Raw genomic sequence first — 57,671 nt, 5'->3', positions numbered from 1 at the left:
CAAACAGTTGCTGTGAGGAATGACATCAAGATGCACTTCCAGACGACCACCCTCTTTGCTGACAATTCTGGTAGTAGATTCCCGATGATCTGAAAAAAACTTTACGATAGGTAAATCAATGCCCTGCAGGGTTTTAACGACTGAAATAACACGTTGTTTATCGATTTGTTGATGCTCGTCTACATAATAAGCATGAATCAGTTGATCCAGCAGTAGTAATTGCTCTTTCCTGTATTCAACATACCAGTGTGGATTAACCGACATTGCGATTTGTTTCAATGTTTCAGGCAGATTATCACGCACGTGATACTCCACACGATTGCTATCCTCGGCCGCTTGACAGTTATCCGGACTGGCGTAATCTGTAAACAAGTGTGTCCCCTGTTCGGCACAATAGCTCAGAAAAAAATAACTGTATTGAGCACAGCCCTGGTTGTGGCTCCGAGTCTGCAACTCATCCGTTGACAGAATAATTCTGGCGTCAGGAAAAAAGGCTCTGAGACAGTCCAGAGCCGGAGGTACCGGGGAATACCTCATACCTAAACCCTGGGGATCAAACAAATACGCATGGACCTGGTTATTCACCACCCGCATATAGATAGCAATGCAGTGAACGAGTGGTCTGAATAGAATTAATGCCTCGGCGCCTTCATCCTGCAGATGAAGTTTTGGCAACAAAGCAGCCAAATCCTCTGATCCAGCAAGCATAAACGATTGCGTATTATGAATACGTAAGTCATGCAACACGAGCAACGCAAGTGCCTCATGATTTAATTGAACATTATTATTGAACTGGTTATCAGATAAATTGAGCAAGTCGATATGATTTGGCATGTTGTTCCTGAATAATTTTTTTTTGAGTTCAGGCGCTGACCCCTGCGAACAAAAGAAACGTCTTTTTTTAGTTCAGTTCGATTTTATATCAATCAGAATAAAGATGGTAACCGTAGAAAATACGGTACTACATAACATCTATTTTGATGTAGACGTCTTTAATCGTATTCATAATCCGGATAAATGCATGCGTGGTGCAATGAATTTCGCAGTGACAGCGCTCTGGGTTATAGGTTTTAAAACGGCTCGCTCATGCTGGTTTTATGCGCTAAGCGTTTAACCAGCATCGTTTATAAGGAATATAATGCCTACCGAACAACTCAGGAAACTTATTATGGACACCTCTCGAGATAACCCGCTTACACCACTACTGGGTCAATAAAATGGAAGTGTAGTCTTATTTTTTTGAGTCTATTACCCTCAACTGCGTGAAAATTATATTAATCCTCTTTGTAATAAATTATAAACTTAGAGGTGGGTGGAACTCACTTTCCAAGCTTGGATTATTAAAATATTTACTGTATATGATTAAAAACATAGCCAGTGCAAATACCATTTGTGTTAATAAAATTGCACGACTGTCAACGGGTTGTGGCATGTATTCCTGTAGAGTCAATACGCTGTTTTTATCGTTAATATCTTCTACATTGCTTATTTGTTGATGAAACCTGTTTAAATATTTTTTAGGGTTATCTGCGGTAAAAATAGTATTGCGTAAGTGCATTGAACGACTTTTACCAACGTCTGATGAGAATGTTTCTCTGGTAAGCCCTTCATATAACGATAATAGTCGTCTATCTATGAAAGTATCTTCTGAATACTCATTCGAACATATCAAGTTTGGGTGTAAGTCTAATAGTTTAAAATTAAATGAGGTGCCACATTTTTGCATAAAATCGACTATTCGATGAAATATTATTGCACTTTCATCATTCAGGGGTTTAACTTCGGCTCCTTTTTTAAAAAAGAATACTGCGCTCTTATGACAGCCTGGAGTTATATCGACTTCCGTTTTACACGTTCTTGGATATGCAGGTAAAATAGGTGCATGGCATGCTATATCCGGCAAAGGTTCATTGGTAAATAAAACAAGCATGTTACTTAAATTACGGCAATCCGTTAAATTCGCCACTGCGGCTGAGAGCGTGCTATTGATGCCGAGTAAAATATCGCCATAAACACCTGTGATAAAATTACCTGGAACTGGCTCAAATGATGCGACGTTAATTGTTAGACGATCACTTGGAATATGCTTTAGCTTTTGACACAATAAAAAAGCTGCTGCTCCGCCCCGACTAAAGCCATAAACATTTAAAATAACATTTGAATCACTGTTATGAACCAATTGTTCTACTTGTTCCGCTATTCTTATTACTTGCTTTTCCAAATGAAAAGTAAATATTGTACCAAGATCACGCACGTCATTGGTCTCAACTCCGCAACCATTCACACATACGGAGTAACTACTATGATCATCTTTTATTGTAATGTGATTCAGTAATGCTGCGAGTGTTATTCTTCCCAGCCCGTCTTCCGGAACATGATTGCTGTCATCTGTACCATTAAAATAAACACTAAATATTATAGCCATGTTTTAAATCCAATGAAATAAATCAAACAAAATGAAAGAAACTATACCAAAAGGGCATATTTATGTCAAGATAGCTCAATAATTGTGTCGGAGGCAATTATTATCATCAACGAGTGTTTTTCACTGATTTATTATCTTCTTGATGCATATTAAAAATTTCTAACCTAATAGACCAATACTGCATACCCATGTAAAGTTTAATATCTCATCTTTTTTTTGTTTAATACTGAAACAAGTTTCTTGGAATGTGAGTTAGTGATGGAAGATAACTCGCAACATCTGTGCCCGACAAGACCCCAAATTGACCTCAATGATCATACGTGATACACTTTGTTTCTAATATTTATTACTATTTTGAGATAATTATGGCCGCTAGAAGTGAAGATGTGTTCTTGTCTTCGGAAAGAACATCAGAAACAGATTTAGATTTAATTGCTGTGTTGAGCATAAATAGTATATTGGAAAATATTAATATAACAGCTTCCTTGCCCAGAGAGTATAAAGAGGAAGATCCTGAAATATTGGAACAAGCAATTAAGAGAAATGAATACGAAAATAATCCAACTTCTTTGCCTTCTTACTCTTACTCCCCTTTATTCATGCGATCATTTTTTTCCAAACAAACTGAATTTGGAAAACCAGTGAAACCCGGAAAAACATATCCCAATGCCTTTTTTTCTAATTTGGCTACCGTTCATTTTTATCATACTTATCTATCAGGAATTTTAACATTTGGATGGCAGGGCGGTATTGGAAAACAAATGATGCAAACAGAGAAAAAACAATTCAAGACTTATCGTGATGAAGAAGGCTTATATCAACTAAATAACGATAACAAGGAATATATTGCAAATGGTATGTATCGCTATGTCGTTTCCCCCAAAGGTGGCTTGTACATATTAACAGACAAGAATATGACTTCTTGTTTCCACAACTCTATCAGAGCGTCTCAGCCTGTTCAATCAGCTGGGCAAATAATGATTATTAACAACAATATTGAGACAATTAGTAATTCAAGCGGCCACTATCGCCCTACAAGAGAACAATTTTTAAGAACAGTTGGTGGTTTATACGCAGCAGGCTTTTTAGACCTCACCGTTCGGGTGCAGTGCTTCGTTATTGATGGTTTTTTTTCGTATTCCACAAAAAATCTAGGGGTATTGGAGCAGTTGATCAAAAATGATGAAATTAAGATACCCCATCCTTGGGTGGCTACAACTGAATTTAGCAATTTGATGAGCTAAATAGAGGTGAATGCGTCAATGATGATTGCAAAGATGAGTCAAAAAAAATCAAAACGATTATTTGCTTATCCAATTAACAGAATATGATACAATGTAATCTTTCTTAATTTATGGGGATTCACTATGATGATAGCACCAAGAAATCCTGTATGCTGCTTTAAGGTTCATTAAGTAACGTCCCTGAAGTTTTTTAAACATGACGTGCTCTTGATTTGAGCACAGTTTTTTCAATTTCACGTTGAACTGCCCTTCTCCTGCGATAGGAACTGTGATGATGACGCTTCGCAGGAGAGGGAATGTCTCAGATGGACATTTATGACGGCATGTGGTTTCGTTAGGAAAAATGACTTCCAATGCCCAAAGACCGGCATGGCGTGACTTGCTAGCGGACTATGGAAATTGGGGTTAAATCACAGAAACAGGTCGAGGTCCTCGTAACTGTCTCGCTAGTCCATGAAAGAAATTGTATTCAAAATCCCTTTCTTCAGAAGCAAAAACTATTGGTAGAGCATGCCAGGGAAGCCTTGGGAAACGATGATGTGTTCCATGATAATTAAAATTAAGGATAAAAATAGCCAAACACGTTGGTAGCTTGAAATTAAAAGCAAAGTATATGTCGTCTGTTTTACTCCCATAATGGTAAGAATAATCCGATACAGAAATAAAAAATGCACGAGCCATCATTAAAATAATTAATACTGGCCAATATGAGCCGTAGCAATAAAAGCTAAGAAAAAACATAGAAAAAATGAATAAAAGATCAATTCTGGTTTCTGGTAAATTATTTTTCTTTTTTAAGAATCGTTCAATCGCAATCTGCTGGTAAGAATTTGCAGGAAAATGGTTCATTAATTTCGTTTTTATTATTTTGCGTGATAATAAGGCAATTAGCGGAAAAAATAATTCCTGGATGTATACCCCAATGAATAAACGGAAATAATAAGCAAGTCGGGCTATGCGTGGTGATAATAAAACAGGATCATATTCTTCATGTCGTTCCATTGCTGTTCGATTAAATTTGTGATGTAAAAGATGAGCCTGTTGAATCGCTCGAAAGGGTGAGCCAAAACAGATAGCCAATAGGCGGCTCATCATATCATTACCCCTTCGATTCATTGATAATTTGGAATGAATTCCCTCGTGAATTAGTGACCAGAAGCTATTATTCACCAGCATAAGGGGCAGTAAATTTAGTATCAAGAGGATGCCTGTCTTAGGCAATAAAAAGGGCAAAATAAAATATTGATACAGACTTAATAGAACAAAAAAAATAACAAGATAGCGGTTATGTTGTTCTCGTGGGACGAAGAGATCGCTGTCCAACAATTCTAATGTTTTTGTATTTTTTTTGGGCGTGTTAAATTGTTTTTTTGAATCTTCATGACCCGTGTTGGACTGCCATTTCTCCATTCCAAATCTCCAATATATTCGTTATCGGCAATAACGTCGCCAGATACAATATTTCCATAGCCTACATACGCTTTATCACCGATTTTACTGCCAGGGCCTATAATACAATTTGCGCCAAGAAAACAATTTGTTCCAATTGTGACTGGCTTTAATAACAGGCGATCACCAGTAAAATAATGACAGGAGACATGAACATTTTCACCGAAAGTTGTTCCTGAGCCAATGGTTAATAAGGGAAGATCAACAAAGGTAAATTCCATTGGCGTATTGATGCCAAAGCCAATTTTAGCGCCTAAAGCACGATAGAGTAAAAATTTAAGTAAATAGGAAATATTGAGAAGATACCTAAGTCCAGACACCTTTATGGAACGATTTAATGCTAAATGACAATACCATGAAAGAGTATTTTTATTGAATCCTATATGAGTCACGCCAGGTTTTAGTTTAGGAATAAAGAACTTAAATAGTGCTAAAAAAGATATGAAGGTCAAACCTGACAATAAAGGTGACAGTAATAAAACAATAATCAACAAGGTAGTTGAGCCAGAAAAATAAAAGACCAGAAAAATAATAACAGACCATGTTAAAACGGCAGGACCTACTGCGAAGAATGCGCTAAGAAGATCAAAAAATAGATAATGGAGTATTTTTAATTTTCGATGGTCAGTCATTGATTATCGCCTGTGCCGATTTTTTTACTCCAAATAGCTTACGATAAATTGCTTGGGCAATTGTAATGGTCAGTGTCAATAAATAGGTCATGATCATCTGTCTGCGACGAAAATAAAAAACAGTGAGATCATTATCGTGTGTTCCTTTACGAACAAGCTTTGGGCTTAATAAAGTGTAGCGTTTTATCATTCCATGGCCGGCATAGGAACAGCCAAAAATGAAGGGACGATTTTCTTTTAGAGCATCAAAAATAATATTGGACCCAATGTTCAAGTTAAACATCAAGCGAGAAATTGATTTTGATTTCCAAAGTGCAACTATTTCACAGACTTTTTGCTTGCCCCCCAAAGCTTCAATAATATTTAATTGTTCTTCTGCCGTAAAATATTCAAAACAACGATGTGGATATTGATTAATTATGTATCCAGCTACTAATTGTGTCCCCTCATAAACACCTATAATGCGCTTATAGGAGAATAGAGTTTCAGTTTTGATAGCCTGAATTGGGTCAAGTCGTTTCCCCTGAAAAGAGTCCATGTATCCTTTGGAAAACGCCGCCAATTCAGTTGCGGTTTTAAGATCTCTGAACTTAAATAATTTTGCCATATCAATTGTCCTTATGACCAAACGCAAAACAGTTATCTTAAAGGGCTTCCTCGGTAACCGCATGAGGTGCAGTAATTAACCCTAATTTACAAAACATTCGTTGTTGTGCTTTCAACCGGATATCAAGTTCTGCAGAAGAGGTTCTTAAAATTGCAGCCCCCGTTTCCAGATAACGGTCTTCATTAGCAAGTTTCCAATCAGACCAAAGGCCTTCAATCCAGGTAATAATATTATTTTTTTCTATTTCACTCAGAAGAGGTAATTTGTCTCGCATATAGATAAAACCAAACCCAGAATGTCTGGCTTCATCCTGGATAATACGTGAATTAATTGCCTTAAAAATTGGGCAGGGTAGCGTTTCAATTCGTTTTCTTTGTTGATTCAGTGCCTCACTTTCCATGACTACATTTAAGGCAACAATCAATCCGCAATAGGATCCTGTCCAAGCTAGCGTCTTGGAAAAGATATCTTCAAGTCGTTCATTGATAGGTGTAATTTCGCCAAACATTTGAATATATTTTGCATATACATCGGCATGACGTGCCTCGTCATTCATCTGCGTGCAGATAAAACGAAGGGCTTGAAAGTCTGGAATTTCATTGATTAATCGGGCACAAATTCTTAGGGTAAACAGTTCCGCATGATAAAGCTGACTTATCATATCCACATAATCTGTTATTGTGACCTCGTTTGGTACAATAGGGGTTTGATCCCAATCGAACTCAGAAATCGACCAATTGGATAATCCTGATTTTTCAATCAATTGTTGCAATTGAGGGGAATGATAAGTGTGTGAATCGTCCATAACATCAACCAGGCTTGGGATTTTTGATGATATTAATGCTTCACTGTTTATAATTCAACTCACAATGACTGAAATTTCATCCCTGGTATGCTGCTTTTTTCATCATGCTAATCTGGGTACGTCTGTGTTTATGGCATTTTCAGTTTGCATTGAAGCACCCGCTTCTGGTTCAATAGGAGATCTTGAGTTGAAAAAAGTCGAACGATACAGTCGTCTTGCCGCTGGAACAGCGTGTTGCTGTGCCTCACTAAATCCAATGACAAACTCAATCAAAGGCCCAAGCCAGGCAATATATCCTACTCCATTTGCGATGGCTGCAAGCAGAGCTTGAGAGGCATGCGCAACGCCTGCCAAAGCCCCAACACCTAATGATAAAATCATAGAAGATGAATCACCATGCCTAAGCATATTGGCAATATTATGGGGTAATTGTTCCATTTGATTAAGATGAGGAACAGACTCAGCTATGGCAAAACCCAATACAGCAATACACCTGGAAAACTCTTGGTTAATTGGGGCAGCGATTAATTGTCCCTCTGGCAAATGCAGATAAACCATTGCTGCCAACATCAACCACCATTTTAAAGGAGGCCATGAGCTTCGTGGCCTGCCAATTACCTGACTATTCGTTACACTTAAACTATATTGTTCGCGCGTGCCATTCAGGGTGTGAAAAAGATGAGGTACCGAGATAGCACAAAACTTTATTAACGCAGGTGCAGCGAAAACCAAACCTAAGAATTCATTCTCATGCATCCCTAACGAACTGGCCAACAAGCTACCCTGTAAACGATGCGCCCATCCACACATGGCTAATGGTGGTGCAAGTAACATCAAGCCCGTTGACATGACTATAATATCACTCCTTTTTGCAGGCTGAAGTAATGATTGTTGTTTCTGCTCTTCATGTGCATCATTAGATTCATCGTATTGTGCCGGAAATAGATGATCGTATACCTCAATAGACTCACAACAACCAGCAAGAATTGCCAAGCCGAGAATATAGAGCCAATAAGCATCCTGCGCTGTTGTGTCTGGCAGCTCATCTATTGTCGCTCGGGAATAAGTCATTGAAGATACAACGAATACTAGAAACGTGAGAAATTGTCGTAACTCTTTTGGCATCACTTTAACCATACAAAAATGTCTTTAAGCAAGACGTAGAAGAAATTCGCATTTCATTATATGGGATTATATAGACTAAAAGCTACGACTTTGAGTGCGGTTTGATTCATACTCAATTTCATAAAAAATTCTGCATCTGTTGCAGTTAGAGTGTGATAAGCAATTTTACATGTTTAAAGTTCTTAGAGAACAGTGCTCTGGTACTGTATGGAGTACTGAATGTACGATATTCTTTGATGAATTTTGAGCCATTCTTACTCATAGTATTTCCTTTACGGTCCATTGACAATTCACCGCTGCCTACGTGCCGTGGCTTGTCCACGGCATCCAGTAGCTCTCAATCATAGTCAAATTTCTTCATATAGATCGCACCATTCGGGATTAAGTTTTTCAAAACGTTTTTCACGGCGAGCTGTTTCAATATACAACTCATCCATTTCATAATAAACCAGCATGTGTAGGTTATATTTGGCTATGAAGCCGGGTATGAATTTATTTTTGTGCTCACAAGTACGCTTAATAAGGTCTGTCGTAGCTCCTACATAAAGAATGCTGTTAGTCAGAACCGTTATATTATGAGTTTGCTCCTCTTAATCAATCTATTAGAACGTTCATATTTTAATTGGACCATCTACTGGATGCCGTGGACAAGCCACGGCACGTTGGCGTTGCTGAATTGTCAACAGCCCCTAATATCATTCATATTAATCCAACAGGCATGTAAGGCACCCAGATTGCGAGTGACTAAGCGATTGCTTTAAAAATCAAACCAAAAAGCGTACTATCATGAGCTCTTGGAATAGAAAAAAGGACTGAAATAGGACTTTTTTCAATACGTGCTGTAATTCTTTGTTTCTCTTCCAGGAAGATGTATAAAAATTAAGAAAATGATAAATATTCTTTTAAAGAATCTGTTTATCTTTTCATACTACAACAGGATAAAAAGGAGAAGTTATGTTGTTAAGAAAAATCACCTCTGGTGTGATAGGGATAGCCTGCTGTATTTCATCTTTGAGTGTGAGCGCAAATAATAAATTGCTTGCAAGCTACGATGAGCTCCTGCAAACTCTGGATTCAGGAAATAAAGTGCGTGCGGTTGTTCATGTGAATAAATGCACGCTTATCGAAGGTACCGAATTAGCTAAAGTCATCACCATGGGCTTTAATTATGATTGGTACAATCACTACAATTTGCGAATAGATTCTCAACATTCAAAAGAAGTGATAACCACATCAAAAAATATCTTTTCAGTAACTCAGCTTAATGCGCTTGGTTCTGTAAATAACTACGTCCAGCTGCATATTTTCAAAGATAATTCTGCCTATGTATTTGGCGCAATTATCGATCCTGTAACTTATGAACAAAAAATCACTGCAACCTATTCCTGCCCACTTGATGTCAACTCAAGCAATTCAGGAATCGTATTGTATGCAGAATAACTCTGTATAATGGCCTTACTGGATGTTTGCTTGCCTAAACATAATGAAAACCTGGGAGTAAGCACTAAGGGCTGAATCCCAGGTTTTCATTTAACCATGCAATGCTTTAAAATAGAATATTGCATAACAATGGGGGGTCTGATGGAATTCAAGCAGGTTTTGAAGAATAACCGAAGGTATTTGTATTGGGGCATAATTTCAGGATTCTTGTCGGGGTTCTTGTATTTTGCTTTTGGAGTGTATACTCACTCATCAGAAAAAACTCATTTACAACTCAATCAAAAAAATTTCGTTGAGTTTCAAGCAGGAACTACACGTTGAACCAAGAATTAAAAATAAATAAGAAAAACAAAGTATTGCAATTTGTGCTCGGACTTTGCATAGGTGCCGCACTTTGGGGATTAACGCTAATAATGGCGTTAATCCTTAATTGATCGCACAAAAGCACCCTTTAGTTTTCAACACATATTGTGCGGAATCGATTAAATCCAGGTCATTGGTGAATGGCATGCGTCATTACAATCTTTTTCCGTTTTTTCCGTCTGAATGGTAACGTGTTGAATTCCGAATTGCTTTCTTAACTGCTCAACCATCTCTGCTCTCGATTCATCGGATAACCCCTCTTCAGGCATATAAAGATGAACTGAAAGAGCGTTTTCTTTGGTACTCATAGCCCAAATGTGTAAATCATGAATACTCTGCACTCCCGGCCAGGAAACGAGAAACTCACTGACTAAAGACCAGGAAATACCTCTGGGAACACCATCAATAATCAATCTGAAACTGTCCGCAAATAAAGACCAGGTGCCCTTAAGAATGACAAGAGCAATTAATAAACCAACCACCGGATCTATCCATAACCATCCGGTCCAATACAGTAAGGCAGCAGATAAAACCACACCAACAGAAATCAGGGCGTCATAGAACAAATGCAAATAAGCCCCACGAATATTAAGATCATCAGAACCACGCAAAAATAACAAAGCAGTAGAGCCATTAACTACAATCCCTATACCTGCAACAATCATAACAGAAACGGCTTGTATCTCTGTTGGCGACAGTAATTTATACATCGCCTCTGTGGCAATTATCCCGCACGTGAAAATCAGCAATCCACCATTAACCAATGCGGCCAATATGGATGTTTTCTTCAAACCATAAGTTGCTTTTTCTGTGGGCTTGAGACTCATCAAACCCATAGCAACCCATGCCAGAATCAAACCCAGTACGTCGCCCAAATTATGAAAAGCATCAGCTAACAAACTGGTGGAATGAGCGATATAGGCATAAATAATTTGTACCACAACAAAAGCACTGTTTGCACTAATCGCAATTAAAAAAGACTTGTTATAGGTAACCTCACCATGATGATGGCCATGGTGATCGTGGTGGTTGTGTGATCCTTCATGCGAATGCTTGCTCATTATATTCCCTATGATTGCTGCTCGTCAGTATAATAGTTAGTCCCTATTTTAATTCTGTCACGAGTTTTTTGTTTTCGCCAGGCATTAGTATCCCTTAATGAGTAGACGCAGCCACAATATTCCTGCTTATAAAATTCTTCTCGTTTTGCTATTTGATACATGCGTTCAGAGCCGCCATTTTTTCGCCAGTTATAAGTCCAATACACCAAATCAGGATAGTGGCTTGCCGCACGAACACCACAATCATTAATTTGATTCATGTCTTTCCAACGCGATATCCCCAAGGAACTGCAAATCACAGGGAACCCATGTTCATGGGCATATAAAGCCGTACGTTCAAAACGCATATCAAAACACATAGTACATCGCTTACCACGCTCTGGCTCCCACTCAAGCCCTTTGGCTCGCTCAAACCAATTATCTTTATCATAATCCGCATCAATAAACGGAATGTGATGCTTTTCTGCAAATTTAATATTTTCCTGCTTTCTGATTTCGTATTCCTGCACAGGATGAATGTTAGGATTGTAGAAGTAGATAGCAAATTCGATTTCAGAAAATACCAATGCCTCCATCACCTCTCCCGAACAGGGGGCACAGCAAGAATGTAGTAATAGTTTGTTCGCTCCATTAGGAAGCTCTAATCGTTCTCGTTCTATCATGGGGTTACTTCCGGCAAGTTAATAAAATGCTGTCGATAATACGCTAATTCGTTTATTGAATCCTTAATGTCATCCAAAGCAAGATGCTTGGACTCTTTAACTACTCCATTTAATAATTCAGGCCGCCACCGAATAGCCAATTCCTTCAAAGTACTGACATCAAGGTTGCGATAATGAAAAAACGCAGCAAGTTCAGGCATGTATTTATATAAGAAACGTCTGTCTTGACAAATACTGTTCCCACACATAGGTGATTTGCCTTTATCCAGATATTGCTTTAAAAAATCTATGGTTAATTGTTCTGCCTGAGCTTCGCCAATTGAACTTTCTAATACTCTTTTAACCAAACCAGACTGATTGTGTTGCCTGGTATTCCAGGCATCCATTCCATCTATCAAGGCTTTAGGTTGAGATACCGCAAATACAGGCCCTTCAGCCAAAATATTCAAATGAGGATCGGTAACAACTGTGGCAATTTCAATAATTCTATCCTGCTCAGGATCAAGCCCTGTCATTTCCAAATCTATCCAGATTAAATTGTGATTATTTTTCATTTAAGTTCCAGGAATTGAGTAATTGTTTTACACAAGCTATGCGGCGCTCATGTAATGCTTCTTTAATGGCTTTTCCTTCATAACCTTGCGCTATTAATTCTTTAGGGTTCACTTTAACACATTCGGACAAAATTTTAGACCAAATTTGCGCTTGTTGATACTCCACGGGAATACCTCGCCCCTGGGAGTCAGCCTGACAGGCTAGCAATAACTGGTGAAACAAATCAGGTTTTCTAAAGGCATCCGTCCTCTCCAATACATTCACTATGGTATTAGGCCGTAACTCAAACAAGCGGTGTATGGTTAAATGATATCGAGCCACAAGAACGGCTAAAACACGATAATCATTAGGGATTCGTAAACGCCTGCATAAGCCGTCTATGACAGGCACCCCTGTCTCTTCATGCTGATGATGTTTGGGCCACTGGCTAATGGGCGTCACCCCCTTACCCAAGTCATGTACTAAAGCAGCAAAACGAACAACCGGATCGACACTCAAAGCAACCGCAGACTGCAAAACCATAAGGCTGTGGATGCCGCTGTCTATTTCAGGATGATAGTGAGCGGTATTGGGCACGCCAAACAATGAATTAATTTCGGGAAGAATCACGTCCAAAGCACCGCAAGAGCGCAAAGTCATGATGAACTGTTCAGGATTCGGTTCTGCAAGGCTTCGTTGAAACTCCTGCCAAACACGCTCAGGAACCAGATGAGATAATTCACCTCGCTTCACCATAGCATACATTAATGCTCGAGTTTCATTAGCCAGAGTAAAACCAAGGCTATAAAACCGGGAAGCAAAACGCGCAACTCGTAGAACTCGAACCGGATCCTCTATAAAAGCGGGCGAGACATGGCGCAATATTTTATTATGAATATCTTGTTGTCCCTGATAAGGATCGATTATCCGGCCCTCTTCATCCATAGCCATCGCATTAATGGTTAAATCACGGCGAGCCAAGTCCTCTTCAAGGGTCACAGCAGCACTAAAATCGCACTCAAAGCCGTAGTATCCCGGAGCTGACTTGCGTTCCGTTCTTGCCAGAGCGTATTCTTCTTTGGTTTGCGGATGTAAAAATACTGGAAAATCTCGCCCCACCTGTCTAAAATTTTGCTTAAGCAATTGTTCTGGAGATGAACCAACAACGACCCAATCTCGTTCTTTAACAGGCAGACCTAATAACTGATCCCGAACGGCGCCCCCAACCAAGTAGACTTTCATTAAACAGGTTTTACCTTCATACTGTATCATTAATAAACGCAGCAATTATAGTATAGAAAGACACTATGAGTAAAAGACGAATTAATAAACAACAATCAGTACGCATTGAGAAAATGCAGCAAAATTACCAAGAGGCCAAAGAAAACAATCCCGACTCTCTTGCTGACGGCCTGGTTATTACCCGATTTAGCAGACATGTTGAAATTGAAGACAGCCAAGGTAATCGCCTGCGGTGTTCCATAAGACCCAATTTGGATATTTTAGTTGCTGGTGATCGCATAGTCTGGCAAACGGAAGGTATAAACCAAGGAGTAGTCGTCAGCCTCTATCCCAGAGCAAGTATTTTGGCAAGACCCACCAGCACCGGATTAAAAAAACCGGTTGCAGCAAACATCACCCAAATCATCATTGTGATAGCGCCCAAACCCGAGATCAGCTGGCCCTTGCTCGACAGTTATCTGATTATGGCAGAAATCCTTCATCTTCATGCGGTGATTGTACTCAATAAAACAGATATTCCGTGTACTGATCTGCAATCGCAATTAATTAATGATTATCAGAATCTGGGCTATCCCATCATTTTAACCAATAAAAAAGACACTCTTGGTTTCGCAGAGTTAAAACAACGCCTTAACCACCACATTAATGTTTTTGTAGGGCAATCGGGTGTAGGTAAATCATCTATCATTTCGAGAATTCTTCCTCATGAGGAAAATATAGCGACAAATGAACTGTCTGAAGGCAGCGAGCTGGGACGACATACAACCAGTAATTCTCGCTACTATCATTTAGAAAGCGGTGGAGCGTTAATTGATTCGCCAGGGGTTAGAGAATTTAGTCTATGGGATATGAACACCACGTTACTTGCACAAGGTTATAGAGAATTCAAACCCTTTCTGTCAGGCTGTAAATTTCGCAATTGCACCCATACAGACACACCGCACTGCGCACTGATAGATGCCGTAAAAAAGGGGATAGTCCCCCAAAGAAGGTACGATAATTTTATTAAATTATGTGCACAATTTAATAAAAACAAAGAGTGATTATGTTGGAGCTCCCAAATAACCCATAAATGGCTGGCTACTGCGGGCAGCCTCGAGGTCGTCAAGAGACAGGATAGGTTTAGCTAACTTAGTGAGATACTTCCATATCGAACTGTCTGTTTGCATACCGATATTGCGTAGTGCTCTTTTATAAGAATCGATGAGGAAACCTGGATTTTTAAAGCTTTCCAGAGGAGTGGTTGATTCGGGGTCTTTTCTTGTCACTTCCACAGAAGAAGATAATATTTTCCCATATTTTTCTCTGTACATATAATCTAATCTATTGGCGATATACTGTGTGCAATTAGGTAAAAAATTCTTTCTGGATTCATCCAGAGAGCATGATTGTAATGCAACAATCATGCTCTCTTTATCCTGCGGAGCTAATTGCTGCAAAAACTTATTGAAAAAAATATTCACCCGAAAGCGTTTTAATAACTCACTGTCACCTTGTGCATAGGTACGAATTAAAATATCCAAAAACGAGTTAATTTGTGTTTTTACAGTCTTACCCGCCGGCTCGAAATTAATTAAGGCATTCAGAAACAGTTCAGGTTCAAACCAGATAACATCCAATCGCCCTTCTCTGACGGCATCATACCATCCACTGTTAGCACTATAACTTGAAAACCACAGAAAAAAACCATCTTTATTGCGAATTGGATCAAAAAAACGTTCTTTAACCGATGCAAAAATACCCGCTAAATCTTCATCTCTATTTTCGAGTAATGCGGGTAGAAACAACTTATACATCTCCCTCACCTCAGGTATAACAGGGTTACTCAAATCCCATAAATTGATATAGCAGGTAGCCGCAAACCAATCACGTTTAAAACCATGGAGCATCATAGAGACTATCAATTGATAGCATGGGTTCATAGAAATTTTAGTCGAAGTACGACGCCTTGGCGACGAAAAAAAGCTGCTACTGCTACTGCTACTGCTACTGCTACTGCTACTGCTACTGCTACTGCTACTGCTACTGCTACTGCTACTGCTACTGCTACTGCTACTGCTGGACGATGCCTGAACGGGTATAGGACGGCAAACATCTCCTTCCAAAACTCGTGAGGACCCTAACGCCGGATGAACTTTTTTTAACCAAACCAATAAGGCATTAAGTTCATTATCCAGAGTGTAATCTCGTGCCCGGTTTATGGTGATTAAAAAATTCAAAAGGTAATCCTTTTTTGTTTGCACTAATATTTTTTGCCCGTACAGAACATTTATATTTCCTACATTACCTTTTTCAATCAAATGAAAAAAATGATTTGCTGATTGCTTAAAAAGGCCAAAATCTTTACCTGCGCTTTTAAAACTAAAATAATCTTGTATCAATCTCAAAAGTTTGGGTAAAAGCTCTAAAGGCATTTCTCCTTTGCCAAGAAGAGCAGGAAAAACTCGTTTGTTCAAAAATTCCCAGAAATTGGTGAATTTATCACTACCAATTTGAAATTCGCCCTGATTGTGTTTACAGGACTTCAGCCGGGTTAACTCATCTACAGTAACTGGACGCAGTTGCGTTCTTGAAAAATCACGATAAGTGGACAGTTGGTACCCAAAAGCAAGCAAATGCTCACAAAAAGTCCGTTTACGGTAAAGCGTTTTACCACCCTCCCCCAAATAAAAATTCTCCAATTGGATGGTTTCAGTCAGGAAGCTCAAATCATTAAAATCTCTTTCGTTAGTAACTTCAGGAAGTAAAATTTGATATACGGGCTTGTTCACTACAGGAGATAATTCCCAGGCAAAATCTATCCAGAGTTTGTTGATACCAAGAGAATTCATCGTGTAATCATTCTCAGTATCAAAGACACTTTTCCATCGTGTTGCATAAACTTCCAAGAGAAACCCAACATCTTCGGCGCTAATTTCAATACTTGAATCGCTGGATTCAAACCGGGAAACCATTAAGTCATATAAATCAATATCACAAAAAGCTAACTTACCCGATGTCGCTAATTGCTCAATAAATTGCTTAACGTCTTTGACTAACATCTGAAATCACAATCCTATAAAAATGAATACAATGTAATTGTTCAATAAATAACAAATTCTCATAATACCGCAATAAGGAGCTAAAAATAAGCATTTCGTTAAAATAATGAGTTCCAGGACGTGGTGTGCCCTCAGCAAGACCAGGCTCAAAGGAATACAAGAATAGCTATCTCTTTGAATGAACAACAAAAAATAACTCGAATAATCAAACAATGATGATAAGGAGAAGCGCTGTATTGCCTTATTGTGATTTGCCTCTGAGATCAATATCCCACAAATCAATTACTTCATTATTTTGCACAATCACGTATTGGTCGTAAAGGTTAATCGTGGGATCGCAATGCGGCACAATCATCTCAATTAACTCGGCACAACCTGGCAAGGGGGCATTACCCATAATTTTACCATGCTCATCACCAAAACCACCCCAATCATAGAATAAATGAGGGTGGCTGATAATTCTGGGCTGATAATTGGGATCAAAATAAATAGCTTTAGTGCCGGCATCAACGGTAACGTGTTCTTTTCTGTTGGCACTGATAACGGTAGTCAACAGAGTTAAAGCATTTTTAAAACGATTAAACTGCCTTGGATTTTCTCTGGAGCCAATACTCTCGTATTGTACATCCATCACGGTATAAGAGCCGGGTTGAATTTCAGTAACCTCGGAAGCCTCAGGGTCAATATCGAAAGTTCCCGTGCCCGAGCCTGTCAAAATGTTAAACTCAGAAAAAAGAGGTTTTAAGGCTCTAAAGAGCCCTGAAGCCATCTCCATTGTTTTTAAAGAAGCAACCTTACGTTCGTGATAATCAGAAATGTGCTGCAAGTTTCCGGCATAACATTGTATTCCTTGCACCTGAAGCCACGGTTTGTTTTGCAAAAACAGAGCAAAATCCAAAGCAGCATCGGGGGCAATCCCGGTTCTGCCAATACCCGGATCCACATCGATTAATACTCGAATGGGTTGATTCAACATTTGCCCAAGCTGATTTAACGCCTCGGCGTTTTGCGGGTTATCAACCACCAACAAAAGATCCGGTGCGTTTTTCAGGCAACGAGAAAGTCTGGTTAACTTGTATTCAGAAACAATAGGAGACGTAATTAAAACAGAACTTATTCCTTGTTGGATGAGTTGCTCTGCTTCTGATAATTTAGCCGCTGAAATTCCTAACGCCCCTGCTTCGAGTTGCAGCTGCGCAATTCGGGAACATTTATGCGTTTTACAATGCGGCCTAAGACCAACACCCACCTGAGTTGCATAATCCTGCATCACCCTTATATTTTCTTTGAGTTTATCTAAATCGATCAACAAACACGGAGTATCCACTCCTCTCAAATTGTTTAATGGTACATCCACAATATAAAAACCTGCTTATTACCCGTAACAATTTAGGGTAGAAAAAAATAATTTGTCGATATAATGGCACCAGGATATGATTAAAGCAACCGATGCTAAGATGGAAGTCAGACTATTAATTTCATTTTATGCAGATGACCCATACAGTAGAAAAGCATTGAAGTACTACAAGTTACAATTTTTTTCTTATTTCCGTTATTTTATTTAATTTTTCGGTGATGATTCCGTACAATTTTTGCATGGTTTCACCTTGGTAAAATGCGCTTTTTTCTTCATCGCTTTGTGTGTTTGCCAAACCCACCAAAGTTTCCAGATTATTGATGGCACTGTCCAATTCTTTGGCGATTGCATCCAAAACGGTTAAAAAATCAACTCTATCCTTGCCTTCATAAACAGAAAAATTATGAATTTTCACATCTATTTCTGCTCTAATCCCTCGCAAATTTCTATCAAGGTTGATGATGTGCTCTGGTATGGATTTATCCTGGGTTAAGTAAATTGGTGTAGTGTTTGTTGGCGTATTAGGCTCCATCAATATGCTCCCGGATAAAAAGTGAATTTCATTATAATAGATTTTAGTTGAAATACAGCATTTCGCCATTTGATTTAATAGTGTTATCATTGTTTTTTTTCATAACATTAACTCCTATGCTACTTCATTACCTCTTTCTTATGGGCATTTGTGTCGAAGCGATAACAGGGGCCTTGGCTGCCGGACGAAAAAAAATGGATTTTTTTGGCGTAATGCTTATCGCCTGCATCACCGCCCTGGGTGGCGGCACGGTGAGAGATACTTTGTTTAATACCTATCCGCTTACCTGGGTCGCTCATCCTGAATATTTGTTATATACCTCTTTATGCGCTTTTCTTACTATATTTATCGCTCATTCTCTGGTCAGAATAATGAAGGTATTTTTAATTCTTGATGCCCTTGGTCTGTCTACATTTGTGATTATTGGAACACAAAAAGTTCTTGCTCATGGTATGCCGCCTAGTGTAGCCGTAATCAGCGGTATGTTAACCGGAATTTGTGGCGGGATGTTGCGGGATATTTTGTGTAATGACATACCTTTGGTGCTCAGAAAAGAGTTGTATGCACTGATTGCGCTGGCAGGTGCGGTATTATTTATCACTTTGGCGCACTTTCAGGTGCCGCATAACCTTAATATCGTGATCACGTTAATCAGTATTTTTACGGCACGATTGTTAGCAATTTTCTTTCATATTGAAATTCCCATTTTTGATTACTCTGAGAGCATCAAAAAACGGAAAAAGAAATAGAAAAAACATAAAAAAGGGCGAAACCAATTCGCCCTTTTTTGTCCCGTTCTGACAAACAGAACGAGCTCTTGAATACCTGAAATAACCTCTAGGCTTCTTTAATTGCAATGATGCTTACTTCTTCGACAGGTACATCACCATGACCCATTTTCTGGCCTGTTTTTACCTTTGCAATTGCATCTACAACATCCATTCCTTCAACAACTTCACCAAATACGCAATACCCAAAACCTTGAGGATGGTCGCCGCTGTAATTGAGAAAACCATTGTCTGCAACATTAATAAAAAATTGTGCAGTAGCTGAATGAGGATCCATAGTTCGAGCCATAGCAATGGTGCCACGTGTGTTGGGTTTGGCATTTTTTGCTTCGTTTTTAATGGGCTCTTCAGTCGCTTTTTGTTGCATGTCGGCGTTTAAGCCTCCACCCTGAATCATAAATCCATCGATAACCCGATGAAAAATCGTATCATTATAAAAACCGCTGCGAACGTAATTTAAAAAATTTTCTGCCGTTGCTGGCGTGTTTTCTGTATCTAACTGTAAATGAATATCACCTTTAGACGTACTAATTACAACCATTGTATCTCCTGTTAAATCTCAAATAGTTAGGAATTGATTACCAAGGTGCGCATTTTAGCACAAACATCATGTAATACATGGATGTTATGTATGCTGGCCAAGGCCGTAAATAAATTAGCTTTTCTTTTGAATAAATGATGCAAGTGCGACCGTGAGTAGTTGCGACAGGTATAACAAGAGCAACTTGCCATAACAGGGGCTAAATCATCCGCAAAACAGGATTTTTTAATTTGAATTCGTTCATTCTCATATTCACTGGAAAAACGTAACCAATTTCCCTCTTGTACCAATTCACCACAATATAAAGCCCCATGCCTCGCATTTCGTGTTGGTGCGACGCAATCAAACATATCAATTCCCTCTGCGACTACATCCAAAAGATCCTGCGGTGACATTCCCACGCCCATAGTGTAGCGTGGTTTATTTTCAGGTAAGAAATCACGAACCCAACGGATGACCTCTACCGTGGTTTTCATGTCAAAACCAATAGTCTCACCACCAATTGCAATACCGTCTGTATTCATTGACGCAACAAAATCAGCACATTCTCGTCGCAAATCCTCAAAAATACCCCCCTGAACAATGCCAAATAAAGCTTGCTGGTTCCCATACCGAGACATGGGATGTTCAAGATGATAATTAACAGATTGTTTTAACCAACGATGAGTTCGGGACATGATGTGGGCGACGTCATCTTTGGAACAACTATCAGAAGTGCATTGATCAAAAGCCATGATAATGTCTGCGCCTATGATTTTTTGAGTTTCCAAAGACATTTCAGGCGTCATATGAATCAATCGCTGATTACCTGGAAGTTTAAAATGAGCACCTTCTTCATCAATAGTACAGATCTCTTTGTTTTTAGATAAACTAAAAACTTGAAATCCTCCACTGTCGGTTAACATAGGTCCATGCCATCCCATAAACGGATGCATCCCTCCTGCTTTTTCAATGACACTCATCCCCGGAGCGCATAACATATGATACGTATTTCCACCTAAAATTATTTGACTTCCTGCATCCAATAACTCTCCCGGAGTCATATTGTTAACACCGGCACGAGTTCCCACTGGCATAAATACCGGGGTAATGAATTCACCATGGGGGGTTGTAACACGAGTAACTCGTGCTTTGGAGCCGGCATGCCGATAAAGCACTTCACATGAAAATTTATTCATCGGGAGGGATTAATTCAAAAAAAGAGCAATCATAGCCAAATCAAACCAATATTTCCAGTTAATAAATCGGGCGGCGCGTTCGTAGAAACAAAAACACTCCAGTAATGGCCATAAAAAGAAAATACAAAGCAGTCCAACCAGGCATGGATATTCCCAACATACTCCAAGTCGTTTCCGCACAATCTCCTGATCCCCAAAATAAGGCGTGAGCTACCGTCTGCCAGGGAAAATAACGGATCAGGACATCAAGGCCAGGCATACAGGCCGGAGCTTGTTCTGCGGGCAATGATTGCAGCCACAACTGTCTAAGCGCAAAAAATAATCCGGCACAGGCAACCAGAATCTGTAACAAGCTGACAAAATGAGCTTTTTTCATCGTACCAAGGCTTAACCCCATAATACCCAGTAACAAAAAAACACAAATTCGTTGCATCAAGCACAGAGGACAAGGCTGAAGCCCTGCAACATATTGAAAATATAAAGAAGACAAAAAGACCCAGAGCGTCACTAACGCCAAAAAGTATTGTATTTTCTTATAAGAAGAGTAGGTCATGATTTCGGCAGCATATACTGAATAGCGGCTTTAAGCTCTTCATCAGAGCACTCAACGCAAGTTCCTTTTGCAGGCATTGCATTTAATCCCTTAATAGAAGAGGCCAATAACTCGTCAATAGTCCTTCCCGAAAGTCGGGGTTTCCAGTCACTGTCATTACCAAACTTAGGCGCTCCGGCTAATCCATCTCTGTGACAAACAATGCAATATTGCTCGTAGGTGGCTTGACCCGGTTCTTTGGCTGCTACTGCAGTTGTTGGCTTATTTTGTGTTGCAGTTTCAGAAGGGTTATTGCCTTCATCTTCGACACGCACTTTGCCTACAGGTTGTATTCTTTGCTGTATTTGCTGTCTGTCAACATCGTCTAATGCGCAAACTGAAAAAGAACACACTGCCAATAGCGCCACGCTAACCAACCTCATGGAAGCACCCTCATGATTACAATTTGAAAATCATACCGACAAGTCAGTTTTTTTTCCAGTATCATTTATATATACACCCCGTAGCAAACAAATTCACTCCTCTTGGGGAAGTACCAAAGCCATGTTACACTGCCGCCAACGGGGAAAAGCTGAGCTAGGGATGGGAATTCAAAACAACAATACACATACGTATTATCCATCGTCATCGAAAAGAAAAACTGGCGAAGGCACAGAGGACTATCCTGATTTTATCACTGATGCGATGAACTATTACTTTGAAGAACGAGTGAATAAGTCATGGCAAGGAAAACATATTCTGCATGGTAAAACCCCAACCTCAACAGCCCTGGTTTTTTCCAGTAATGATTACTTGCATATTAGTCAGCATCCCGAATTAATCAGCGCCCAGATTCAGGCCATGCATCAATACGGTAATGGCCAAATGCAGTCTGCTGTTTTTCTCAGTAATCACAGCTTATTACTGGATGCCTGCGAAAAAAAATTCAGCACCTTCCTGAACTATCCCTCAAGTTTACTGACTCAATCAGGATGGTGCTCTAACGTAGGCATCATTCAAGCGCTTGCCAAACGAAATACGCCGGTGTATCTGGATTTTTATACTCACATGTCTTTTTGGGCCGGAGTAAAAACGGTAAATGCCAAACCTATTCCATTTCAACATAATTCCATAGAATCGCTCCAAAAACGCCTGGAACGACATGGGCCAGGAATTATTGCTATTGATTCGGTATACAGTACTACAGGAACAGTGTGTCCACTGAAGGAAGTAGCCAAAATCGCCAAAAAATACCAATGTCTGTTAATTGTTGATGAATCGCACTCTCTGGGAATTTACGGCCCCGCCGGAAAAGGATTGGTTTCCGAATTAGAGTTGTGGGATGAGGTTGATGTCATCACCGCAAGCTTGGCGAAGGCATTTTCAGGTAGAGGCGGGATAATTGCGGGAAAAAAACGATTAATCGAGTTTATTCGCTACTCCTCTCTTCCGGCAATATTCAGTTCCGCATTGGTACCGCATGATCTGGCTGGATTTTCATCCTCTCTGGACATTATTGCCAAAGAAGAATGGCGACGAGAAAAGCTGCATGCTAATGCCAACTTCTTGCGAGAGGCGTTATCAATTCAGGGCTTTGATATAGGTTCCAGTAAATCACAGATTATCCCGCTAATGACGGGAAACGAGAGTAATACCATTTGGCTGCGTAATGAGCTGGAACAAGAAAATATTTTTGGCGCTGTATTTTGTGCGCCAGCCACTCCCAAAAACAAAGCATTAATTCGTTTATCTGTTTGTTCTCATCACAGTAAAAATGATTTACAAAGAGTATTGGACTGCCTGGTTCACTTGGCGAAGCGTAATAAAGAGATCCCATTGTTTAACCCGCAACAGACCAGTTGACAAAACAGCTACTTAAGTCTAATTATTAATCATAAAGCCTCAAAAACAAACTACAAAGAGGTCAAATTCCATGATTGAATTAATTATTCAAACACAGCCGGATGATGAAAGCTGTGGCCCCACCTGCCTTCATGCAGTCTATCAATATTACGGATTGGAATTTGACTTAAATGAACTAATTCGGACTATAGATCGTTCTATATCCGGGGGCACATTATCCGCAATGTTAGGCAAACATGCCTTGCATCAGGGATTTAATGCCAATATTTACGTCTACAACCTCGATGTTTTTGATCCAAGCTGGTTTCACAACGGCGTGGTTAATAACAAATTTTTGATGGACAAGCTTGAAGTCCAAATGGCCTATAAAGACAACCCCTACATTACACAAGTATCTCAAGCTTATATAGAATATTTAAATTTGGGCGGCAAAGTATCAGCTCACCCCCTGAACACCAATCTTTTAAAAAAATATTTTGTTCAAAACATCCCAATAATAACCGGATTAAGTGCAACAAACCTCTATTGGAGTGCGAGAGAATTGTTCACGCCCGAAGGAAAATCAGTTTATGACGATGTGCGCGGCACCCCCTGCGGGCACTTTGTAGTTCTTTGCGGCTACGATGTCAAAAAACGTCATGTGGTTGTTGCAGATCCTCATGCTGAAAATCCCCTGTTCCATAACAATTATTACAAGGTCAACATTACCCGATTAATGAATTCCATCATGTTAGGCGTAATGACCTATGATGGTAATCTGTTGATTATTGAACCCAAAACGAAATAAACAAAAAGGCCATCACCGAAAGGCCGCCCCTTATCGAACCAAAGTACTTTACTCGTCAAGGTAAACCAGTTTAGGATGAGATTATAATCAAAGCGCTTTTAACTTGTTTCTCGTTAATTGATTGCTATACTCAAAATCTGGGGTGTAATAATAATCATTACTCCGGTAAGGTTATTGCTTGATTCGCGATACTTTGTTTGGTGTATTAACTTATGGTGCCGGGATGCCCATAAATGAATCCAAAGAGAACTAAATGCAAACAGTAATCGTTACAGATGATCTTGAAAGTTGGTCTTTTTTAAGCGAAATCGCACCAACAGTACATGCATTGGACTACTTGAGTGGCGACGAGTACCATCAAAATAAATCGTTTCGGGTAATCAATCTCTGTAGAGATTACAATTATCAGACTATAGGTTATTACGTATCACTTTTGGCGCAAGCAAGGGATCACAAAGCATTGCCCTCAGTTCATGGCATTCAGGACGTGCATAATGTCAGTTTATCCAAATTAATATCCCAGGATACTCACGAAGAAATTCAGCACAGCTTACATGATATTAAGGGGGATGAATTCATCCTGAGTTTGTACTTTGGTCAAAATATGGCAAAACGCTACGCAACTCTGGCAAAGCAACTGCATGGCTTGTTTCCTTTACCCCTGATTCGCTTTACTCTGGAAAAGAAAAAACAATGGCGGATTAAAACGTTAACCCCCTTGTCTTTGGCTGATGTGCCAGAACACCATCGTGAGTTCATGCGTCAATCAGCAGAAAGCTACTTATCTAAAAAAAGAGTCCATCAATGGCGTAAAAAACAACGCTATCATGACCTGGCTATTTTAATTGATCCAACCGAACAAAATGCACCATCCAATAAAAAGGCATTGGATTTATTCATCGCTGCAGGTGAAGAGTTAGGGCTTAATGTTGATTTAATTGACAAAAATGAAAGCAAATCTATTGCGGAATATGATGCCCTGTTCATTCGGGCGACAACTTCAGTCAACCATTATACCTACCGATTATCACGCCGGGCAGCTCAGGAAAATCTGGTGGTTATAGACGATCCGCAATCCATCATTAAATGCTCCAATAAAGTTTATCTTGCGGAATTATTAAGCAGCCATCAGATAAAAACGCCTGAAACCCTGTTTATCAGTAAATACGACAAGCAGTTACCCCAAATCGAATTCCCTTGCGTGTTAAAAAAACCCGACAGCGCTTTTTCGCACGGCGTAGTCAAAATTGATGATGAAAAAAGTTTGCAAAAATCACTAAATCAATTTTTCAAAACATCTGATCTTGTAGTTGTCCAGCCATTTATCCCTACTGAATTTGATTGGCGCATTGGCATACTGGACAACAAGGCTTTATTTGCCTGTCGGTATTTTATGGCCAAAGGCCATTGGCAAATTTACGATTGGCATGGTACGCAAGAACAAAAAGAAGGGGATCATGAAACGCTGCCCATCCATGCGGTACCCGAAGCTATTCTCAAAATAGCTCTGAAAAGTACCCGCCTGATTGGAGACGGTTTGTATGGTGTTGATATTAAAAGCCATGGTGACCAGCATTATGTCATCGAAGTCAATGACAATCCTAACATAGACAATGGTCTTGAGGATCAGATTTTGGGTGAAAACCTGTACCAACAGATCATGAATGTATTTTTACAACGAATACGCAGGAAACATGGCTATGTCTAGTTTTCCCATTTTTTCAGTTTTGGGTATAGAAATTGAATACATGCTGGTCGATAAAGATCAGCTCAACATTCAACCCAAAAGCGACCAGATTCTGAGCGCTCTGGCCGGCCACCAGGTTAATGAGGTTGAATTAGGTGATATAGCAATCAGTAATGAATTGGTTATGCATGTGTTAGAGCTAAAAAATAATGGCCCCAAACCCGCAGATGCCAGCGTGACCCAACACTTCCAAAAGACCATTCAAGACTTACAGCCGTTGCTGAAACAACACAATTTAATGCTATTACCCACAGGAGCGCATCCCTGGATGAACCCGCATACCGAAACGGTACGCTGGCCTTACGGTAATCGTGACATATATCAACAATTTGACGCCATCTTTGATTGCAAAGGACATGGCTGGTCAAACCTGCAAAGCATGCACGTCAACCTGCCTTATTCCAATGCAGAAGAATTTTATCAACTGCATAACGTCATTCGCCTGATTTTACCACTACTGCCTGCCCTAGCAGCAAGCACACCTGTACTTGATGCGAAACCTACTGGACTACTTGATTCAAGACTGTATTTTTACAGCCGAAATCAACAACGAATTCCATCAATCAGTGGCGATATTATTCCAGAATTTATCCGTTCAGAAGAAGAATATCAGCATAAAATTCTAACGCCCATGTATCAGGACATTAGCCCCTTTGACCCAGAAGGGATATTGCAGCATCAGTGGCTGAATTCACGAGGAGCTATTCCCAAGTTTAATTGCAAAGCCATTGAGATTCGTATTCTTGATAGTCAGGAATGTGTGGAAGCAGATATTGCTATTGCGCATGCCATCAATGCCATTTTAAAACACTGGCAGTCTTCATCATCGTATTATCTGGATAATCCTTGTGACACCATTAAGTTAAAACATCTTTTTGATAAGGCCATAGATACCGGATTAGCAACCTTGGTAGATGACACGGAATTACTTCATCAGTGGCAACTTCCTAAAAGAGCGATGAGCCTGGCTCAAGTCTGGTCTGCGCTTATAGAACAGACGAGCTCGGAATTAAATCAAAAACAACAAACGGCGTTGGAGTTGATTTTAAGCCAGGGCAACCTGAGTCAGCGTATTCTGAATGCGATGCATCAGGATAAAAATGAAGGCGCATTAAAAAGGATATACCAACAACTCGCTGACAGCCTTTTGACCAATCAACAGTTTCAAGTCCAATGAACAACATAGCGCTGGTAATAAGTTGTGAACACGCCGTAGATACTGTTCCAGAACAATATCGTACACTGTTCCAGCCCTATCATGAGTTAATCACAACACACCGTGGCATAGATTTTGGTGCGTTGGATATAGCCCTGCATTTAAAACGTGTCTTGCCTGCAGACTTTATTCAAGCTCACACCACCCGCTTACTGATTGATTGCAACAGAAGCCTCAAAAGCCCATCATGTTTTTCAGAGGTCACCAGAGATTTACCTGCTGCCGAAAAACAAAAAATCATCGACTGTTATTATCAACCGTTTCGTGATCAGGTTATTCGCATCATTAACCAGCACATAGAACACCATTTAAAGGTATGGCATTTATCCATTCATAGCTTTACTCCCGTGCTCAATGGCCAGGTACGCACAACGGATATAGGGTTACTTTATGACCCGCAAAGACCATCAGAGAAATTGTTCTGTGAACAATTACAAAAAGAGATGCAGCGGTTAAATCCAGGCATCAGGGTGCGCCGCAACTATCCCTACAAAGGAATAAGCGATGGGTTTACCGCATTCTTACGCAAGCAATTTGCTGATTCGGACTACCTGGGTATTGAAATTGAAGCCAATCAGGCATTAACGCAAAACGCCCAATCAATAAACACAGTAAAAAAATTAATATCAGATAGCATATTAAAACGATTATGTTAATATTGAGTTAATCTTAATCCACTATACTAAAATCCATTAATCCATTTATCCGTTTGGTACTTTTGATGTTTTCAGAAAAAATTAAACAGTTAGAATCATTGAAACAACGCCAGCTTTCCAAAATGATTGCGGCAATCAATACCAAAGTACTCGACACCTTACAAAGTGAACATTTTAATCCCCGAATAGCCTCATTTTTAAATAAAATCAATAAAGAAGGGGTGCCTTATACCAATTATGATCTCGATCCCGATAACATTTCGCAAATCAAAAAACTAATCAATGCTCTGTATTATGCGCGATTAGCCTTCGAGGACATTGAACGGTGTGACTTTGTTAAAAAACCTACCGAATCGTTAAAGTTAGTCTATTCGAGCACCATATCAAAAGCGTACCAAGCCTGTTATTTGTTGACCCATCTGGACGTTGATGTTCAGGAGATGTTTGGCGCAGAGTTGCAATTGCTTTTCCCCATAGCCACCCAGTTAATGTCCTTTGCTGAAAGCCACTCCGAGGAAACAAAAGAACTTGCTGCCACGCTGCAAAGCTACCCCATCAGTCATAAAATAGGCGACATTGCCGGTACAGCCATAGACCAGATGCAACCAAACAGCGCTGATCTTGATTTTAAATTCCTGACCCAATTCAGCGCCGTTTTACCCAGTTATATAGACCAGCTGACCCTGTACATTCAGGAGTATTCATCAGAGCTGATTGAAAAAGAACCGTCTTTAAACAATGAAAAGCTGGAAGAATTACAAACTACTGCCTTGAAGCTCTTAAACGATCTTGAAAATTTAAAAGGTAACAGCCTGTTTGTCTCCTTTAAAGTATTAAACTACGTGCACATCCTGCGTAATGTATTTACCCTGGCTCAAAGCTCACTTGAGCAAATGGGGCATTTTAGCGAATCATCTCAGGACGTTATTCGTAATAATCTTGCTCAGTTAAAATACGTTGTATTACCTACATTATTTGGTTTTGTCGATAAAATTGAAGACAACGCCATGTTAAAACCAGGTACTCTGTCTATTCCCCTGATGGAAAAAGTAAAAGCACTTTATGGATGGCTCATCTTTTATGCGAGTAAGCCTGTTGATTTTACGCAAAAAGGGGAAGAATTACTCAGTATTGAAGACTCCCGTTTTCTGGCTCTAAGATTAGAGAAATCCTACGGCCGAATAGATGCTGCAAACAAATCCCTGTTTAAAATCCAAAAAGCGCAAGAGGCACTGAGCAGTTTCTACGAAATTATTGAAAATCCACAGTATAAAGATCTGGCTCTGCATCAATTACCCCAGGAAATAAAAAACCAGCTCATAGTGCACTACAAGCTCATAAAACCTTACATGACGCAAAAAGATATTAATTTAAACACCCGAATTATAGACAGTTTAACAGGACCAGAAACCAACACATCATGGCTCATGAAGGCATGGCGTACTGTCAGACGCCAATTACCCGATGTTCCCATCAGCATCATTATCGAACAAAAGAAGCTGTTAGAAACATTCATCTCAAAAAAACAAGCCTCTGAAGAATTTCATATCAATCTGAATATGGATTTGATAAACGCCGTAAACAAACAAACGAACCTGGTCTTATTCCCTTACACAGAACAAACTAATGTCTTCGCTATTGACGAATCGGAAGCGGTAAATAAAGGCTATACCTGCGCCCTTCTCAATTTAACCAATCAGTACACGCTCCAACGGACACCAAGGTCACTCTATGTTCCTCAGACCCTCTATCTTGAGGCAACAAACGAAGGGTTAGAATATGAAGTCCTCACTCCTGATAACAAACGGCTAATGTCCTTAATCCCATGGAGCCAACTCAGCGGATTCCCCCGAAATGTTGAGGCTATTCTTGCGGCAAAAAACAGATATTTACCCAAACTACACATCTTGACCGCCAACGCTGGACATACAAAACTTACCGCAAAACTCAATTTAAGCACCAGAGAGCGGCATGTGCCTCAGGCTTTGTACCTTGAAGTCACCGATCAGGGTTTAAAATACGAGGTCATCTCCCCTGAAGGCAAACTAAGCACGGCGATTATTCCCTGGCACAAATTACCTGGCATTCCCCACGATGTCTCGGTAATTATGGCATCAAGAAGTGAATATATGCCCAGAATATTGGAATTAACCGCTGCCGCAGGGCATACGCTAAACGCCACAACATTAGCGTTCGATGAACTAAAAAATCTGTTAAGAGGCAGAAGCGGGATTATTTTATTCAATAATAACGAATTACTCTATGCCGATAGTATAAAGCAAACAGTCACCAAACTCACTGCAACAGCAAGCAATCAACCCGGTTTTGATGTCTTAAAAAACTCCTGCAACCAGGCTTATAAAGTAGCAACAGACCAGGAACTTGATTTAATTACTCAACTAACCGGCCGTATCCATCTTGGTTTCAAGACGTCACGAGGCCAACGCATAGTGAGTAACACCAAGCAGTTAAACGCAGATCAAGCCCTGGATATTCATCAATGGTACGGAAATAAACGCGAGAAGTTCAAGGTAGCTCAAAATGCCTATAATGAATTTGTAACTTTATTAAAAAAACAAACTGCGATACCCGGGGTTACAGGCAGCGGCGTTTTGCAAATAGGTCGAATGAATAAAACAGTTAGAGCCCGTTGCCGAAACTTATACAATCTCTTTCAACCCTATTTCATTAACGGGGTACCCCCTGAGCTTAAAGCTTCTGCGTTAGCGTTTGACAAGTATCTCGTGAACTCCTTTTCCGGTGAACAAGAGCAACCAGATGTTCCGGTTATGGATATGTTGCAACAACTGGATGAGCATTTTCAAAGTTATTTTACTGATATTGATATATCCTGGAGTACAAAAAGTAAAAAGTACCTGAAAATGGCGCAAGATAAATTTGCGGCTGAAAGCGAAGCAGCGCCTCTGCAACACGATCCGTCCTTAGGCAAACGAGAGCACTACCTGCTCCAACACAATCATTACTCCGAATACGTCCAGAAGTTTCGTAAAGAGCTCCATAAAATGACTTTTGCGCTGAATAAGTCTATGCAAGCGCAATTACGGCCACAAAAGAATGGAATTCCTTATCCTGAATTAGAAAATCCGCACTCAGTGGCCATGCAAGCCAAACAAGTTTTGACTATAAAACGGATATTCAACAGTTTGTATCATGTTGAAGGCATCATCAAACAACTGGAAGAACTGAATAATAAGGACTTTGAAACCCGCTATGTCGTTCGCCTGCTTACCGCTTATGGACATATTGACGACATCATGATTATGTCCAAGCAGATTATGGACGATCCGCATTTTAGCCTTATTGGCCGTGAGCTGTTAGACAAAGTACAGAAAATGCATATCAGCATTCAAAAGCATCTTGATCCTTATCAGGTAGGTCATGAAGAAATACATTACGACTCCCCGGTAACAATTAATGGGCTTTGGTACACCCTAAATACCTTCTTTGTTAGTCCCAAACATATCAGAAGCCTGGCCAATACGAATTTTCTTACTGTAGAGGAACTCGATGAGCTGCACGTGAGCGCCAAACAATCGGCAGTTAAAATTGAATCCATCATCAACAGTTCGAGCTCATATTTCAGACTGTTTTTACAAGTCCCGAATATGTTCAGCTTATACAAAAACCTAACCAGTAAAATGAACGAATTTATCAGCACAACTCATGACTCAGTGATGAATAATCTGGATAAATTTGAACCCAATATATTTACCCCCATGCTACTGGAAGCAGATCTTTGGGAGGATAAGTTAGGCTTAATTCCCGGCACCTTATCAGGACCGATGAAACAAATAATCGATGAATTTTATAAAGGATTTCTGCGTCCGTTGGGATTGGATGCAAAAACCCATATTGATTTAATCTGCAATAAAGCAACATTAAACCAACGTCTGGAAACTACTCGACAAAACATAGAGCGGGCCCAACAACGCCTTCTTAACAAAGAAAAAAGCTACCAGCACATCAAGAGTCTATGGAACGTATATACAGAATATCAGAAACTCAAAAACGGGGTAGTTCCGGCATCTCTAACCGCTATGGGGTTTTGCGAAGAACGGTTAATCAAGAAGTATAAAGAAGCGCTACCCAAGCTGGTCGCTATCCAAAGAAAAGTTACCCTCGATCCAGACAAAACAGATCCTGGCTTTGATAAGCTCTTAAACAACGATCTGAAGGAATATGAACCCAAGCTTTCACAAATCCAGGAACTGCTTGCCGCAAGTAAAAGCCACTATGAAGGCATTAAAGCAACCTGTGTCATGGAACTTAAGACTGCAGAAGAGAAACTGGCTTATCTGACTGAACTCAATACACTTCAAGACCAAGCCAATTTAACCTTTATTGAACACTACACCACTGAATCCTTCAATAAACAAATGGAGGCTTTTTGTAACCGTCATATAGGGCTGCAATATACCGATAAAGAATACCGCAACAAATTAAGGGAATATTTATTAACGTTTAAAGAACAAATAATAACTCAAGCGAAAACTACAGAAGACATCAACCTGACCGTTAAAAATTTATTAAAAGAAAAAATTAAACTGTTTGAACAAAACAACTTTGCTAAGTACTTTCATCTGGATACAGTACGAGTTGCGCTTGCTCAGTTTAAAAACTACTTCAGTATTTCGACTCTGGCGATTGAACGCAATGATTCCCTTTTCGAAAATGAAACAACCCTGGGCGAAAAAACGCAACGTATTAATACCCTGCTGGATTTTGCCGAGAACGAACAATTAACCGTTGATGAACGCTTTACCCGAATTGCATTTGAAGTTAAAGATCCCAGTTTTCGCAGAATAATACTGGCTCACAAACAAGCAGATCGCTTTAGTTTCACTTACCTGATTCATTGTATGATATCCTTACTCGAAGCACTGCATCTCATCACGCCAGCACGTAAAAAACTGCATGATAATTTAGAGCAAGCCGTAAACAACAAACCGCAAATAAACGAACTGGCCAAACGATTCGGGTTATTTGCCTCAGGAAGGACTCCCCTTGTACCGGCACCCAGTGTACAAGCAGAACAAGTACACGGGCAAGAAAACCCAGGTGAGGCCAGTCCAGGACTACGCTAATCCCCAATTGTTAACCTGTCGAGGTTAAAAAACAGGTTAATTGGCATAATACAAACGCATTAACTCAAGTGCTTTTTTCAAATAAGGCACTCGAGGTTTTGCGTTTGGAATAGGCTCTCCATGAGAATTGGTTACGACCATATTCCCAGACGTGCGTAATGTTGTTTGGCGATAGGGTTCTCTAAACGCCATAGTACTGTAACTGCCTGCCAACACAAAAGGCAATCTATGCTGTTGCTCAAGAAGATCCTGACCTATGCTGTAATCGATAACGGGATTTTTGCAGTTAAAAACTCGTTTTAGCAAGGTAGGAACAACATCATAACTGCTGGTTTCATAATCAATAATCCGTGGCGACTGGGATGGCCAATAGAGAATCAAAGGCACATGCAGTTGCACATCGGTAAAATTACCAGCATGGCCCCAATAATTCAGCCTGTTGTCATTAAACTCCTGGCCATGATCGGAGGTGATCATCACAATACTGTTCTCTAAAAAACCGTGCTGTTCAAGATGATCAAGGATTTTTGCCAGTTCGTTATCAATAAAACGTACCGAATTAAGGTAGCGGTTATAATAAGGCAGAGGATCAACCTCATTCGTCATCGCTATGCGTGAGCATTCTTTAATTGCCGGTTGATAAGGCTCAGGATAACTCTGATCCCGACAATACCCATGTGGCGCATCATAAAACAGATTAAGAAAGAAAGGGTGTTTTAAATCCCTGGCAGTTAAAAACTTAATTGCCTGCTCAGTGACCCATCGATCTTTATTGCCTATGTCATCACCGGGGGCACCATATCCGTTTAAATCAGACAACCCCAGATAAATGGTTTTATCAAACGGAGGAATAACCATTTCACTAGACCAAAGAACGTTCATCACATAACGGTATTTTAAAAGTAAGCCCATCATTACCGGCGGTACTTTTTGCTCCAAAACCGCAGTCCAATAACTGGCTGGAATAGAATAAAACAAAGAAAATAATCCCGGTTGCGTTGAGTTTCCTCCACTAAGATGCCTGTTAAATTGCCAGGATCGCTTAGCAAAAGCGCTAAGATTAGGCATGTACTCAGGTCTTACACTGTCAAATCGCAATGAATCAACCAGAATCCAGATAATATTGGGCGGATTCTCTGGCTTTGCACACTGCAAGGAATGCAGAGGATAATTCAGCGGATCATTAGAAAATAAAGGCTGATAAAAATGCCCCTCGCCATATCGGTCAAGCAACTCCTCGGCATTTTTATCGGGAATCAAATACACTATCAATTGGTTATAAAAAGGTAAATTAGGCGTTTGTTGACTGAATAAATTATTATTGCCATCCATAGAGTGCAACAAGGTAAAATAACTCAACAAAAAACCACCCAACCAAAAAAGAGCGATGGTTCGCCCTATCAAAAACCGCACTGGCACTATAATTTTATTCCAGACCCAATAAGCAACGCCCCCTTCCATCGCTGCGATCAACACCATCCCACCAAAGAAGATACGCAGTTCTCGCTCGGAAAAATCAAACACATCATGCCATTGACCATTAAAAAAAAGAGTGAAAATATCCCCATTCAAATGAAATTTGAACATTGAAAACACACAATTATTAATGATTAACAGCACCAGGCTAAGGGTTGCAAGCACTACACTCAAAAACCAGACCAATCGCTTTTCCGGCAAAACAAAGGCTATGCCCCAAACCAACAACGCAGGTATAAAAGCCAATACCATCATGTAGGTCAGATAATTCACTACCGCAAAAAATACAACCAGGATCTTGCCTGAAACAGTAGAATAGTCCGCTAAAAAATTAGCAAAAAGAGTAGGGGAAAAGAGAATTTTTTTTAAATAAAGAGAACCAACAATCCAGAACATCACGCTGTTGATCAAAAAAAACCAACCGACAAAGCGTACAATCAAACGCCTATTTTGAGGATTGTCCATAAAAACCAGCATGCCCTTAAACGAAATAAACTCACCCAAGATACTAACCTGTTCACCTCAGGCGATCAAACCCAAGGGGGATAGTTGACAAAGGTAGTCCATTTCATGATACCGAAACGTAATGAAAGAATCCGATTGCTGTTTTTTTCAAAAAATGCAATTTCAGAAATAAACAAACCAATATGATTGTTTGATACCCATAACTTCCCTATAATTTGCTCACAATCACAACAACAATAAGGCAATTTGATATGAATAAATGGATACTGGCAGCTGCGGGCAGTATGCTTGCGTTTAATACCTATGCGAATGAAGGTTTCTGCGGATACAAGGATTATTTTCATTTGAGTGATACAGCACATCCGGGAATTTACGTCGTAAGCGGTTACAGCGAGTCAGATGTTATTTTAGAGCGAGTGGGCCCACGCAGCTTTGTTATCAGGGACGGTTATGATTGTCGTGCCGGTTATGCTCATGTAACTGTAGCTTATGATACAGAACACTGGTGCGTATTGGACATCAAAGACGGTCCTTTTATGTACACACCAACTGTAAGCGCATCGTGTAATGGCATTCGCTATCTAGGGCTGACTTATGACAGCTTTGGCAGTTATTCCTACTCCATTAACCTCGATTAAAGTCACTTTATCGCTTTTTAATTCCTAATGCAGTCATTAGTGCGCGAGTCATATCGCGCACAATTTGACGGATAATCTGCCGAAACAACGTGTTTTTTGTAACCGAAGTGATGACCGAAGTTTCTTTATCCGGGGAATTATTTGGGGAATTTACACTGCGCTCTTGATTTGCCTCATTGCTTTTTGCCATCAAGATATCTTTTGCTGAATGCCGTTCTTGACGCTGGCCGTATCGAGGATAGAGCGATGATGCCGCAACATGTTGCTTTAACTCCTCATCGGTTAAAACACCCATCCGTGACTCAGGTGCTCTTATCATGCACTGAATTAAGGGCGTGGGTTGACCTTTACCATCCAGACTACTCACCAAAGCTTCGCCAATTCGCAGTGCGGTTAGTAATTGCTCTGTATCATAATGTTCCGATGGAGGAAAATTTTGGGCGACCAATTTCATCGCTTTTCTGTCTTTTGCAGTAAAGGCTCGTAACGCATGCTGAATTTTTAAACCCAACTGACTTAATACGCTTTCGGGAATATCATTGGGTGTTTGAGTACAAAAAATTAAACCAACACCTTTGGAACGAATTAATTTCACCATAGTATCGAGCAAACTGAGCAAGGCTTTACTGGCATGACTAAAAATAAGATGCGCTTCATCTATAAACAAAACTAGTCTGGGTTTGTCAGGATCGCCTAATTCAGGCAATGTTTTGTATACGTCTGATAATAATTTCAACATAAACGTAGAGAATAATTTGGGCTTATCCTGCATGTCCAACAATCTTAAAACGGAAATAATGCCTAATCCTTGCGGGGTGGTGCGGACTAAATCCAAAACATCAAATGCAGGTTCACCAAAAAACTGATCGCCCCCCTGCGATTCAAGCTCGATAATTTTACGCATTATCGTACCCACTGAAGATGCGGCAACACCACCGAATTTTGCTTCAATTTGCTTCTTACCGGCATCGGTTTGCCCAAATTGCAGCAAACTTTTCAAATCAGCCAAATCGATCAACGGCAATTGGGTTTGCCTGGCGTATTCAAACAATACCGTTATCACGCCTTCTTGTGTCTCATTCACATCCAGCATCCGGGCAAATAATACAGGGCCAAAATCAGCGACCGTTGAACGCAAAGGAACCCCGGGATGAGATTCACTTAAGGCAAGAAATTCCACCGGAAAACCACGAGGAGTATACTCCAAATGCAAGGATTTACTCCGGGCAATCAAGGACTCAGTTGCATCTCCTGGCATAGCCAGACCAGAAATATCCCCTTTGATATCCATAACCAGGCTTGGCACCCCAGCCAATGACAGCTGTTCGCTTAAAACCTGAATGGTTTTGGTTTTGCCGCTACCTGTTGCACCGGCCACCAAACCATGCCTATTGAGAGATTTTAAAACCAGATGTACTGGAGCATCAGCAATGAGTTGGTGATCAAGCTCAATACCACCTAGTAATAACGCAGGTAAAGTACCGGCCTGATAGGGAATACGTATATCGTCATACATAAAAGAAATCCTTATGAACCAATTAGGTTAATTATAATCTTAAAAAACCGATATTGCTTTACTTGCTGCTCAATCCTCATTACTGATGCACGTTTAAAACCAGACACAATTGAATAAATCTCAGGTTAAAGCACTGATAATTGATCCCAATATTCCAGGCGAGCGTTTGCCCTGATCGTTTTTAATCCTTAGACGCAATGCGGGCAAATACCGTAGATATTAAGCGCATGATCAGTCATTTTAAAATGGGCTTTTTCTGCGATTACTTTCTGTCTTTGCTCGATAATCTCATCAACAAATTCTTCCACCCTGCCACATTTCACACAAACCAAATGATCATGGTGCTCCCCCTGACATAATTCAAAAACAGAATATCCGCCCTCAAAATTATGACGAGAGACTAAACCTGCCGTTTCAAATTGGGTTAAAACCCGGTAAACGGTAGCAAGGCCTACATCTTCACCTGTTTCCAATAACGCTTTATAAACATCCTCAGCACTTAAATGATGATTGGGAGATTGCTCCAAAATTTGCAGTACCTTCAACCTTGGCAAAGTAATTTTTAACCCGGCATCTTTTAGTTGCTGACTCTCTTCCACATGTGCTCCTTAGCAGTAATGAATTTGCACCCGTTTAGTGGTGTCTTTAAATAAATGGCATGTTATTATGGCGAAATTTTTCATGGTAGGCAAAAAATATGCGAATAATAACTCTTCTTGTTTCAGTCATTTTATCACTAAGTTTGACTCAATGCGCCTCATACGACTTTGCAAAACGCATCAGTCAACAAGGCAACTTGCTGCCCCAGTCTAAAGTAGCACGCTTGAAAATAGGCATGAGTAAAAATGATGCGGCTATTTTAATGGGAACTAGCCTGATAAGCCCAACATTCAATAATGACCGCTGGGATTACGCCTACACCTGGCGGAGAGGAACAGGTCCTATGGAAATTCGTAACGTAGTGATTTATTTTAAAGGCAACTCAATCGTCCGCATTGAACACAACCCCTAAACCACAAACCAATGTTGTCACGCTGATACCGGAGGATGTACATCATCCTCCAATAACATTTATTTTTTCAAACGAGCTTTTTGCCGTCTTTTCTCTTTAGGATCACACACTAAAGGCCGATATAACTCCACTCTGTCGCCTTCTTTGAGCACAGTATCCGTTGATACTTGCTTTGCAAATATCCCTACAGGTAACTCCCGAGTTTCCGGATACGCATCGTAGATTCCTGATGCACGTAATGCATCAGCCACCCTTGAGCCACAATTCAATTCTAAATCATGGTGAATCACATGACCTGTAGCCGAGACATAAACGACCTCAATTTTTACCATACATAACCTCAGCCCTGTCACAAAAGGCATCAACCATCTTGTCCGTTACCTGATCAAAAACAGGCCCAAGAAGCATGGAAAATATTTTGCCGGAAAATTCAAATTCAAGGTCAAAAGAAATCTTGCAACCATTGTCTACTTCATCAAAACGCCAAAAACCTTCCAAATGACTAAAAGGACCATCAACAAGACGGATTTCTATCATTTTATTGGCTTGTAAGCGGTTACGAGTAGTAAACGATTTACTCATTCCAGCCGCACCGATAACCAAAGTCGCCTGAACTTCATCATCATCACGGTGATGCACCGTACTTTCAGCACAATAAGGGAGAAATTCGGCATAATGGTCTACATCATTAACCAAAGCATACATTTGTTCGCAAGTGTATTTAACTATTCGTGATCGTTTTACTACGGGCATGATACAGCTCCTTGAACCTGTTTGGTGAGCCAAAGACTAAGGTCTTTGATTTCTTCATAACAAATGGAATGTTCCATAGGATACTGATGACAACTTACATCGGCATACCCCCTATTGAGCAGCCAATCTCTGCTTTGTTCGCTCCATGCAGGCAAAACGAGAGGGTCAAACTGTCCATAACCTATAAAAAACGCAGTACCTTTATCCAGTCGTGGATGATTCTCTCCTGCCAAAGGCAAATAGGCAGATAAGGCAATAACGCCCCCTAATGCATGTTCTGAATGAAGTGAAGTATGCAAAGCCATGGCACCGCCTTGCGAAAACCCGGCAAGATATATTTGCGAATAATCAAACCCCTCCTGGTGTTGAGATTCAATAACGTGACGAATCAGTTGCTCTGATTGTTCAATGCCGTCCTTATCTTCTCTATCCAGCAAGCGGGTTCCTGTAATGTCATACCAGGCAGGCATAACCATGCCGCCATTCAAGGTAACCGGGCGAGAAGGTGCATCGATAAAAACATGGCGTAGGGCCACATCAGTAACCATTAGCTCTTTGGCTAATCCCATCATATCAGAAGCATCAGCTCCCAACCCATGCATCCAGATAACGCAGGCCTGTGCTTTGTTCTGCGGATCGTTGATATATACACTCAAAACTGGTTCTCCACCAAAAAATACAAATTATCGCCAATGCAAAGGAGCAGCGCAAGTTATGAAGTCCGAATTACTTAAATTTAATTGGTTGGCAAAAACGGTTTGCACCCATGCTTTAAAAACCAATCCAGTAATCAATTAGCCATACGTGCAATCAAACCCATAGAAAATAAAATCACAGCGCCCATTTAAGAGTCACTCAGCATCAAATTAGATGCAGTCTATTTTGGAGAATAACTTGCTTTTTTGTGTACAAAATTTTATCATATATAATGACCCTTAATAAATTCGTGTCACTTGTTATGCTTAAAATGCGGCGAAATTTTCTTAGGTTTTTTATTAATATATTGAAAATTCAGCATAATTTTTCCCCAAAATACAATGAGACGCTGCTGAATCATTAAAGAGACTAAGACGGATGATAGAACAATTAACCGAAGAGCTGGCAAAAAAACCGATTACCAGCATTCTGAGTAACGAAGATTGGTTCTTTTACAAAACTCAATGGGCTCAATTAGACCCATCAAATCGTTCAAAATTTATTTCTGTACTTGCAGCTCACAGTGGTATTCTACCTTCGCAAATTGAACAGGCATTTGATAATCATGACGATAAAGGCACGCTGCAGATAACACAAGAATTTCACGCAGCCCAAAAGATTGCGTCCCAAAAAATCATCTCCATGCAACAACGAACCTGTTTTCGGAGCATGAAACTGGACTCATTAGCGATTTCTCGCGCCGAATGGCTAACCCTAATCGCTAAATTCGAACAACACCAAAGAAGCCACATGAGTGCGAGTTTATTTTTTAGAATACTCAGTATTATCAGAAACACCCCCTATGATTCGTCAATAATAGCGCTGACCAAATCACAACCCTCAAGACAAGCCAAACACAGCCTTTCTCGAGAAGAAGAGCCACTGAAAAAAAGAATAGTTCGCTCGTTTCTTAAAGACGTAGGCCCTAATCCGCTTATTTTCGAACAAACCGAACAAAATGACGCTCTTCAAGCTAAAGTTGAAGCCACTGGAGCACGTATCAGTAAACTGGATCCTGCTACGCCTGATAAACGCTATCCTGTAGTAGTAAAAACACCCGGGGGCAGAAAAGCCCGGCCTCTGTGTACTATAAACGGCCAAAGCCTTTTCAAACATCTGACGCCTGAAAGCAAAGCGCCTAAAACAGGACGAGTAGCCCTGAGCCATGACCGAGCACGAAAAGATTTAGGCGATATATTACCCCAATTGGCCGTGGATAAAGCGCAAGAAGTTGAGTTTGTTGCAACCTTAAAGGCAATAAAAGAACGTTCGGGTATGCCAAGAAGACAAAGCCAAGTGGCAATTACCAAAGCAAAGGCCAGTGATGTATTTCGTGCCTATGGGGTTGAAATAACACCAACCAATAGCAGATCGTTTCATTGGTCGCATCTCATTGCTCATTTCCTGGCTGATACTCATGAATTAACGACACCAGATTGCCAAAAAGAAATAACTAACCTGGTGCCGAGTACCGATGCAGCAAATTACAACACTCTGGAGGCAATTGAACTGTTTATCCGTAACAAACTCATAAACGAAGACACGGACGAGATACGGATTAATGTAAAACCTGAATACGTTGACGATTCACACATACCCAACATGCTGGTTTATACGCTGTCTTGGGTAGAAAACTACGGCAAGAAACACGAACAAGTATTTTATATTAATCCCCAGTCCTATGAGCGCATTACCAAAAAAATGCACAGCACTATAGATGTTCTCAGAGAGAATAACCAGACCGATGAGCCGGATGATTGGCCGTCTGAAAATGACTTTACTATATAAGACCCCAGGAAACAAGCCGCTAAAGTAATAAAGTGCATTTATCCAAAGCCTGATTGCTCTTTTCGCTTTAAAATTCATATAATAATGCTTTTACTATTGGCCAGTATCATGACTCGATATCTTGCGATTTTAACTTGTGTCACTGCATTATTCTTATCTGCCTGTGGCCAAAAAGGCCCGCTCTATTTGCCAGAGCCAAAACAAACCCCAACCGAATCATCCTCAAGAGAGTGATCATGAATATACATTTTACAAAAATGCATGGTTTAGGTAATGACTTTATGGTGCTTGATGGCGTCAATCAAAAAATAAACCTGTTAGCACAACAAATAGCTCAATTGGCGCATCGTAACACCGGTATTGGCTTTGACCAATGTTTACTTATAGAACCGGCAACAACTGAAGGCGTGGATTTTACCTATCGTATTTTTAATGCCAATGGACAGGAAGTTGGGCAATGCGGCAACGGAGCACGATGTCTTGCCTTATTTGCCAAACATTATGAATTAACTAAGAAAAAGAAAATAACGGTTGCCACGAAATCGACCACTATGGATTTGACCATTAATGACGATGACAGCGTTAGCGTGGATATGGGCAAACCCAAACTGGCTCCCCAGGATATTCCGTTCTTAGCAGAACAGCAGGCAGCACAGTATGTATTGGAGATCGATCACAATACGACTGCGTCTCTTCATGCGATTAGTGTTGGTAATCCTCATGCGGTTCTTTTGGTACAAAATCTGGAATCAGCGCCGGTAGCAGAGCTTGGCCGACAAATCAGCATTCATCCTCGTTTTCCACAACAGACCAATACTGGTTTTATGCAGATCATCTCTCATAATCATCTTAAATTACGGGTTTATGAGCGAGGCTGCGGAGAGACTCTGGCCTGTGGTAGCGGAGCAGCAGCTGCAGCAGCAATTGGGCGTTTATTTTATAATCTCGCTGAACACATCACTGTTTCTCTTCCTGGTGGCGATTTGGTTATTACATGGCCTCACTTAAATGGTCATCTGACACTTACAGGCCCTGCCACTTTTGTTTATGAAGGCAGACTAATTTAATACCTGTGCTCACAAAAATAAGGCAACCATTGAATTTTTTTTTCAAACAGTTATGCTGGGCAAAACCGGCATAACTAAAATCAGCCGACTTAAAACTGAAAAATCCACGCAATAAACAATCAGTACTGATAGGGAGATATCCTCTCAAACATGAGCTTCACGCTGCTTATCAGTAATTTGATGGTCAAGGAGGATGAGCATGCATAATAACAATACTAATACTGTGATGAAATTCAGTTTATTGAAAATATTAATTCTTACACCACAATTCCAATCATCAATCACCGAAACGGTCGACGCCCAAGATGAATTTATTAACATGCTGCAAACGAATCAATACACGCCTCATGAGCTTATTGAATTAATTCACCTAGCTCAGGATAAGCAGGTTAAATCGATTCTGATAACCCATCTGTTAAGTATGGAAGAATACCTGAATAATCTCTCCGGCCATTCCATACTCAACCGACTGGACAGCAATAAACCCCACGTCCCATCACGACTCAACAAACTCGTTCATCAAATCGATGTAAACACACTCTCTCTTGAACAAATCAAAAGACTCCAACCAGAAGCAGCAATCAGTATTCTTTGCTCAGTACCGCATTTCCATCTTTTGAATCAAGATCAAATTAATGAACTGATAGGATGCTATCAGAATCCTGCTGTTATCCATTATTGGATGAATCATTATGCTTTATTTCCAAATGCACACTTTACCCTGGCGCATTTGGCCAGGCTTTTCGACTCTCACGTCATCGATGCCTGCAATATGATGAGTAAAGAAAAAAAATCAGCGGTAATTAATACCATACTGGAACACCTTGAATTGTTTAACCCACGCTTTAAAGTATTACATGACGAATCACATGAAAGTCATCTTAAAAAAACAATTCATCAGTATCTTAATGGCTCGCATCATACTCACTATGTTACATACATCAGGCTACTCACCAAGAAATTATTATCAGAGCAGGTTGCGCTGTCCCTAAATACCATCCAATTATTAATTTCGTTAAATCAAAACATTGAATTCGGTGATATAACCCATAAAACCAGCCATCTCATCAGTCATTATTTAAGAGTAAAAGCTCAATCAGGCGATATTTCACTGTTCTACAACCATAACAAAGTAAACATTGATGTAATGACGCAGTGGTTACACTTAACCCCACCGGCAGCCAAAATAAAAGAAGAAAAAAGACGACTGATAGACTGGATTAAGCCAGCCAAAATTCAACCCAACTCATCCGCAGAAGAACAACAGGCTATTCCAGAGCATTCTTTAATTCAATTTTATAGCCAAAAAAAACAATTAGTGAATACGTTTAATTATTTTTTATTACATTTTAAAGGAAATACAGATTATTTATCCAAAGCGATTAGAGATTATCTGGGTTTTTATCTCCAGGCAGGATGCACCGAATCACGCCGAAAAACCCTGTACCATACTGCTGTTTTAATCAATAGACCCGAGGCCAGAAATTCAGTTCGAGAGGCAATCTATACTTCTTTTTTAGAATATCCTGAATTATATGATGAACAAATTTGTTGCTGGATGCTGCGCTACGATGCACAAAGAACATTGCAGCATTTTGGCCTTAAAGGAGGCGTAAAAAATTATATTCTGGTGATGACATTATGTCGGGATGCGTTAAAAAAGCTAAATCCTATGAGGGATAAACTGCCCATTCAAGCAGCAAAGCAGGCCTATGATGAAGCAAAACTTGAATTGTCATTTAGTAAGGAAAAGGGAATTTTTGCTCAATTAATTCAACGCATTAAACGATGCTGGATAAACGGTTGGACCGGATTTTTTTCACCTAATTTACCTGTATACGTTGCGCCCGCTTATCAGACATGCAAAGAGGCAAATGAACAACGGAAAATTTTGGAATTCGAAAAGAAGAACAGCGTTCAATCTCTTCATAACATGCTTCCCAAACTATTAACTCAAATTGAAAAAGAATGCTCGATACAAAAACTTAATGAGCTAGTCGCAATAATGCGCACCCTCTCCTTAAAAATGGCCCCTGAGGAAGAGCTGCATTTAAGAACCGGGATTAATTTTCTCTACCATGAATTATTATCGGATAGCAAAACAAACAAAGGGATAGACTCCTGGCTGGCTCAAAATCATGCCCTATTCAATGCAAATCGCTTCCGTCTTTTAGAACTGTTGCTTAAAACCAGTACACCCCGAGAAATTGAACTATTCATCAAACAATTCAATGAAGATTCAATCTATGTGCAACACAATCCTATCTCGCACCATTTAAACGCCCTGATTAATGAACTCGCCATACCCCTTCCGGAACTGAAAACACCAATAAAAGAGCCGCAAAGAACTATGGGACACAGTACTCCAGTTCCTATTCCTCTCGAAATCGTGGTACCAGAATTTGTGTCATCAGCCTGGAGTTGGGCAAAAGAAAGTATGGGTGGTTTTTTTACAGGATTGAGCACTGCGCCCCTGCAAAAAGACGATATACCAACAGAGCCGATAACGCCTAACCCAGCGTTATAAGCTTTTATTACTTGAGGATGGTTTTGTCAGGGTAAACGCATCTAAACGTATTATCTAAGACCAAGATGCCTACGTTCTGCGCTTTATGCGCAGAATCCAGATCTTTGCCTGCACTAAGATCGCATGGATCCTGCGCATAAAGCACAGGACGTAGGCAAAAGGTTGGAGATTTATGTTCATAATTTAGATGCGTTTGCCCTGATGGTTTTGTACTGTTGTGGCTGTTTTTATTCAGGCGTTGTTCCATGCCCCTAATCCTCGCTGCATGGTGTTTTATGCCGTGCGCCAGTTCAGCAATTAAGGAAGATTGACGTTATTTTTTAACGCTATCACCCGGCTTCTTATCCTAATATTTCTTGACGATAGCCTTTTGATAAACCTACAATAAAAGAATATACGCTTGATTTGGCATACGAAATGGATGAACGGCGGCGATTTTTCAGAATTCAAAACCACGGGGAAATTTTAGCCCATATCGCCAATCAACCAATTGAAATAATTGATATATCGGCCTCGGGGGCACGATTAATCAATCACAATGCACTTGCAGATCAAGGAATAATTATCATTTCTGTGCATCAATTTTCAATCAACATGAATTACAAACGCCTAAGAACAGAACACGATCATTTCATCATTATCTTTACCGATGACGCTGAAATTGAACGACTTTTTATTGCCTTAAAACATTTAAGAGATGAACGAAGAACTCAAAAAACTCAATTCTAGCGCCAGTTTCTTGCATATGGTTTATCACCCAAAACCCTTCAGGCAAGTTTCCAGCGCCTGTGCATCCAATTCCATTGCTCAGGATGTGCCAAGATAATCTTTTCTAACGCTTGATTGTATTTTAACGTGTTTTGATAAAGCGCCTCAGGTGTTGAATCATGTTCTACCCAGGGAATGGGCTCATGAAATTCCAAAACATGCTTACCGTTTGGCAAACGATATCCTGCAGCAGGAATAACCGGAACTCCGGTGTAGCGTGACAAAGTTGCGAGACTTCGGTACGTTCCTGCTTTTTTACCAAAGAACTCTACAGCAATCCCATCTCGATTAACCAAAGAGGCATGTTGATCGAGAACAAAAATAACGGCATGATTTTTTTCTAAAGCAGCACGAACTTGCTCCAGAGAGTTCTTTTTGGGGATTACATTAAGCCCGGCCTGGTAATAATTTTTGAATAATAAACGTTCTATAAATTTAAATTTTAAAGTACGCCGGATAAAGTGAAATTGCCCTTGAAATTCTTTAAAACTCAATACACCGCCCAAGGGGGCAAATTCCCAATTGCCAAAATGGCCGGTAACGACCAATACCCCTTTTTGCTGGGCAACAACGGCCAACATGTTCTCGTGACCAAGAACAGAGACCTTATCACGGAGTTTTTCTTCGCTAATAAAACGCAACTGTAACGCCTCTTTTAACGAGGTAGCAAGGTGCGAGTAATAAGCTTTAGCTAAATGTATTTTTTGTGCAGCAGTGAGTTGATCAGCATAGACCTGAGTGATGTTCGCTAAAATCAATCGTCGGCGATAAGGCAAAAAGTGATAAATAAATTTACCCGCCAAACTCACGGGTAAAGCATTAATCTGTTGTTCTAGTTTAGTCACAGGAGTTAATCACCAGGCACGCATTCATACTGGCAAAGCCTCTGTTAATCATCAGAGCCGATGTATTGGCATTAAGCTTCTGGTGATTCGCACTTACAGAAATTCCTGCACATTGGCCAGCAATCTGCTCCAAGTTTGCGATACCCGGGGCACAACCATGCTCCAGCGCATAAGTTGTCAATACCGCATCCAAAACACCAGACGCACATAAAGTATGTCCCATGGACCATTTAAATGCCGTTACAGGAACGTGATGTTGGGCAAAAACTGATTTAATGGATTGCGCCTCACTCTCATCTGATTTGCTGTTGCCATTGCCATGAGCGACTACCAACCCGATATTATTGGCTGCTAAACCGGCCTGCTCCAGGGTTTGCTTGATTAATGCCGTAAGATGCTGCCCATCCGATTCTATGGAAAATAACCCACTGGCTTCGCTTGCAGAAAGGCCGCCTGTAATTTCACCATAACATTTTGCGGAGCGAGCACGAACACTCGCTTCGCTTTCCAGAACGAGGGCGGCAGCGCCTTCTGCCAACAAAGTTCCATCGTGATCCTGATCAAAGGGTTTTAAATGACGTTGGCTAAGCACGCCTAATTTCTGATAGTAAAACAAAGATTGCGGTTCTATTCCCATATCATAAGCAACAACAACTGCCCTGTCAGCCTGGCCACTACGTATTGCATGATAAGCTTCCATTATGGCTTGTGTTCCGCCTACAGCATGGTTAGTTACATTATGGTTGGGCCCTTTAAATCCGTAGGTTATACCGGTATAGGCAAGCACGTTATTAGGTAAAATTCGGAGCAACCACATAGGATGAACTTCATCAAACAAGTGCTTGGCAAATTGCTGCATGTCCCCTTGAGTTTTCGCTAACAAGGGCAAAAAATCATATTGTTGAAAATACTTATTGCCTGGTGAGCCAACATAAACTCCCGTTTGCTCATTAAATAATTCCGCAGATTCAAGCGAGTCTCTATAACCAATCATTTGACTGTCTTCTACAGCCTGCACCGCTGCATTAATCCCCATCACATCCTGGCGGGAAATAACTTTGATCAATTTTCTATCAGGTAACATTTTAGCCGGTTGAAAATCTTTCAATTCACCGCCCAGACGATGCGACCACTGGGATAAGTCCCAATAATTAATTTCATCTATTCCGCTAGTACCAGCAAGGATAGCCTCCCAAGTCTGCTTTGCTGTATTTCCGGAAGCAGTTAAAGCGCTGCGTCCTGTAATAAAAACCCTATTTAAATCACTCATTTACATGCTCCATCAAACTCAGGATGCTTAAACAACAAACAACTATTTGAACCACCAAATCCGAAAGAATTCGATAATACAACACCCAGAGATTTTTCACGGGGGCCTTCGGTAACATAATCCAAATCACATTCCGGATCAGGATGTGTTAAATTTGCCGTTTGCGGAATTTGCGCCTGTTCTATTGATTTAACAGATAAAACGGCCTCAAGAGCACCGGCGGCCGCAATCAAATGACCGGTTTGGCTCTTGGTGGAGCTTGCAGGTAAACTGGCAATCTGACTGCCAAATACTGCTTTAATTGCATTGGTTTCACTAAGGTCATTCATCTTGGTTGACGTTCCATGAGCATTAATGTAATCAACATCGCAGGCTTGAACCCCTGCATCGTGTAAAGCTCGCTCAATGGCTTGAATTGCTCCATCACCGTTTGGGTGAGAGTCGGTAATACGGTAAGAGCTTAATGAATTGCCCTCTCCAGCCAATTCTGCATAAATTCTGGCGCCCCGCGCTTGCGCTTTTTCCCATTCTTCAAGAATTAAAAAAGCTGCTCCTTCGCCCAAGACAAAACCATTACGAGTAGCATCGAACGGTCGACTGGCTGTTTGTGGCGTGTCGTTATAGGTAGATAATGCTCCTAAAAGACAAAAACTGGACAAACCTAATGGGTTAATCATGGAATCAAAACCACCAGCCAGCATAAAATCAGCATCGCCACGACGAATTACCTGCATCGCAAGGCCTAAAGCCTGCCCGCCAGAAGCGCATGCGGTATGAACTGATGAGGCATAGCCCGTAATACCAAAATGCTGAATCAGTAATGAAAGCCCTGAATTCGATGTGGTTTTACCAAAATCAGTTAATTTATAAAACTCCCTTGAATTAGCCTGCAACGCCCCCCAATCGGCTTCACCACTCAACGCACAGGCGTTCTGAAATCGCTTAAGGTAATCAAATTCGGCGGTCATCATCCCGCTACCGGTAACCACACCCCATCGTGAAGAATTTTGTTGCGTTGGTAAAATAGCCGCATCATCAAAAGCCTGACGAGCAGCCTCCAAAGCATAGTGGGTAAACGACATTGCAAAACGGGTATATTTACTCTTTAGCGAGGCATGAGGAACAAAATCTTTTACTTCCGCTGCAATATGGGTTGGAAAAGCACGTGCATCGAATTGCCTGATTACATCAATTCCAGATTTCCCGGCAATAAGATTATTCCAGGTAGAATGAACATCATGCCCTATTGGGGTAACCGCACCCAGGCCAGTTATCGCAACTCGTCTTTTATTCATGATATTAACCTTTTGGTTTAAGCACTACTTCAACAACACAAACTCTTTTTCCATTAACCTCACTACGATAAGTCAAAATGAGTTCTTCATTCGTATGTTGCTTCACTTTGGCATGACATACCACCACATCGCCAGGAAGAACGAAATCATTCATTTTTATTTTTCGCAACTCACATACCTGATAGGCTACAGGAAAACCCGCCCTAACCATAAACTCCTTCGCCAGATTTAACTTGCATTCCAACAACACTGTCATTGGCAGAACGGGTTTTCTGGGAAAATGATCCGCAAAATATGGGGCGGCAAGAGAAATTCTTTTTTCAGCGCTGATACTGACCCCAGCTTCGCTAGCCAGAATACTATCAAACATCAAAGGAGCAACAACGGGACCATGGATGGTTTGTTCCGCATGAGCAATCACAGAATTCCTGGCACACACTTCAGCCCACTCTCCGGGATGAAAAATTTCAGCAAATTGCTGTTTGATGACTTCAATGCCGATAAAATCAGTCATAGGCAATAATGGCCCTAATGCGCCATCAATACTAAAAACCAACTCGTCACCCACTCGTGCGGTACTGTGATACTGAACTGCCGAGTCATCCAAAGCGTCAATATAAGACTCAAGCAACAACGTCTCACCAACATAGGCCGGGCGATGCAGGCATGCACTGGCAACAACACCGGCTACAGGCCGAAACATAAAATCATTATGCTGCATCACATTCCAGGCAGCTAGTTGCCCCAGAGTTTCACCAATTAACGAGGGAATGAAGCACGCTTTACCATACTCATCAACAGTGAGGTAGGTATCATCTCGGGTAATGTGTTTGATCCCCCTAACGGACTCGCCAGGGGATAATTGAACAATTCTGTCAACAAATAAAAAGCGCATCAGGCAACAATTTCCGCACTTTGTTGCTCATTCACTGCAGAAACGACCAGTTTACAAAATGTTTCCACAGTAAACAGCATGGGAATTTCATTCACTTTCATGTTTGATTTAAATTGCTCCGCCGGAACTTCACTTAAATAATTTTTTAAGGCATCCAGTCCTGCTGGGGTTAGCGTACCACCTTTTTCAAACTCATCTTCTGCCAGTTCGCCCCTGGCGTTTTTTTCCAATTGACCACGTGGGATTTTAATTTTAAATTCTTTTTCCAGTTGAAAAACCAAATCAAGAAAATCAATAGACTCTGCACCCAAGTCGGTAATCAATCGACTGTTCAAAGAGACTTCTTCAGCATCAATAACCAATACATCAGCAATAATTTCCCTAACCTTAGGGTAAACGCCAGCTACATTCATAATTCTTCCCCAGTACTAACCAAGTTCACAAAGCCAGAAATTATATCATAAAAAGTTCATTATTCATCTATATATCACGTTGCTTTATCCAACCTTGCTGTACCCAGCGTCTACAAACAACGTATGCGCATTAATCATTGCGGCTTCCGGTAAACAAAGAAGATATACTGCATCAGCGACATCTTGGGGTGTTAATGGTCTATCAGCAAGAGCATGAGACTGGTATTCATCGAGCAATTGTTCTCTATTGGGGAAATGTTTTAGCGCATCCGTATCCACAACTCCTGCAGAAACAGTATTTACAGTGATGCCCAAAGGAGCCAACTCCAAACTCAAGGAACGAACCAATGCCTCAAGAGCTGCTTTGGACGCACCAATAAAAGCGTAATTGGGTATTGCCCTGGACGCCCCCAAACTGGATAAAGCAATCACCCTGCTGTTTTTAGGCATTAACTCATGGCCTTCACTTACCAGATGATTCAAAGCTAAAGCATTGGTTTCCATGCACCACCGAAAATGTTTGGTAGACATCTTTAATGCTGGCTTCAATACCCCGCTGGCAGCGTTACTGACGAGAAAATCAAGACGATTGAAATGAACTCTAAACTGAGTAAACAACTCTTTAACCGATTGATGATCTGCAACATTGGCTTGCAGTGCGACACATTTACGACCTAAATTTTCTATCTCTCTAACCAGTGCCTGGGCTTCATCAGAACTGTTGTAATAGACAATAGCAACATCACTTCCTGCTTGAGCGAGTTTAAGCGCCGTCGCTTTTCCTATACCTCGTGCACCACCAGTGATTAATGCTACTTTTCCTGCAAATACAGAACTCATAGAGTGTTCCTCTAGTATAAAAAGGCACCAAACTACCGGGAATATTAAAATCTGTCAATGATCCAATACCTGTTGGAAGAGTAAAATACCTTGTTTCTGACGCTTTAACTTTGTACCATTTGCACATCACTCTATTTATTATGCGTATCAATGAAATTTTCCTGGTCAAAAACAGTTTTTCCAATTGCTGCGATTTTCTCCTTTCGCATGTTAGGATTATTTCTGCTCATACCAGTATTTTCTGTATATGCAGAAAACCTGCAGGGCGCTACACCAACGCTCATCGGTTTTGCCTTGGGCGGATACGGATTAACACAAGGCTTATTGCAAATGCCATTTGGTATGCTCTCTGATACCTTTGGCAGAAAACCAGTAATTACCTTCGGTTTATTATTGTTTGCACTGGGCAGTTTACTGGGCGCTATGACCGATTCTATATACGGGATGATACTGGCTCGAACTCTTCAGGGCACTGGTGCGGTAGGTAGTGTACTTATCGCCTTGCTGGCTGATTTAACACCAGACGAACAACGCACTAAAGCAATGGCAGTAATCGGCATGACCATAGGTATTTCCTTTAGTCTGGCAATGGTGATAAGCCCCGCACTTTCTCACTACTATGGCTTGTCAGGAATATTCTACCTCACCGCCTTTTTAGCATGTTCAGGAATTATTTTACTGCATCTGGTCATACCCAATCCAGTGAAAGAATGTTTTCACGCAGACAGTGAAGCATCTCTTTCTTTATTAAAACCAGTCATCAGTAACCGACATTTACAAAGACTTAATGTGGGTATTTTTTGCCAGCATTTTATATTAACCTCAACTTTTTTTGCTGTACCCATTTTGCTCGGCCATCATATTAAGCAAGGGCATTTAACCCAACAATGGCATTTTTATTTACCCTTGATGCTCTTTTCATTCATCGTAATGGTGCCGTTTATAGTCCTGGCTGAAAAGAAAAAATTAATGAAAACAGTGTTTTTATTAGCGGTTGTTTTTGCTACTGCAACACAGTTCCTTTTGGCATTTACCTGCCAGGATTGGTACAGCCTTTGCCTGTTGATGTTCGTCTACTTCATAGCATTTAACATTCTGGAAGCAAGCTTACCCTCACTGATATCAAAACAAGCCAATCCCAATACTAAAGGAACGGCTATGGGCATTTATTCCACCAGCCAGTTTTTAGGAATTTTTGTTGGCGGTTCTTTGGCAGGAATATTGTACCAATGGCACAGCAGTCAGAGTATATTCATGATCAATGCTCTTATAGGTATGATCTGGCTAAGTGTGGCCGTTTACATGAAACCGAATGTTTATCTTTCTACCCTGATTCTGCATTACTCGCCTCCAATTGGCACCAGTGATGCTCTTATCAAAGAGTTGTTGCAGGTAAAGGGGGTCAAAGAGGTGGTTATTGCTCAAGAAGAACAGGTTATTTATGTTCGCATAGCCAAAGACCAGTACCAACCTGGTTCGGCGGAACAGATTGTCTCAGCAGATCAAAACAATACCGGTTTAATTTAAAACAGTTGCTACGCAATGATCCTTTATTTAGGTATAATCATACTCTCTAACTTTCGCATACAGGAGATAAACTATGGCAAGAGGAATAAACAAAGTCATCTTGGTTGGTAATGTAGGTGGTGATCCAGAAGTTCGCTATTTACCTAATGGAAATGCCGTCACTACGTTATCTATAGCGACCAGTGAGTCCTGGAAGGACAAAACAACAGGTGAAAAGCAAGACAGAACCGAATGGCATCGAGTAGTCTGTTTTAATCGATTAGGCGAAATCGCTGGTGAATACCTTCGCAAAGGTTCAAAACTTTATGTAGAAGGCAGTTTACGTACTCGTAAGTGGCAAGACCAGCAAGGTCAGGATAGATACACTACAGAAATTATTGCGTCTGACATACAAATGCTTGACAGCAAAGGCACCAGCGGACCATCTTACGACGATATGCCCCAAACGCAACAACAATCTGCACCATCTCAATATCAAAACAACAACAGGCAACAACCGGCACAAGCCGCTCAGGATGCCTTTGATGAATTGGATGATGATATTCCTTTTTAATACGAATAGCGTCTAACCCATAACCAATAATGGGTTAGACGATTAATTTTAAGTGATGATGCGATCGTATTCACCACTTAATACAGGTTAATGGGATTAAAGCTTAAAGGCTGCGCCCAATAACCAGGCTGGTGAACCATTTAAGGGGTAAAGGTTCGAATACATCTCACTCGACTGCTGATAGCCTTACTGTTAAAAAACTGATCACCAAAACCAAAGAACTGCGCCCAGGCACTGGTTGCCGGTATAAGTACATACTCCGAAGAACTCCAGTAAATGACTCCCGCAAAATTACCTAATCCTTTCACATGCAAGGTGGAATATAAATTGGGTCTTGCATTACCGCAACCCGCATTGGTATTAATCCCAACAAAACGACCCAACTCGCAAATCGCCGGTAAGAACCAATCAGTTAACCCTTGATCTATCTTGTTAAAACAAATTTGTGCAGCAGGATATTGGCCTATCGGGGCGGTAAGCGCATTGGTGTTAGTTAATCCATCAAGAAGGCTGTTTGCTGCCGTATTATCGAAAACGGTAGCCCACTGATAGTCTGGTACTTCGTCAGTCAATGCTGCCACTTTTCCACCAATACTGCCCGTATTCGGCGTTGTATCATCCACAGCAAACAAATACCCCCCCTCATAAATACACCCATACCCCAGAATCGATACATTAATGTCTACAGGTGCTGCATTATCCGCACTAATCGTTACTATGGTCGGAACTGCAACACTTCCTGGTGCTGTGTTACAGGCGGTTGCACTTACATTAGAACTGGCCGTGCCGCCCGGAGTAATCGTGACATCGCAGGTTGCTCCGGCATTAAGTGTGCCAGTGCAGGTATTGCTCGTGATTGAAGTGCCAGCCGGAAATGCCGTTGGACTCACCTGAACATTTTGGGCATCTACGGTACCTGTGTTCTGAATACGAATGATGCGTGGATTACCCACCAAAGCCGGATCAGAAGTGGGCGGTGTGCTGTTAATTGATAAAACGAGATCTTGGGTCAGAGGCGACAAAGTGGTCTGATTAAAGGTAACTTCAACGGTATGATTGGCCTGAATGTTATTCAACTGATAACTTACGCCGCCATTTTGCACTACATTACCGTCTAAAAACCACTGATCCACACCAAAGTTGGCATTAGGCGTTGCAGTAAACGCAAGACTGGATCCTTCATTGACTAGCAGAGGTCCCGCAGGGGTAATGGCTCCATTTGCGCCTGCCACAGAAAGAACAGAATAACGAATAACAGGTGGTTGATCTGTCAGCCGAATGCGTAATTGAGCCCCCTCACTGGGGCGATAACACATCAAACTGTTGCCCTGTTGACATAAAATAGGACCGCCTAAAACATCTCCCTGTAATGCGGAACCATTAATAATAAGAGTTAATGTACACGTTCCTTTTGCGGGAAGTTGGCAAGGTTGTGTTTGGGTTATTCCTGGAATATTTTTCATAAACAGCCTTTTAGAGCTGGTCGATTGATTGTGAACGGTATAAACCACCTGCTCCGTACTTCCTCGGGATACAGTCAGATCAGTTGCAGTGAGTGGCGAAAAAGTCCATACCGGTATGCCTGCCTGCGCACTTGACACGAAGCAGAGAAAGAAAAAAAGAAAAAAAGTACTTATCACCAGTCTAAAATTGAAACCCTGGAGTTTATGCATAGCCACAATCCTTATGTCTACCTGAGTATAGTTATATAAGCCAGAGCAGTATTTTTGCCTGGTAGCGTTGTAACGCTTTAGTCTACATTTTTTTATTTAAAAATATTAGAGCTAGTTAGATTCCTTGCCTAAGCTTCCATTGCAGTTACTCCGCTGTTAGTATATCAGCTTAGTTGGGCATCTACCATTTGTTATTAAACAGTACACAAAGGAATGCATCTAATAAAAAAGTGGCCCGCCTGCGTAAACGTCATATAAACGTGGTAGTAACAATGACCGTGGATTTTCAATACCATCCTAAGCATTATTTCAAATACCTCTTACATCACAGGCACTTATTTTTCGTAATTCAAAAGGAGTTGTATCATGTTCTTTTCGTCCTTGATCGAAAGCTTTTTTAGCGCTGATCTGCTGGTAATCACATTAAGTATTTTAGCTGCCAGCAGTATTATCTGTATAAGCATTTACTGCATCAGACAAGGGGTATTGTTCTCAAATCAAGAAGACCCCATTGACCAAAATCCTTCTTTAATCAGTCCTTATCAAAAATTCTGTGTTGATGACGGGCGCTTTTAAATTGGCCCTTATAAAAAACTGGGAGGCGGTAGTTTTAGCACCGTATTTCAGTATCAGCTTGATGGAAATCCGGTAGCAGTTAAGATACCCAACACAATAGAATTTAATATCATGCAGCAGCATGAAATTAAATTATTGAAAGAGGCTAACTCTCATCCTAATATTATAAAATTCCATTGCTCACTTGATGTTGGTGACATGAGATGGATTATAATGGAATTAATGCAAGGGACTGTTCGTGATTTGTTGAATAAAAACTCAAGCTTATCCTGGAATACCAAGTTATCGCTTGCCAGACAGTTACTCGAGGGAATTGCTTACTTGCACTGTTTAACAGCAACCCACTTTACTCGAGAGGGCATTAATCATCAAGATATTAAAACAGAAAATTTATTAATCGACAGACTGACTGACGATCCCTATATTAAACTGAAAATTAGCGATTTTGGGATTGCCAAAAGAATAGACCAGGTAACTTTACCCTTAATAGGCAATATTTTCGCTGCAACACGTAAAGGTAACGTTGGGGGGACTCTCGATTATGCTGCACCAGAAATTTATCACGCCTTATGTAAAAGAAATGAAAACAACGAATTAAAATCTGACGTATTTAGTGCTGGAATTACGCTTTGGGAAATTGCAACAGGGCAAATACCGCACAGAACAATGGAGGAAATTACCCAAGGAAGGCTTAACGCATTTGACGAAGACAAACAAAGAAATAGAAGAGTGGTTTCAAGTTCCCAATTCAGTAAACGTTTGACAAAATCAGAACCAACCTATCCACAGTCAGCATTTTTTGGCCCGGTAATTAACAAATGCATTAAAAAACGTCCCAGAGATAGATATTCGGCAAGAGAAGCATTTGAAAAGTTACAACAAATAGACCTTTCCAGAAGTTTTTGATGGGATTTATTCATGGTGAAATAAATACTAAATTGAAAGCTACAAAAAAAGCTTTATTTGTAGCGACTAATAACATTAATTTCACACTCTAAGTCTCGGAGCTGCAAAGTTATAGTGATACTTTAAACAACTTGTTAGAGAAAAAACTGGAACTTATGAATAGATTAAAAAAAATCATTTCGGGTGGTCAAACTGGTGTAGATAGAGCCGCTCTTGATGTGGCGATAAACCAAAACATTCCATATGGTGGGTGGTGTCCAAAAGGAAGAATCGATGAATTGGGGATCATTCCTTTGCACTATGATCAGCTAAAAGAAATTGATGTTGCTGTAGGGTGTGAGCAAGAGAACTACGACACGAGAACACAGTTTAATATTCATGATGCTGACGGAACTTTAATTATAATACCTGATAAAACAATTCTGGACAAAATTACTGATGGTACTGTCGTGACTATTAACGAAGTATTCAGACAAAAGAAGCCTCATTATCTTCTGTCGTTGTCATTATCACACCAAGAAAATACATCAGAATGTATGAAATGGATTAAACAACATAACATTAAAATATTAAACGTAGCAGGGCTTCGTGAATCAAGTTCAAAAGGAATTTATGAAAAAAGTTACCGTTTTCTGAATCACCTGGTTCTAAAACTAACAAAATGATATTTCGTTTAATTAAACCACTTTTAACCACTCTCCAAGTTACTTATCCTATCAGTATGAAGAAAGAGTTGGAGTAGCTGGTAGCCTTGATGCAGCGCTAGCGAAATCAAGGTTTTTTATATGCTGCGCCTGTAATTCTCATCTAATCCAGCCCGTATTGTGTTTTCATTATTATTTAAAAACAGAAAAAAAAAACCAGAAATTGAGCTAACTCAACGCTTGAGCCTACGAGGGAATTTAGAGAGTAATTCCTTGATTCCGCCTGCGCTGCATCAAGGCTACTTTTATAATAATCAACGAGTAACACCTTGTAGCCTTGATGCAGCGATAGCGAAATCAAGGTTTTTTATATGCTGCGCCTGTAATTCTCATCTAATCCAGCCAGAATTGTGTTTTCATTATTATTTAAAAACAGAAAAAAAAACCAGAAATTGAGCTAACTCAGTGCTTGAGCCTACGGGGGAATTTAGAGAGTTATTCCTTGATTCCGCCTGCGCTGCATCAAGGCTTGTATCTTTAATGTGTAAGCAAAAAAGCTTAATCTCAAGGGCACTTGGGATGGGAGAAGAGATCTT

54 protein-coding genes and 1 pseudogene (1 of these 55 running past the window's edge) are annotated in these 57,671 nt (G+C 40.4%); 23 read left to right on the top strand and 32 right to left on the bottom strand.

What is annotated here, in order from left to right:
* On the bottom strand, window positions 1-834 hold the 5' end (the start) of the coding sequence (locus tag Lwor_RS02210) for a hypothetical protein (protein ID WP_058492267.1). 6,237 nt of this gene lie to the left of the window's left edge; 834 of the gene's 7,071 nt are visible here — the first part of the coding sequence; its start codon is at window positions 832-834; the stop codon falls past the left edge of the window.
* Between the two features lie 103 nt (window positions 835-937).
* Between Lwor_RS02210 and Lwor_RS14040 the strand changes: the two genes are divergently transcribed.
* Window positions 938-1,114, top strand: a complete 177-nt coding sequence (locus tag Lwor_RS14040) for a hypothetical protein (protein ID WP_157063118.1) — start codon at window positions 938-940, stop codon at window positions 1,112-1,114.
* Window positions 1,115-1,294: 180 nt separating this feature from the next.
* On the opposite strand, the gene Lwor_RS02200 is transcribed toward Lwor_RS14040, so the two are convergent.
* Window positions 1,295-2,425, bottom strand: a complete 1,131-nt coding sequence (locus tag Lwor_RS02200) for a hypothetical protein (RefSeq protein WP_058492265.1) — start codon at window positions 2,423-2,425, stop codon at window positions 1,295-1,297.
* A 365-nt stretch (window positions 2,426-2,790) separates the two neighbouring features.
* Between Lwor_RS02200 and Lwor_RS02195 the strand changes: the two genes are divergently transcribed.
* Window positions 2,791-3,669: a hypothetical protein gene (locus tag Lwor_RS02195; RefSeq protein WP_058492264.1), complete on the top strand. Its 879-nt coding sequence runs from the start codon at window positions 2,791-2,793 to the stop codon at window positions 3,667-3,669.
* Between the two features lie 405 nt (window positions 3,670-4,074).
* On the opposite strand, the gene Lwor_RS02190 is transcribed toward Lwor_RS02195, so the two are convergent.
* From Lwor_RS02190 to Lwor_RS14035, 6 genes are all read right to left on the bottom strand, one after another.
* The gene (locus tag Lwor_RS02190) at window positions 4,075-5,079 is read right to left on the bottom strand and encodes a fatty acid desaturase family protein (protein ID WP_083501562.1); all 1,005 of its coding nucleotides are present in this window, start codon (window positions 5,077-5,079) and stop codon (window positions 4,075-4,077) included.
* Entirely contained in the window at window positions 4,998-5,750 is a 753-nt protein-coding gene (locus Lwor_RS02185; RefSeq protein ID WP_058492262.1) for an acyltransferase, read from the bottom strand. Before Lwor_RS02185 ends, Lwor_RS02190 begins: the two co-directional genes overlap by 82 nt.
* Complete coding sequence (locus Lwor_RS02180; RefSeq protein ID WP_058492261.1) at window positions 5,743-6,357, bottom strand: hypothetical protein; 615 nt, start codon at window positions 6,355-6,357, stop codon at window positions 5,743-5,745. Before Lwor_RS02180 ends, Lwor_RS02185 begins: the two co-directional genes overlap by 8 nt.
* 37 nt (window positions 6,358-6,394) lie before the next feature.
* The gene (locus Lwor_RS02175; RefSeq protein ID WP_058492260.1) at window positions 6,395-7,162 is read right to left on the bottom strand and encodes a ferritin-like domain-containing protein; all 768 of its coding nucleotides are present in this window, start codon (window positions 7,160-7,162) and stop codon (window positions 6,395-6,397) included.
* Between the two features lie 102 nt (window positions 7,163-7,264).
* Window positions 7,265-8,287, bottom strand: coding sequence for a hypothetical protein (locus Lwor_RS02170; protein WP_147279857.1), 1,023 nt, complete (start codon window positions 8,285-8,287; stop codon window positions 7,265-7,267).
* Window positions 8,288-8,634: 347 nt separating this feature from the next.
* On the bottom strand, window positions 8,635-8,859 hold the full coding sequence (locus tag Lwor_RS14035) for a GIY-YIG nuclease family protein (protein WP_058492258.1): 225 nt from the start codon (window positions 8,857-8,859) through the stop codon (window positions 8,635-8,637).
* 382 nt (window positions 8,860-9,241) lie between these two features.
* Between Lwor_RS14035 and Lwor_RS02160 the strand changes: the two genes are divergently transcribed.
* The gene (locus Lwor_RS02160) at window positions 9,242-9,727 is read left to right on the top strand and encodes a hypothetical protein (RefSeq protein ID WP_058492257.1); all 486 of its coding nucleotides are present in this window, start codon (window positions 9,242-9,244) and stop codon (window positions 9,725-9,727) included.
* A 482-nt stretch (window positions 9,728-10,209) separates the two neighbouring features.
* Here the strand turns inward: Lwor_RS02160 and Lwor_RS02150 are convergent, their stop codons facing one another.
* The 4 genes from Lwor_RS02150 to Lwor_RS02135 are packed head-to-tail and all read right to left on the bottom strand — an operon-like array spanning window position 10,210 to window position 13,589.
* On the bottom strand, window positions 10,210-11,151 hold the full coding sequence (locus tag Lwor_RS02150) for a cation diffusion facilitator family transporter (RefSeq protein ID WP_058492255.1): 942 nt from the start codon (window positions 11,149-11,151) through the stop codon (window positions 10,210-10,212).
* Window positions 11,152-11,159: 8 nt separating this feature from the next.
* Window positions 11,160-11,813 carry an epoxyqueuosine reductase QueH gene (locus tag Lwor_RS02145; protein ID WP_058492254.1) on the bottom strand — a complete coding sequence of 218 codons (654 nt, stop codon included), beginning with the start codon at window positions 11,811-11,813 and terminating at the stop codon, window positions 11,160-11,162.
* A complete protein-coding gene (orn, locus tag Lwor_RS02140) occupies window positions 11,810-12,367 on the bottom strand; it encodes an oligoribonuclease (RefSeq protein WP_058492253.1) in 558 nt (185 codons plus the stop codon). The genes Lwor_RS02145 and orn overlap by 4 nt, the downstream gene beginning before the upstream one ends.
* The gene (locus tag Lwor_RS02135) at window positions 12,357-13,589 is read right to left on the bottom strand and encodes a multifunctional CCA addition/repair protein (RefSeq protein WP_058492348.1); all 1,233 of its coding nucleotides are present in this window, start codon (window positions 13,587-13,589) and stop codon (window positions 12,357-12,359) included. The genes orn and Lwor_RS02135 overlap by 11 nt, the downstream gene beginning before the upstream one ends.
* A gap of 65 nt (window positions 13,590-13,654) precedes the next feature.
* Between Lwor_RS02135 and rsgA the strand changes: the two genes are divergently transcribed.
* On the top strand, window positions 13,655-14,632 hold the full coding sequence (gene rsgA / locus Lwor_RS02130; RefSeq protein WP_058492252.1) for a ribosome small subunit-dependent GTPase A: 978 nt from the start codon (window positions 13,655-13,657) through the stop codon (window positions 14,630-14,632).
* Here rsgA and Lwor_RS02125 read toward each other — a convergent pair whose 3' ends face one another.
* From Lwor_RS02125 to Lwor_RS02115, 3 genes are all read right to left on the bottom strand, one after another.
* Window positions 14,633-16,630, bottom strand: coding sequence for a hypothetical protein (locus tag Lwor_RS02125; protein ID WP_058492251.1), 1,998 nt, complete (start codon window positions 16,628-16,630; stop codon window positions 14,633-14,635).
* A 241-nt stretch (window positions 16,631-16,871) separates the two neighbouring features.
* The gene (locus Lwor_RS02120) at window positions 16,872-17,987 is read right to left on the bottom strand and encodes a DSD1 family PLP-dependent enzyme (protein WP_238584605.1); all 1,116 of its coding nucleotides are present in this window, start codon (window positions 17,985-17,987) and stop codon (window positions 16,872-16,874) included.
* 172 nt (window positions 17,988-18,159) lie between these two features.
* The gene (locus Lwor_RS02115) at window positions 18,160-18,519 is read right to left on the bottom strand and encodes a hypothetical protein (RefSeq protein ID WP_147279859.1); all 360 of its coding nucleotides are present in this window, start codon (window positions 18,517-18,519) and stop codon (window positions 18,160-18,162) included.
* Between the two features lie 116 nt (window positions 18,520-18,635).
* On the opposite strand from Lwor_RS02115, the gene Lwor_RS02110 reads away from it, so the two are divergent.
* Entirely contained in the window at window positions 18,636-19,268 is a 633-nt protein-coding gene (locus Lwor_RS02110; RefSeq protein ID WP_058492347.1) for a trimeric intracellular cation channel family protein, read from the top strand.
* 88 nt (window positions 19,269-19,356) lie between these two features.
* Here the strand turns inward: Lwor_RS02110 and Lwor_RS02105 are convergent, their stop codons facing one another.
* Genes Lwor_RS02105 through Lwor_RS02090 form a run of 4 tightly spaced genes read right to left on the bottom strand, consistent with a single transcriptional unit; the run spans window position 19,357 to window position 22,001 of the window.
* Window positions 19,357-19,848 (bottom strand): peptidylprolyl isomerase, encoded by a 492-nt coding sequence (locus Lwor_RS02105; RefSeq protein ID WP_058492248.1) that lies wholly within the window; start codon window positions 19,846-19,848, stop codon window positions 19,357-19,359.
* Window positions 19,849-19,874: 26 nt separating this feature from the next.
* A complete protein-coding gene (tgt, locus tag Lwor_RS02100) occupies window positions 19,875-21,026 on the bottom strand; it encodes a tRNA guanosine(34) transglycosylase Tgt (RefSeq protein ID WP_058492247.1) in 1,152 nt (383 codons plus the stop codon).
* A gap of 58 nt (window positions 21,027-21,084) precedes the next feature.
* Complete coding sequence (locus Lwor_RS02095) at window positions 21,085-21,579, bottom strand: disulfide bond formation protein B (RefSeq protein WP_058492246.1); 495 nt, start codon at window positions 21,577-21,579, stop codon at window positions 21,085-21,087.
* Window positions 21,576-22,001 carry a c-type cytochrome gene (locus Lwor_RS02090; RefSeq protein ID WP_058492245.1) on the bottom strand — a complete coding sequence of 142 codons (426 nt, stop codon included), beginning with the start codon at window positions 21,999-22,001 and terminating at the stop codon, window positions 21,576-21,578. Before Lwor_RS02090 ends, Lwor_RS02095 begins: the two co-directional genes overlap by 4 nt.
* A 121-nt stretch (window positions 22,002-22,122) precedes the next feature.
* Here Lwor_RS02090 and cqsA point away from each other — a divergent pair, with 121 nt between their 5' ends.
* From cqsA to Lwor_RS14195, 6 genes are all read left to right on the top strand, one after another.
* Window positions 22,123-23,421, top strand: a complete 1,299-nt coding sequence (gene cqsA / locus Lwor_RS02085; protein WP_238584604.1) for an alpha-hydroxyketone-type quorum-sensing autoinducer synthase — start codon at window positions 22,123-22,125, stop codon at window positions 23,419-23,421.
* A gap of 70 nt (window positions 23,422-23,491) precedes the next feature.
* Window positions 23,492-24,208, top strand: a complete 717-nt coding sequence (locus tag Lwor_RS02080) for a cysteine peptidase family C39 domain-containing protein (protein WP_058492244.1) — start codon at window positions 23,492-23,494, stop codon at window positions 24,206-24,208.
* 253 nt (window positions 24,209-24,461) lie between these two features.
* Window positions 24,462-25,916: a RimK family protein gene (locus Lwor_RS02075; protein WP_058492243.1), complete on the top strand. Its 1,455-nt coding sequence runs from the start codon at window positions 24,462-24,464 to the stop codon at window positions 25,914-25,916.
* The gene (locus Lwor_RS02070) at window positions 25,909-27,132 is read left to right on the top strand and encodes a glutamate-cysteine ligase family protein (RefSeq protein ID WP_058492242.1); all 1,224 of its coding nucleotides are present in this window, start codon (window positions 25,909-25,911) and stop codon (window positions 27,130-27,132) included. The genes Lwor_RS02075 and Lwor_RS02070 overlap by 8 nt, the downstream gene beginning before the upstream one ends.
* Window positions 27,129-27,827 carry an N-formylglutamate amidohydrolase gene (locus Lwor_RS02065; RefSeq protein ID WP_058492241.1) on the top strand — a complete coding sequence of 233 codons (699 nt, stop codon included), beginning with the start codon at window positions 27,129-27,131 and terminating at the stop codon, window positions 27,825-27,827. Before Lwor_RS02070 ends, Lwor_RS02065 begins: the two co-directional genes overlap by 4 nt.
* A gap of 65 nt (window positions 27,828-27,892) precedes the next feature.
* Window positions 27,893-32,932: a hypothetical protein gene (locus Lwor_RS14195; RefSeq protein ID WP_058492240.1), complete on the top strand. Its 5,040-nt coding sequence runs from the start codon at window positions 27,893-27,895 to the stop codon at window positions 32,930-32,932.
* 36 nt (window positions 32,933-32,968) lie between these two features.
* Here Lwor_RS14195 and Lwor_RS02055 read toward each other — a convergent pair whose 3' ends face one another.
* Window positions 32,969-34,912, bottom strand: coding sequence for a DUF3413 domain-containing protein (locus Lwor_RS02055; protein ID WP_238584603.1), 1,944 nt, complete (start codon window positions 34,910-34,912; stop codon window positions 32,969-32,971).
* Between the two features lie 212 nt (window positions 34,913-35,124).
* Here Lwor_RS02055 and Lwor_RS02050 point away from each other — a divergent pair, with 212 nt between their 5' ends.
* Window positions 35,125-35,511 (top strand): hypothetical protein, encoded by a 387-nt coding sequence (locus tag Lwor_RS02050; protein ID WP_058492239.1) that lies wholly within the window; start codon window positions 35,125-35,127, stop codon window positions 35,509-35,511.
* A 7-nt stretch (window positions 35,512-35,518) separates the two neighbouring features.
* Here Lwor_RS02050 and Lwor_RS02045 read toward each other — a convergent pair whose 3' ends face one another.
* A complete protein-coding gene (locus tag Lwor_RS02045) occupies window positions 35,519-37,027 on the bottom strand; it encodes a helicase HerA-like domain-containing protein (RefSeq protein WP_058492238.1) in 1,509 nt (502 codons plus the stop codon).
* 188 nt (window positions 37,028-37,215) lie between these two features.
* Window positions 37,216-37,626, bottom strand: a complete 411-nt coding sequence (gene fur / locus Lwor_RS02040; protein ID WP_058492237.1) for a ferric iron uptake transcriptional regulator — start codon at window positions 37,624-37,626, stop codon at window positions 37,216-37,218.
* Window positions 37,627-37,693: 67 nt separating this feature from the next.
* Here fur and Lwor_RS02035 point away from each other — a divergent pair.
* Window positions 37,694-38,039: pseudogene (locus Lwor_RS02035) on the top strand (outer membrane protein assembly factor BamE).
* 59 nt (window positions 38,040-38,098) lie between these two features.
* Here Lwor_RS02035 and Lwor_RS02030 read toward each other — a convergent pair.
* Genes Lwor_RS02030 through Lwor_RS02020 form a run of 3 tightly spaced genes read right to left on the bottom strand, consistent with a single transcriptional unit; the run spans window position 38,099 to window position 39,448 of the window.
* On the bottom strand, window positions 38,099-38,371 hold the full coding sequence (locus Lwor_RS02030; protein WP_058492235.1) for an RnfH family protein: 273 nt from the start codon (window positions 38,369-38,371) through the stop codon (window positions 38,099-38,101).
* Complete coding sequence (locus tag Lwor_RS02025) at window positions 38,358-38,792, bottom strand: type II toxin-antitoxin system RatA family toxin (protein WP_058492234.1); 435 nt, start codon at window positions 38,790-38,792, stop codon at window positions 38,358-38,360. Before Lwor_RS02025 ends, Lwor_RS02030 begins: the two co-directional genes overlap by 14 nt.
* Window positions 38,783-39,448, bottom strand: coding sequence for an alpha/beta hydrolase (locus Lwor_RS02020; RefSeq protein ID WP_083501558.1), 666 nt, complete (start codon window positions 39,446-39,448; stop codon window positions 38,783-38,785). The genes Lwor_RS02025 and Lwor_RS02020 overlap by 10 nt, the downstream gene beginning before the upstream one ends.
* A gap of 418 nt (window positions 39,449-39,866) precedes the next feature.
* On the opposite strand from Lwor_RS02020, the gene Lwor_RS02015 reads away from it, so the two are divergent.
* From Lwor_RS02015 to Lwor_RS01995, 5 genes are all read left to right on the top strand, one after another.
* Entirely contained in the window at window positions 39,867-41,276 is a 1,410-nt protein-coding gene (locus Lwor_RS02015; RefSeq protein ID WP_058492233.1) for a hypothetical protein, read from the top strand.
* Window positions 41,277-41,360: 84 nt separating this feature from the next.
* On the top strand, window positions 41,361-41,510 hold the full coding sequence (gene lptM / locus Lwor_RS14285) for an LPS translocon maturation chaperone LptM (protein WP_415582872.1): 150 nt from the start codon (window positions 41,361-41,363) through the stop codon (window positions 41,508-41,510).
* Between the two features lie 2 nt (window positions 41,511-41,512).
* Complete coding sequence (gene dapF / locus Lwor_RS02010) at window positions 41,513-42,343, top strand: diaminopimelate epimerase (protein WP_058492232.1); 831 nt, start codon at window positions 41,513-41,515, stop codon at window positions 42,341-42,343.
* A gap of 199 nt (window positions 42,344-42,542) precedes the next feature.
* Complete coding sequence (locus tag Lwor_RS02005) at window positions 42,543-44,870, top strand: hypothetical protein (protein WP_058492231.1); 2,328 nt, start codon at window positions 42,543-42,545, stop codon at window positions 44,868-44,870.
* Between the two features lie 417 nt (window positions 44,871-45,287).
* Window positions 45,288-45,599 (top strand): PilZ-like domain-containing protein, encoded by a 312-nt coding sequence (locus tag Lwor_RS01995; RefSeq protein ID WP_058492229.1) that lies wholly within the window; start codon window positions 45,288-45,290, stop codon window positions 45,597-45,599.
* Between the two features lie 38 nt (window positions 45,600-45,637).
* Here Lwor_RS01995 and Lwor_RS01990 read toward each other — a convergent pair whose 3' ends face one another.
* From Lwor_RS01990 to fabL, 6 genes are all read right to left on the bottom strand, one after another.
* Window positions 45,638-46,483: a lysophospholipid acyltransferase family protein gene (locus Lwor_RS01990; RefSeq protein WP_058492228.1), complete on the bottom strand. Its 846-nt coding sequence runs from the start codon at window positions 46,481-46,483 to the stop codon at window positions 45,638-45,640.
* Window positions 46,476-47,753 (bottom strand): beta-ketoacyl-[acyl-carrier-protein] synthase family protein, encoded by a 1,278-nt coding sequence (locus Lwor_RS01985; protein WP_058492227.1) that lies wholly within the window; start codon window positions 47,751-47,753, stop codon window positions 46,476-46,478. The genes Lwor_RS01990 and Lwor_RS01985 overlap by 8 nt, the downstream gene beginning before the upstream one ends.
* A complete protein-coding gene (locus tag Lwor_RS01980) occupies window positions 47,750-49,048 on the bottom strand; it encodes a beta-ketoacyl-[acyl-carrier-protein] synthase family protein (protein WP_058492226.1) in 1,299 nt (432 codons plus the stop codon). The genes Lwor_RS01985 and Lwor_RS01980 overlap by 4 nt, the downstream gene beginning before the upstream one ends.
* Before the next feature lie 4 nt (window positions 49,049-49,052).
* Complete coding sequence (locus tag Lwor_RS01975) at window positions 49,053-49,943, bottom strand: ApeI family dehydratase (protein WP_058492225.1); 891 nt, start codon at window positions 49,941-49,943, stop codon at window positions 49,053-49,055.
* Window positions 49,943-50,356 carry an acyl carrier protein gene (locus tag Lwor_RS01970; RefSeq protein WP_058492224.1) on the bottom strand — a complete coding sequence of 138 codons (414 nt, stop codon included), beginning with the start codon at window positions 50,354-50,356 and terminating at the stop codon, window positions 49,943-49,945. Before Lwor_RS01970 ends, Lwor_RS01975 begins: the two co-directional genes overlap by 1 nt.
* An 84-nt stretch (window positions 50,357-50,440) precedes the next feature.
* Window positions 50,441-51,196, bottom strand: a complete 756-nt coding sequence (gene fabL / locus Lwor_RS01965; protein WP_058492223.1) for an enoyl-[acyl-carrier-protein] reductase FabL — start codon at window positions 51,194-51,196, stop codon at window positions 50,441-50,443.
* A 150-nt stretch (window positions 51,197-51,346) separates the two neighbouring features.
* Here fabL and Lwor_RS01960 point away from each other — a divergent pair, with 150 nt between their 5' ends.
* Together Lwor_RS01960 and ssb are read left to right on the top strand one after the other, a co-directional pair.
* Window positions 51,347-52,723, top strand: a complete 1,377-nt coding sequence (locus tag Lwor_RS01960) for an MFS transporter (RefSeq protein ID WP_058492222.1) — start codon at window positions 51,347-51,349, stop codon at window positions 52,721-52,723.
* 73 nt (window positions 52,724-52,796) lie between these two features.
* On the top strand, window positions 52,797-53,276 hold the full coding sequence (ssb, locus tag Lwor_RS01955; protein ID WP_058492221.1) for a single-stranded DNA-binding protein: 480 nt from the start codon (window positions 52,797-52,799) through the stop codon (window positions 53,274-53,276).
* A gap of 140 nt (window positions 53,277-53,416) precedes the next feature.
* On the opposite strand, the gene Lwor_RS01950 is transcribed toward ssb, so the two are convergent.
* The gene (locus tag Lwor_RS01950; protein ID WP_058492220.1) at window positions 53,417-54,949 is read right to left on the bottom strand and encodes an InlB B-repeat-containing protein; all 1,533 of its coding nucleotides are present in this window, start codon (window positions 54,947-54,949) and stop codon (window positions 53,417-53,419) included.
* 366 nt (window positions 54,950-55,315) lie between these two features.
* Between Lwor_RS01950 and Lwor_RS01945 the strand changes: the two genes are divergently transcribed.
* The 3 genes from Lwor_RS01945 to Lwor_RS01935 all read left to right on the top strand — a co-directional run bounded on the left by Lwor_RS01945 (window position 55,316) and on the right by Lwor_RS01935 (window position 57,096).
* The gene (locus Lwor_RS01945; protein WP_058492219.1) at window positions 55,316-55,525 is read left to right on the top strand and encodes a hypothetical protein; all 210 of its coding nucleotides are present in this window, start codon (window positions 55,316-55,318) and stop codon (window positions 55,523-55,525) included.
* Window positions 55,526-56,431, top strand: coding sequence for a protein kinase domain-containing protein (locus Lwor_RS01940; RefSeq protein WP_083501557.1), 906 nt, complete (start codon window positions 55,526-55,528; stop codon window positions 56,429-56,431).
* Between the two features lie 155 nt (window positions 56,432-56,586).
* Window positions 56,587-57,096 carry a putative molybdenum carrier protein gene (locus Lwor_RS01935; protein WP_058492217.1) on the top strand — a complete coding sequence of 170 codons (510 nt, stop codon included), beginning with the start codon at window positions 56,587-56,589 and terminating at the stop codon, window positions 57,094-57,096.
* Window positions 57,097-57,671: the final 575 nt, after the last annotated feature.

The organism is Legionella worsleiensis (genome assembly GCF_001467535.1).
GTDB lineage: Bacteria > Pseudomonadota > Gammaproteobacteria > Legionellales > Legionellaceae > Legionella > Legionella worsleiensis.
This window is presented reverse-complemented; position numbering and strand designations above follow the sequence as displayed.

What these genes read in the sequence shown, in the direction of transcription:
- Lwor_RS02105 (WP_058492248.1), bottom strand. Translation starts at nt 19,848, where the DNA reads ATGGTTGTAATTAGTACGTCTAAAGGTGATATTCATTTACAGTTAGAT.
- lptM (WP_415582872.1), top strand. Translation starts at nt 41,361, where the DNA reads ATGCTTTTACTATTGGCCAGTATCATGACTCGATATCTTGCGATTTTA.
- ssb (WP_058492221.1), top strand. Translation starts at nt 52,797, where the DNA reads ATGGCAAGAGGAATAAACAAAGTCATCTTGGTTGGTAATGTAGGTGGT.
- Lwor_RS02095 (WP_058492246.1), bottom strand. Translation starts at nt 21,579, where the DNA reads ATGACCTACTCTTCTTATAAGAAAATACAATACTTTTTGGCGTTAGTG.
- Lwor_RS01980 (WP_058492226.1), bottom strand. Translation starts at nt 49,048, where the DNA reads ATGAATAAAAGACGAGTTGCGATAACTGGCCTGGGTGCGGTTACCCCA.
- Lwor_RS02160 (WP_058492257.1), top strand. Translation starts at nt 9,242, where the DNA reads ATGTTGTTAAGAAAAATCACCTCTGGTGTGATAGGGATAGCCTGCTGT.
- Lwor_RS01950 (WP_058492220.1), bottom strand. Translation starts at nt 54,949, where the DNA reads ATGCATAAACTCCAGGGTTTCAATTTTAGACTGGTGATAAGTACTTTT.
- Lwor_RS01975 (WP_058492225.1), bottom strand. Translation starts at nt 49,943, where the DNA reads ATGCGCTTTTTATTTGTTGACAGAATTGTTCAATTATCCCCTGGCGAG.
- Lwor_RS02150 (WP_058492255.1), bottom strand. Translation starts at nt 11,151, where the DNA reads ATGAGCAAGCATTCGCATGAAGGATCACACAACCACCACGATCACCAT.
- Lwor_RS02065 (WP_058492241.1), top strand. Translation starts at nt 27,129, where the DNA reads ATGAACAACATAGCGCTGGTAATAAGTTGTGAACACGCCGTAGATACT.
- Lwor_RS02135 (WP_058492348.1), bottom strand. Translation starts at nt 13,589, where the DNA reads ATGAAAGTCTACTTGGTTGGGGGCGCCGTTCGGGATCAGTTATTAGGT.
- Lwor_RS02180 (WP_058492261.1), bottom strand. Translation starts at nt 6,357, where the DNA reads ATGGCAAAATTATTTAAGTTCAGAGATCTTAAAACCGCAACTGAATTG.
- rsgA (WP_058492252.1), top strand. Translation starts at nt 13,655, where the DNA reads ATGAGTAAAAGACGAATTAATAAACAACAATCAGTACGCATTGAGAAA.
- Lwor_RS02030 (WP_058492235.1), bottom strand. Translation starts at nt 38,371, where the DNA reads ATGGTAAAAATTGAGGTCGTTTATGTCTCGGCTACAGGTCATGTGATT.
- cqsA (WP_238584604.1), top strand. Translation starts at nt 22,123, where the DNA reads ATGTTACACTGCCGCCAACGGGGAAAAGCTGAGCTAGGGATGGGAATT.
- Lwor_RS02195 (WP_058492264.1), top strand. Translation starts at nt 2,791, where the DNA reads ATGGCCGCTAGAAGTGAAGATGTGTTCTTGTCTTCGGAAAGAACATCA.
- Lwor_RS02050 (WP_058492239.1), top strand. Translation starts at nt 35,125, where the DNA reads ATGAATAAATGGATACTGGCAGCTGCGGGCAGTATGCTTGCGTTTAAT.
- Lwor_RS02025 (WP_058492234.1), bottom strand. Translation starts at nt 38,792, where the DNA reads ATGCCCGTAGTAAAACGATCACGAATAGTTAAATACACTTGCGAACAA.
- Lwor_RS01960 (WP_058492222.1), top strand. Translation starts at nt 51,347, where the DNA reads ATGAAATTTTCCTGGTCAAAAACAGTTTTTCCAATTGCTGCGATTTTC.
- Lwor_RS02110 (WP_058492347.1), top strand. Translation starts at nt 18,636, where the DNA reads ATGCTACTTCATTACCTCTTTCTTATGGGCATTTGTGTCGAAGCGATA.
- Lwor_RS01970 (WP_058492224.1), bottom strand. Translation starts at nt 50,356, where the DNA reads ATGAATGTAGCTGGCGTTTACCCTAAGGTTAGGGAAATTATTGCTGAT.
- orn (WP_058492253.1), bottom strand. Translation starts at nt 12,367, where the DNA reads ATGAAAAATAATCACAATTTAATCTGGATAGATTTGGAAATGACAGGG.
- Lwor_RS01935 (WP_058492217.1), top strand. Translation starts at nt 56,587, where the DNA reads ATGAATAGATTAAAAAAAATCATTTCGGGTGGTCAAACTGGTGTAGAT.
- Lwor_RS02070 (WP_058492242.1), top strand. Translation starts at nt 25,909, where the DNA reads ATGTCTAGTTTTCCCATTTTTTCAGTTTTGGGTATAGAAATTGAATAC.
- Lwor_RS02145 (WP_058492254.1), bottom strand. Translation starts at nt 11,813, where the DNA reads ATGATAGAACGAGAACGATTAGAGCTTCCTAATGGAGCGAACAAACTA.
- Lwor_RS02175 (WP_058492260.1), bottom strand. Translation starts at nt 7,162, where the DNA reads ATGGACGATTCACACACTTATCATTCCCCTCAATTGCAACAATTGATT.
- fabL (WP_058492223.1), bottom strand. Translation starts at nt 51,196, where the DNA reads ATGAGTTCTGTATTTGCAGGAAAAGTAGCATTAATCACTGGTGGTGCA.
- tgt (WP_058492247.1), bottom strand. Translation starts at nt 21,026, where the DNA reads ATGAATAAATTTTCATGTGAAGTGCTTTATCGGCATGCCGGCTCCAAA.
- Lwor_RS02090 (WP_058492245.1), bottom strand. Translation starts at nt 22,001, where the DNA reads ATGAGGTTGGTTAGCGTGGCGCTATTGGCAGTGTGTTCTTTTTCAGTT.
- Lwor_RS02045 (WP_058492238.1), bottom strand. Translation starts at nt 37,027, where the DNA reads ATGTATGACGATATACGTATTCCCTATCAGGCCGGTACTTTACCTGCG.
- Lwor_RS02115 (WP_147279859.1), bottom strand. Translation starts at nt 18,519, where the DNA reads ATGGAGCCTAATACGCCAACAAACACTACACCAATTTACTTAACCCAG.
- Lwor_RS02080 (WP_058492244.1), top strand. Translation starts at nt 23,492, where the DNA reads ATGATTGAATTAATTATTCAAACACAGCCGGATGATGAAAGCTGTGGC.
- Lwor_RS02125 (WP_058492251.1), bottom strand. Translation starts at nt 16,630, where the DNA reads ATGTTAGTCAAAGACGTTAAGCAATTTATTGAGCAATTAGCGACATCG.
- Lwor_RS02200 (WP_058492265.1), bottom strand. Translation starts at nt 2,425, where the DNA reads ATGGCTATAATATTTAGTGTTTATTTTAATGGTACAGATGACAGCAAT.
- Lwor_RS01995 (WP_058492229.1), top strand. Translation starts at nt 45,288, where the DNA reads ATGGATGAACGGCGGCGATTTTTCAGAATTCAAAACCACGGGGAAATT.
- Lwor_RS01985 (WP_058492227.1), bottom strand. Translation starts at nt 47,753, where the DNA reads ATGAGTGATTTAAATAGGGTTTTTATTACAGGACGCAGCGCTTTAACT.
- Lwor_RS14040 (WP_157063118.1), top strand. Translation starts at nt 938, where the DNA reads ATGGTAACCGTAGAAAATACGGTACTACATAACATCTATTTTGATGTA.
- Lwor_RS02190 (WP_083501562.1), bottom strand. Translation starts at nt 5,079, where the DNA reads ATGGAGAAATGGCAGTCCAACACGGGTCATGAAGATTCAAAAAAACAA.
- Lwor_RS02185 (WP_058492262.1), bottom strand. Translation starts at nt 5,750, where the DNA reads ATGACTGACCATCGAAAATTAAAAATACTCCATTATCTATTTTTTGAT.
- Lwor_RS01945 (WP_058492219.1), top strand. Translation starts at nt 55,316, where the DNA reads ATGTTCTTTTCGTCCTTGATCGAAAGCTTTTTTAGCGCTGATCTGCTG.
- Lwor_RS02015 (WP_058492233.1), top strand. Translation starts at nt 39,867, where the DNA reads ATGATAGAACAATTAACCGAAGAGCTGGCAAAAAAACCGATTACCAGC.
- Lwor_RS02170 (WP_147279857.1), bottom strand. Translation starts at nt 8,287, where the DNA reads ATGCCAAAAGAGTTACGACAATTTCTCACGTTTCTAGTATTCGTTGTA.
- Lwor_RS14195 (WP_058492240.1), top strand. Translation starts at nt 27,893, where the DNA reads ATGTTTTCAGAAAAAATTAAACAGTTAGAATCATTGAAACAACGCCAG.
- Lwor_RS02075 (WP_058492243.1), top strand. Translation starts at nt 24,462, where the DNA reads ATGCAAACAGTAATCGTTACAGATGATCTTGAAAGTTGGTCTTTTTTA.
- Lwor_RS02005 (WP_058492231.1), top strand. Translation starts at nt 42,543, where the DNA reads ATGCATAATAACAATACTAATACTGTGATGAAATTCAGTTTATTGAAA.
- dapF (WP_058492232.1), top strand. Translation starts at nt 41,513, where the DNA reads ATGAATATACATTTTACAAAAATGCATGGTTTAGGTAATGACTTTATG.